The sequence below is a fragment of the Mesorhizobium sp. SARCC-RB16n genome, from assembly GCF_008520305.1.
GTDB lineage: Bacteria > Pseudomonadota > Alphaproteobacteria > Rhizobiales > Rhizobiaceae > Mesorhizobium.
Map to the genome: position 1 here is coordinate 57,330 of NZ_ML703260.1, position 41,571 is coordinate 98,900.

Annotated in this window: 48 protein-coding genes and 1 pseudogene; 29 read left to right on the top strand and 20 right to left on the bottom strand. The window is 64.0% G+C overall.

Annotation, left to right across the window (positions count from 1 at the left end):
• Positions 1-81 precede the first annotated feature (81 nt).
• Both C7I87_RS07115 and C7I87_RS07120 read left to right on the top strand, forming a co-directional pair.
• Positions 82-1,116: an aspartate-semialdehyde dehydrogenase gene (locus tag C7I87_RS07115; RefSeq protein WP_149903530.1), complete on the top strand. Its 1,035-nt coding sequence runs from the start codon at positions 82-84 to the stop codon at positions 1,114-1,116.
• 206 nt (positions 1,117-1,322) lie between these two features.
• Positions 1,323-1,775, top strand: a complete 453-nt coding sequence (locus tag C7I87_RS07120; protein WP_149903531.1) for a GNAT family N-acetyltransferase — start codon at positions 1,323-1,325, stop codon at positions 1,773-1,775.
• Between the two features lies 1 nt (position 1,776).
• Here the strand turns inward: C7I87_RS07120 and C7I87_RS07125 are convergent, their stop codons facing one another.
• Positions 1,777-2,184 (bottom strand): ACT domain-containing protein, encoded by a 408-nt coding sequence (locus tag C7I87_RS07125; protein ID WP_149903532.1) that lies wholly within the window; start codon positions 2,182-2,184, stop codon positions 1,777-1,779.
• A gap of 171 nt (positions 2,185-2,355) precedes the next feature.
• Here C7I87_RS07125 and C7I87_RS07130 point away from each other — a divergent pair, with 171 nt between their 5' ends.
• The 4 genes from C7I87_RS07130 to C7I87_RS07145 all read left to right on the top strand — a co-directional run bounded on the left by C7I87_RS07130 (position 2,356) and on the right by C7I87_RS07145 (position 4,711).
• Positions 2,356-3,261, top strand: a complete 906-nt coding sequence (locus C7I87_RS07130) for a bestrophin family protein (protein ID WP_149903533.1) — start codon at positions 2,356-2,358, stop codon at positions 3,259-3,261.
• A 104-nt stretch (positions 3,262-3,365) separates the two neighbouring features.
• Entirely contained in the window at positions 3,366-3,776 is a 411-nt protein-coding gene (locus C7I87_RS07135; RefSeq protein WP_149903534.1) for a DoxX family protein, read from the top strand.
• A gap of 17 nt (positions 3,777-3,793) precedes the next feature.
• Positions 3,794-4,387 (top strand): SRPBCC family protein, encoded by a 594-nt coding sequence (locus C7I87_RS07140; protein WP_306440474.1) that lies wholly within the window; start codon positions 3,794-3,796, stop codon positions 4,385-4,387.
• 60 nt (positions 4,388-4,447) lie between these two features.
• On the top strand, positions 4,448-4,711 hold the full coding sequence (locus tag C7I87_RS07145) for a YMGG-like glycine zipper-containing protein (RefSeq protein WP_149903535.1): 264 nt from the start codon (positions 4,448-4,450) through the stop codon (positions 4,709-4,711).
• 76 nt (positions 4,712-4,787) lie between these two features.
• On the opposite strand, the gene rpsP is transcribed toward C7I87_RS07145, so the two are convergent.
• The 6 genes from rpsP to C7I87_RS07175 all read right to left on the bottom strand — a co-directional run bounded on the left by rpsP (position 4,788) and on the right by C7I87_RS07175 (position 10,310).
• Complete coding sequence (rpsP, locus tag C7I87_RS07150) at positions 4,788-5,186, bottom strand: 30S ribosomal protein S16 (RefSeq protein WP_149903536.1); 399 nt, start codon at positions 5,184-5,186, stop codon at positions 4,788-4,790.
• 49 nt (positions 5,187-5,235) lie between these two features.
• Positions 5,236-5,562, bottom strand: a complete 327-nt coding sequence (locus C7I87_RS07155; RefSeq protein WP_149903537.1) for a chorismate mutase — start codon at positions 5,560-5,562, stop codon at positions 5,236-5,238.
• A 7-nt stretch (positions 5,563-5,569) separates the two neighbouring features.
• On the bottom strand, positions 5,570-7,150 hold the full coding sequence (gene ffh / locus C7I87_RS07160) for a signal recognition particle protein (RefSeq protein WP_149903538.1): 1,581 nt from the start codon (positions 7,148-7,150) through the stop codon (positions 5,570-5,572).
• A gap of 293 nt (positions 7,151-7,443) precedes the next feature.
• Entirely contained in the window at positions 7,444-8,397 is a 954-nt protein-coding gene (locus C7I87_RS07165) for a CPBP family intramembrane glutamic endopeptidase (protein ID WP_149903539.1), read from the bottom strand.
• A 153-nt stretch (positions 8,398-8,550) separates the two neighbouring features.
• Positions 8,551-9,150 carry a DUF1236 domain-containing protein gene (locus C7I87_RS07170; RefSeq protein ID WP_149903540.1) on the bottom strand — a complete coding sequence of 200 codons (600 nt, stop codon included), beginning with the start codon at positions 9,148-9,150 and terminating at the stop codon, positions 8,551-8,553.
• A gap of 62 nt (positions 9,151-9,212) precedes the next feature.
• Positions 9,213-10,310 (bottom strand): zinc-binding metallopeptidase family protein, encoded by a 1,098-nt coding sequence (locus tag C7I87_RS07175; RefSeq protein ID WP_149903541.1) that lies wholly within the window; start codon positions 10,308-10,310, stop codon positions 9,213-9,215.
• Positions 10,311-10,604: 294 nt separating this feature from the next.
• Between C7I87_RS07175 and C7I87_RS07180 the strand changes: the two genes are divergently transcribed.
• Positions 10,605-11,402 (top strand): lytic murein transglycosylase, encoded by a 798-nt coding sequence (locus C7I87_RS07180; RefSeq protein ID WP_149903542.1) that lies wholly within the window; start codon positions 10,605-10,607, stop codon positions 11,400-11,402.
• 49 nt (positions 11,403-11,451) lie between these two features.
• On the opposite strand, the gene C7I87_RS36420 is transcribed toward C7I87_RS07180, so the two are convergent.
• The 3 genes from C7I87_RS36420 to C7I87_RS07190 form a co-directional block, all read right to left on the bottom strand.
• Positions 11,452-11,580 (bottom strand): hypothetical protein, encoded by a 129-nt coding sequence (locus C7I87_RS36420; RefSeq protein WP_281409045.1) that lies wholly within the window; start codon positions 11,578-11,580, stop codon positions 11,452-11,454.
• 173 nt (positions 11,581-11,753) lie between these two features.
• On the bottom strand, positions 11,754-12,266 hold the full coding sequence (locus tag C7I87_RS07185; RefSeq protein WP_246696223.1) for a hypothetical protein: 513 nt from the start codon (positions 12,264-12,266) through the stop codon (positions 11,754-11,756).
• Positions 12,267-12,359: 93 nt separating this feature from the next.
• A complete protein-coding gene (locus C7I87_RS07190) occupies positions 12,360-13,583 on the bottom strand; it encodes an argininosuccinate synthase (protein ID WP_149903543.1) in 1,224 nt (407 codons plus the stop codon).
• Between the two features lie 316 nt (positions 13,584-13,899).
• On the opposite strand from C7I87_RS07190, the gene C7I87_RS07195 reads away from it, so the two are divergent.
• The 8 genes from C7I87_RS07195 (at position 13,900) to C7I87_RS07230 (ending at position 20,202) form a co-directional block, all read left to right on the top strand.
• Positions 13,900-14,706 (top strand): amino acid ABC transporter permease, encoded by an 807-nt coding sequence (locus C7I87_RS07195; RefSeq protein WP_246696224.1) that lies wholly within the window; start codon positions 13,900-13,902, stop codon positions 14,704-14,706.
• Positions 14,703-15,467 carry an amino acid ABC transporter ATP-binding protein gene (locus C7I87_RS07200; protein WP_149903545.1) on the top strand — a complete coding sequence of 255 codons (765 nt, stop codon included), beginning with the start codon at positions 14,703-14,705 and terminating at the stop codon, positions 15,465-15,467. Before C7I87_RS07195 ends, C7I87_RS07200 begins: the two co-directional genes overlap by 4 nt.
• A gap of 40 nt (positions 15,468-15,507) precedes the next feature.
• Entirely contained in the window at positions 15,508-16,371 is an 864-nt protein-coding gene (locus tag C7I87_RS07205; protein WP_149903546.1) for an ABC transporter substrate-binding protein, read from the top strand.
• Between the two features lie 7 nt (positions 16,372-16,378).
• Positions 16,379-17,206, top strand: coding sequence for a GntR family transcriptional regulator (locus C7I87_RS07210; protein WP_149903547.1), 828 nt, complete (start codon positions 16,379-16,381; stop codon positions 17,204-17,206).
• Positions 17,203-17,943, top strand: coding sequence for a BtpA/SgcQ family protein (locus C7I87_RS07215; RefSeq protein ID WP_149903548.1), 741 nt, complete (start codon positions 17,203-17,205; stop codon positions 17,941-17,943). The genes C7I87_RS07210 and C7I87_RS07215 overlap by 4 nt, the downstream gene beginning before the upstream one ends.
• Complete coding sequence (locus C7I87_RS07220) at positions 17,940-18,458, top strand: ureidoglycolate lyase (protein WP_149903549.1); 519 nt, start codon at positions 17,940-17,942, stop codon at positions 18,456-18,458. The genes C7I87_RS07215 and C7I87_RS07220 overlap by 4 nt, the downstream gene beginning before the upstream one ends.
• Positions 18,455-19,393 (top strand): carbohydrate kinase family protein, encoded by a 939-nt coding sequence (locus tag C7I87_RS07225; RefSeq protein WP_149903550.1) that lies wholly within the window; start codon positions 18,455-18,457, stop codon positions 19,391-19,393. The genes C7I87_RS07220 and C7I87_RS07225 overlap by 4 nt, the downstream gene beginning before the upstream one ends.
• A 167-nt stretch (positions 19,394-19,560) precedes the next feature.
• Positions 19,561-20,202 carry a LysE family translocator gene (locus C7I87_RS07230; protein ID WP_149903551.1) on the top strand — a complete coding sequence of 214 codons (642 nt, stop codon included), beginning with the start codon at positions 19,561-19,563 and terminating at the stop codon, positions 20,200-20,202.
• Here C7I87_RS07230 and C7I87_RS07235 read toward each other — a convergent pair.
• From C7I87_RS07235 to rlmN, 3 genes are read right to left on the bottom strand one after another with little or no spacing between them, the layout of a single operon-like run.
• Positions 20,174-20,656 carry a hypothetical protein gene (locus C7I87_RS07235; RefSeq protein WP_149903552.1) on the bottom strand — a complete coding sequence of 161 codons (483 nt, stop codon included), beginning with the start codon at positions 20,654-20,656 and terminating at the stop codon, positions 20,174-20,176. The two genes, C7I87_RS07230 and C7I87_RS07235, sit on opposite strands and share 29 nt — an antisense overlap.
• Positions 20,653-21,066, bottom strand: coding sequence for a hypothetical protein (locus tag C7I87_RS07240; protein ID WP_246696225.1), 414 nt, complete (start codon positions 21,064-21,066; stop codon positions 20,653-20,655). The genes C7I87_RS07235 and C7I87_RS07240 overlap by 4 nt, the downstream gene beginning before the upstream one ends.
• A gap of 32 nt (positions 21,067-21,098) precedes the next feature.
• The gene (gene rlmN / locus C7I87_RS07245; protein WP_149903554.1) at positions 21,099-22,334 is read right to left on the bottom strand and encodes a dual-specificity RNA methyltransferase RlmN; all 1,236 of its coding nucleotides are present in this window, start codon (positions 22,332-22,334) and stop codon (positions 21,099-21,101) included.
• 242 nt (positions 22,335-22,576) lie between these two features.
• Between rlmN and C7I87_RS07250 the strand changes: the two genes are divergently transcribed.
• From C7I87_RS07250 to C7I87_RS07260, 3 genes are all read left to right on the top strand, one after another.
• A complete protein-coding gene (locus C7I87_RS07250) occupies positions 22,577-22,876 on the top strand; it encodes a hypothetical protein (RefSeq protein WP_149903555.1) in 300 nt (99 codons plus the stop codon).
• A 208-nt stretch (positions 22,877-23,084) separates the two neighbouring features.
• Entirely contained in the window at positions 23,085-24,425 is a 1,341-nt protein-coding gene (locus C7I87_RS07255) for a chloride channel protein (RefSeq protein WP_149903556.1), read from the top strand.
• A gap of 134 nt (positions 24,426-24,559) precedes the next feature.
• A complete protein-coding gene (locus C7I87_RS07260) occupies positions 24,560-24,910 on the top strand; it encodes a hypothetical protein (RefSeq protein WP_149903557.1) in 351 nt (116 codons plus the stop codon).
• 87 nt (positions 24,911-24,997) lie between these two features.
• On the opposite strand, the gene C7I87_RS07265 is transcribed toward C7I87_RS07260, so the two are convergent.
• The 3 genes from C7I87_RS07265 to C7I87_RS07275 form a co-directional block, all read right to left on the bottom strand.
• Positions 24,998-25,501, bottom strand: a complete 504-nt coding sequence (locus C7I87_RS07265; RefSeq protein ID WP_149903558.1) for an invasion associated locus B family protein — start codon at positions 25,499-25,501, stop codon at positions 24,998-25,000.
• A gap of 286 nt (positions 25,502-25,787) precedes the next feature.
• Positions 25,788-26,150, bottom strand: coding sequence for a YkvA family protein (locus tag C7I87_RS07270; protein WP_149903559.1), 363 nt, complete (start codon positions 26,148-26,150; stop codon positions 25,788-25,790).
• A gap of 136 nt (positions 26,151-26,286) precedes the next feature.
• Positions 26,287-26,583: a 4a-hydroxytetrahydrobiopterin dehydratase gene (locus C7I87_RS07275; protein WP_149903560.1), complete on the bottom strand. Its 297-nt coding sequence runs from the start codon at positions 26,581-26,583 to the stop codon at positions 26,287-26,289.
• 50 nt (positions 26,584-26,633) lie between these two features.
• Here C7I87_RS07275 and C7I87_RS07280 point away from each other — a divergent pair.
• A pseudogene (locus tag C7I87_RS07280) lies at positions 26,634-27,147 on the top strand (low molecular weight protein-tyrosine-phosphatase).
• Here the strand turns inward: C7I87_RS07280 and thpR are convergent.
• On the bottom strand, positions 27,051-27,647 hold the full coding sequence (gene thpR / locus C7I87_RS07285) for an RNA 2',3'-cyclic phosphodiesterase (protein WP_149903561.1): 597 nt from the start codon (positions 27,645-27,647) through the stop codon (positions 27,051-27,053). The pseudogene C7I87_RS07280 and the gene thpR sit on opposite strands and share 97 nt — an antisense overlap.
• A 128-nt stretch (positions 27,648-27,775) precedes the next feature.
• Complete coding sequence (locus C7I87_RS07290) at positions 27,776-28,420, bottom strand: arylesterase (RefSeq protein ID WP_149903562.1); 645 nt, start codon at positions 28,418-28,420, stop codon at positions 27,776-27,778.
• A gap of 86 nt (positions 28,421-28,506) precedes the next feature.
• On the opposite strand from C7I87_RS07290, the gene C7I87_RS07295 reads away from it, so the two are divergent.
• The 4 genes from C7I87_RS07295 to C7I87_RS07310 all read left to right on the top strand — a co-directional run bounded on the left by C7I87_RS07295 (position 28,507) and on the right by C7I87_RS07310 (position 33,430).
• Positions 28,507-29,202, top strand: coding sequence for an ABC transporter ATP-binding protein (locus C7I87_RS07295; RefSeq protein ID WP_149903563.1), 696 nt, complete (start codon positions 28,507-28,509; stop codon positions 29,200-29,202).
• Positions 29,202-31,751 carry an ABC transporter permease gene (locus C7I87_RS07300; protein ID WP_149903564.1) on the top strand — a complete coding sequence of 850 codons (2,550 nt, stop codon included), beginning with the start codon at positions 29,202-29,204 and terminating at the stop codon, positions 31,749-31,751. The genes C7I87_RS07295 and C7I87_RS07300 overlap by 1 nt, the downstream gene beginning before the upstream one ends.
• Before the next feature lie 231 nt (positions 31,752-31,982).
• Positions 31,983-32,756, top strand: coding sequence for a Bax inhibitor-1/YccA family protein (locus C7I87_RS07305; protein WP_149903565.1), 774 nt, complete (start codon positions 31,983-31,985; stop codon positions 32,754-32,756).
• A 104-nt stretch (positions 32,757-32,860) separates the two neighbouring features.
• Positions 32,861-33,430 (top strand): GNAT family N-acetyltransferase, encoded by a 570-nt coding sequence (locus C7I87_RS07310; protein ID WP_149903566.1) that lies wholly within the window; start codon positions 32,861-32,863, stop codon positions 33,428-33,430.
• A gap of 4 nt (positions 33,431-33,434) precedes the next feature.
• Here the strand turns inward: C7I87_RS07310 and C7I87_RS07315 are convergent, their stop codons facing one another.
• Entirely contained in the window at positions 33,435-33,821 is a 387-nt protein-coding gene (locus tag C7I87_RS07315; protein WP_149903567.1) for a DUF2794 domain-containing protein, read from the bottom strand.
• Between the two features lie 508 nt (positions 33,822-34,329).
• Here C7I87_RS07315 and C7I87_RS07320 point away from each other — a divergent pair.
• The 6 genes from C7I87_RS07320 to C7I87_RS07345 are packed head-to-tail and all read left to right on the top strand — an operon-like array spanning position 34,330 to position 40,319.
• On the top strand, positions 34,330-34,989 hold the full coding sequence (locus C7I87_RS07320) for a helix-turn-helix domain-containing protein (RefSeq protein ID WP_149903568.1): 660 nt from the start codon (positions 34,330-34,332) through the stop codon (positions 34,987-34,989).
• A gap of 35 nt (positions 34,990-35,024) precedes the next feature.
• On the top strand, positions 35,025-36,095 hold the full coding sequence (locus C7I87_RS07325) for an extracellular solute-binding protein (RefSeq protein WP_149903569.1): 1,071 nt from the start codon (positions 35,025-35,027) through the stop codon (positions 36,093-36,095).
• 23 nt (positions 36,096-36,118) lie between these two features.
• Complete coding sequence (locus C7I87_RS07330) at positions 36,119-36,982, top strand: ABC transporter permease (protein ID WP_149903570.1); 864 nt, start codon at positions 36,119-36,121, stop codon at positions 36,980-36,982.
• Positions 36,982-37,779, top strand: a complete 798-nt coding sequence (locus C7I87_RS07335) for an ABC transporter permease (protein WP_149903571.1) — start codon at positions 36,982-36,984, stop codon at positions 37,777-37,779. The genes C7I87_RS07330 and C7I87_RS07335 overlap by 1 nt, the downstream gene beginning before the upstream one ends.
• Entirely contained in the window at positions 37,776-38,912 is a 1,137-nt protein-coding gene (locus C7I87_RS07340) for an ABC transporter ATP-binding protein (protein ID WP_149903572.1), read from the top strand. Before C7I87_RS07335 ends, C7I87_RS07340 begins: the two co-directional genes overlap by 4 nt.
• Before the next feature lie 21 nt (positions 38,913-38,933).
• Entirely contained in the window at positions 38,934-40,319 is a 1,386-nt protein-coding gene (locus C7I87_RS07345; RefSeq protein ID WP_149903573.1) for an NAD(P)/FAD-dependent oxidoreductase, read from the top strand.
• A gap of 58 nt (positions 40,320-40,377) precedes the next feature.
• On the opposite strand, the gene C7I87_RS07350 is transcribed toward C7I87_RS07345, so the two are convergent.
• Complete coding sequence (locus C7I87_RS07350) at positions 40,378-41,193, bottom strand: DUF1223 domain-containing protein (RefSeq protein WP_149903574.1); 816 nt, start codon at positions 41,191-41,193, stop codon at positions 40,378-40,380.
• Positions 41,194-41,571 lie beyond the last annotated feature (378 nt).

Consider the following 41,571-nt stretch of genomic DNA (forward strand, 5'->3'; position numbering starts at 1 on the left):
GGGTCCGGCCCGGGGGACGGAACCCGCACTTGGCCGGCGGGTTTTCTCCAAAAACCAGGCGGAGAGGGACAGGAGATTTCTATGAGTTTCAAGGTTGCAGTCGTCGGCGCCACGGGCAATGTGGGCCGGGAAATGCTCAACATACTGGAAGAGCGCGGCTTTCCGGTCAGCGAAGTCGTGGCGCTGGCCTCGCGGCGCAGCATGGGCACGGAAGTGTCGTTCGGCGACCGCACGCTGAAGGTCAGGCCGCTCGACCAGTATGATTTTTCGGACACCGACATCTGCATCATGTCGGCCGGCGGCAACGTCTCCAAGGAATGGTCGCCGAAGATCGGCAAGCAGGGCTGCGTCGTCATCGATAATTCGTCGGCCTTCCGCTACGACCAGGACGTGCCGCTGATCGTGCCGGAGGTGAACCCGGACGCGATCTCGCTGTTCACGCGCAAGAACATCATAGCCAACCCGAACTGCTCGACGGCGCAACTCGTCGTGGCGCTGAAGCCGCTGCATGACGCTGCCACCATCAAGCGGGTCGTCGTCGCCACCTACCAGTCGGTGTCCGGCGCCGGCAAGGAAGGCATGGACGAGTTGTTCACGCAGACGCGGGCGGTGTTCGTCGCCGACCAGGTCGACGTCAAGAAGTTCACCAAGCGCATCGCCTTCAACGTCATTCCGCATATCGACGTCTTCCTCGACGACGGCTTCACCAAGGAAGAGTGGAAGATGGTCGCCGAGACCAAGAAGATGCTCGACCCCAAGATCAAGCTGACGGCGACCTGCGTGCGCGTGCCGGTGTTCATCGGCCATTCGGAAGCGGTCAACATCGAGTTCGAGAAGCCGATCACCGCCGACGAGGCACGCGACATCCTGCGCGAGGCGCCCGGCTGCCAGGTCTTGGACAAGCGCGAGGATGGCGGCTACATCACGCCGCTGGAGTCGGCCGGCGAGGACGCCACCTTCATCTCGCGCATCCGTGAGGATTCGACCATCGACAACGGCCTGTCGATGTGGATCGTCTCCGACAATCTGCGCAAGGGCGCGGCGTTGAACGCGGTGCAGATCGCTGAACTGCTGGTCGAGCGCGGGCTCATCCAGCCGAAGAAGAAGGCGGCCTGACGGCGGTCAGTTTTCGCTCACGGGCCGTATCGCCGCTGCCGCGGCGGGCCCTCCGCGAGGGCGCCGGACGACCGGCGGCCCGCAGTCGCGGGCTCGGCCTTCGGCCGTCAGCTTTCTTCTCCCCGTCACTCTACGGGGAGAAGGTGCCGGCAGGCGGATGAGGGGCAGCGCTGACCCGAAATCATTTTTCGATCGCGGGGCTTGATATGACCGATGACGCTAAAGTTGCTCTGCGCCCGGCCATCGCTTCTGATGCTACCGCCATTGCCAGAATCATGCGGGCGGCGCTCAACTCATTCGCCTGGATGCCGGTCGTCCACACGCCGGCCGAGGACCTCGCCTTCATCCGCGATATCGTGTTGCCCAACCAGCAGGTGACGGTCGCCGAGGCCGGTGCTGACATTGTCGGCTTCATCGCCGTCAACGGCGATTGGGTGGAACAACTTTATCTCGATCCGGCCTGGACCGGGCAAGGCATAGGCAGCCGGCTGCTGATGGACGCGACCGCCACGCTGCCGATCGTCAAACTCCATTGCTTCCAATCCAATGCCGGCGCCCAGCGTTTCTATGAGCGCCATGGGTTCCGTGCGGAGGCGTTCGGCGACGGCACGACCAATGAGGAAGGGCTGCCTGACATTTTGTATGTCCGCAGGCACTGATTCAACAGGCGCTGTCCCTGGCCAGTTGATGCAACAGCGCCATCGCCTCCTCCGCCCTCTCGGCCGGCACAAACAGATGATCATGATAAAACGCCGAGACCGGATTGACGGCCATGCCGGCGGCGGCGAGGCGCGCGGTGATGGCGGCGAGGAAGCCGACTGCTTCCAGCGACGAGTGGATGTTCAGCGTGATCATCCGGCAGCGGAACGAGCCGGTCAGCCCTGCTTCTCTCGCCGCGTCTTCGGTCACGATCAGTGTCGTGCCCTCGCGCTCCCGAAACACCATGACCGGCTCCAGGCCTTCGGGCTGCGGAACACGAGGCGCCAGCGTGGCGAAGACATAGGTGCCGTCAAGCAATTCCGGCGTCATCGACGCCAACAGAGTCCTCAGATCGATCTCGCCGGTCATTTTTCTCGCCTGCATCGGGACGGCCGCAGACTTCCCAATATCCGCAACCAGCACACACCGGTAGCCCAACATGGACGACATGGCGACGTCGTTGTCGGCTGGGCTTGCGCATCTCTCGCATCGCACAATACAGGAGCTGAGGGCCGACGCCGGCCCGTGAAAGGCCCCTGAATGATCGTTCGTCCGCGCCCCACCTTCCTGCAGCTGTTCTTCATCATGCGCGGCTCGGTGGTGCCACGCATCCTGCCGCAGATTTTCGGCTTCGCGATCTATTCGGCGGTCATCCTCGTCGTGGCGCGCTGGTTCCAGCTCGATCTCGGCGTCTTCAACATCACACCCTTCGGCTTGGTCGGCGTGACCTTGTCGATCTATCTGTCGTTCCGCAACAACGCTGCCTATGACCGCTGGTGGGAAGCGCGCAAGCTGTGGGGCGCGCTGGTTTTCGAAATCCGCAATCTGGCCCGCGCAACGACCAGCCTCATTCCCGATCGGACCGAGCAACGCGCCCTGTTGATGGAAGCGCTGGCCTTCTGTCATTTCCTGCGCGGACAGTTGCGCAAGATCGATAGCGTGAAGGACGTCCGTGCCTTCATCGAGGCTGAAGCCGAGACGGCGGCGAGTTACGCCAATCCGGCGGACGAGATGGTCAGGCGCATGGGCCGCCGTGCAAATGCGCAGCGCGGGGGTGGCGACCTCGACACGATCGGTTTCCGCATCCTGGACGAGAGGCTGGCATCAATCACCGCCATCCAGGCCGGCTGCGAGCGGATCGCCGGCACGCCCTTGCCCTTCGCCTACACGCTGCTGGTGCACCGCACGGCCTACATCGTGTGCCTGCTGTTGCCGATCGGCCTGATCTCGACCACCGGCTGGGCGACGCCATTGTTCACGGCGCTGATCGCCTACACCTTCTTCGGCCTCGATGCGCTTTCGGAAGAACTCGAGGACCCGTTCGGCACCGAAGCCAACGACCTCGCGCTCGACGGCCTGTGCAGGGTCTGTGAAATCTCGGTGTTCGAGGCCCTCGGCGAGACGCCGCCAAAGATGCTGCCGGCCGAAAAATTCTATTTTTCGTAAGGCCGCATCATCAAAGAATCCGGACACCTGTCGGATTGCCGCCTCATGGCACGTCCTTGGTTCGACCCGCTGAAAACGGGGCTAACCATCAGAAGGGACGACCAATGAGCATTTCCGAAACCGCGCCCGTCTCGTCCGGCGCCCTGTGGACCGGCCGTGTGCTCAGCGGCCTCATCATCCTGTTCATGATCTTCGACGGCGCCATCAAGCTGCCGCCGCTCGACGTGGTCACCCAGACGATGGTGCCGCTCGGCTGGCCGGCCGACGCCAATGTCGCGCGCATGCTGGGCATCATCGGCCTGGTCTCGACCGCGCTCTACGCACTGCCGCGCACCTCCGTGCTCGGCGCCATCCTGCTCACCGCCTATATGGGCGGCGCCATCGCCACCAATGCGCGTATCGGCAATCCGCTGGTTTCGCACACGCTGTTCGGCGTCTATCTCGGCATCATACTGTGGGGCGGCCTCTATCTGCGCGACCCCAGGGTGCGCGCGCTGATCCCGTTCAGCCGATAATTTTAGAGCAGAGAAAAATGTTCAGCACCATCCTCGTCATTCTGGTCGTCATCATCGCCGCCGTGCTCGTCTATGCCGCGACGCGGCCCAATGATTTTGTCGTCACCCGCACCGCCAACATCAAGGCTCCCGCCGAAGCGATCTTTCCGCTGATCAACGATTTCAGCCGCTGGCCGGCATGGTCGCCTTACGAAAAGCTCGACCCCAACATGAAGCGCACGCTTTCCGGCGCGCCAAGCGGCAAGGGCGCCGCCTATGCCTGGGAAAGCAACGGCAAGGCCGGCAAGGGGCGCATGGAGATCGTCAATTCGGTGCCGTCCTCGCTGGTGTCGCTCAATCTCGATTTCGAGAAGCCGTTTCGCGCCAACAACAGCGTCGACTTCACCTTGGCGCAATCGGGCGAGAACACCGCCGTGATCTGGGCGATGCGCGGCAACAGGCCGTTCATCGCCAAGCTGATGGGCCTGTTCATGAATTTCGCTGATCGGCAGGGATTTCGAGGCCGGCCTCGCCAATTTGAAACGCGACACCGAGGCATGACCAGCCTGGGACGCCGCTGCCTGTCCGAGCGAGCGGCGTCGCGATCTTCGTTCTTCTCGGGATCAAATTAGCCGTCTGAGAGTTTAGGACTTGGCGGCGAGACGGCGATCCGCATGTGAGAGGAACGACAAATGAAGAGAATCCTGACCATTCTGGTGCTGACGACGGCGCTCGGTGCCTGTTCGCAGACGGAAAAAGGGGCTGCCGTCGGCGGCCTAGGCGGTGCCGCGGTTGGCGCGGCCGTGGCCGGAGATCCGGTGCAGGGCGCGGTTGTGGGTGGCGCTGTCGGTGCGGTGGCCGGGGCGTTGATCGGCCATGCCAGCGAAAGCGGCAAATGCCGGTACCGCGATCGCTATGGTCGTACCTATGTCGATCGCTGCCCAAGCGGCTATTGATCGGCGACCAGGACTGAACACAACAAAACGGCGGGCACAGGCCCGCCGTTCTATTTCCGCAAGGAATAGGAAGCGATTACTCGGCGGTAGCTGCTTCCTCGGCCGGCGCGGCAGCGGCCGCGGCGACGGCGGCAGCGGCGTCGTCCTGGGCCTTCTTCAGCAGGGCGGCGCGTTCCTGCGCCTTCTTGCCGGGCTCGGCCTTCTTCGGGTTGGAGCGGGCTTCGCGCTTGGCCAGGCCGGCTTCATCGAGGAAGCGCAGCACGCGGTCGGTCGGCTGGGCGCCGTGCGACAGCCAATGCTTGACGCGGTCGGCGTCAACCTTGATGCGCTCGCCGTCCTTCGGCAGCAGCGGGTTCCACGAGCCGAGCGACTCGATGAACCTGCCATCGCGCGGCGAACGGGCGTCGGCGACGACGACGTGGTAGTAAGGACGCTTCTTCGAGCCCGCACGGGCCAGTCTGATCTTCAGTGCCATTTCTTTTCTCCTAAAAGCTCTGATTTCGTTGATCTGTTCAGGCTGGTTATCAGCCGGTTTTCGTCACGCCGTTGGCAGCGGCGATCTGTTCGTGGTGCCGGATCACTTCGCGGACGACGAAGTTGAGGAATTTTTCCGCGAAATCCGGGTCGAGATGCGCGTCCTTGGCCAGCTGGCGAAGACGGGCGATCTGCTGCTGCTCGCGCGCCGGGTCGGCCGGCGGCAGGCCATGTTCGGCCTTGAGCACGCCAACCGCCTTGGTGCAGCGGAAGCGCTCGGCCAGCATGTGGATGAGGGCGGCATCGATGTTGTCGATCGAGGCGCGGTAGCCGGCCAGGACGGTGCGGGCGTCGGCCATGTCCTTTTCTTCGTTCATAGCGTCCTCACTTCTTCTTGCCGAGACCGGGCAGGCCGCCACCACCGCCGAGGCCAGGAAGCTTCATGCCGCCAGGCAGGCCGGGCAAGCCGCCGCCTGGGGCGGGCAGACCCTTCATGCCGCCGAGGCCGGCGGCCTGCGCCTGCTTCTGCAAGACTTCGAGCTGCTTGGGGTCCATCTTCGACAGATCGGGCATGCCGCCCATTCCACCGCCGGGCATCATGCCGCCGAGACCCATCTTGGAGGCAAGACCGCCCATCATGCCGCGCATGAGGCCGCCGCCTTTTCCCTTTCCGCCCATCGCCTTCATCATGTCGGCCATGCCGCGATGCATCTTGAGCAGCTTGTTGATCTCGGCGGCATCGGTGCCGGAGCCGGCGGCGATGCGCTTCTTGCGCGAGTGTTTCAGCATATCGGGATTGGCGCGCTCGGCCTTGGTCATCGACGAGATGATGGCGAGCTGGCGGCCGAACATCCTGTCGTCGAGGCCGGCGGCGGCCATCTGGTCCTTCATCTTGCCCATGCCGGGCATCATGCCCATGATGCCGCCCATGCCGCCCATCTTCGACATCTGCTGAAGCTGCTGGGCGAGGTCGTTCAGGTCGAACTTGCCTGATTGCATCTTCTTGGCCATCGCCGCCGCCTGCTCGGCGTCGATGTTTTCTGCCGCCTTCTCGACGAGCGAGACGATGTCGCCCATGCCCAGGATGCGGTCGGCGATGCGCTTGGGGTGGAATTCCTCCAGCCCGTCCATCTTCTCGCCGGTGCCGATCAGCTTGATCGGCTTGCCGGTGACGGCGCGCATCGAAAGCGCGGCACCGCCACGGCCGTCGCCATCCATGCGGGTCAGCACCAGGCCGGTGATGCCGACGCGCTCGTCGAAGCTTTTCGCCAGGTTGACGGCGTCCTGACCGGTCAGGGAGTCGGCGACCAGAAGGATCTCGTGCGGGCTCGACACCTTCTTGATGTCGGCCATCTCGACCATCAGCGGCTCGTCGATATGGGTGCGGCCGGCGGTGTCGAGGATGACGACGTCATGGCCGCCGAGCTTGGCCGCCTGCACGGCGCGCTTGGCGATATCGACCGGGTTCTGGCCCGATATCACAGGCAGCGTCGCGACCTTGACCTGCTCGCCGAGCTGGCGCAGCTGCTCCTGCGCGGCGGGACGCCGCGTGTCGAGCGAGGCCATCAGGACCTTCTTGTTCTGCCGCTCCGTCAGGCGCTTGGCGATCTTGGCCGAGGTCGTCGTCTTGCCGGAGCCCTGAAGGCCGACCATCATGACGACGACCGGCGCCGGTGCGTTGAGGTCGACGGCGACGCCCTCGGCGCCCAGCATGTCGACCAGCTCGTCATGGACGATCTTGACGACCATCTGTCCCGGCTTGATTGATTTCAGCACGGCGGCGCCGACGGCCTTCTCGCGCACCTTGTCGGTGAAGGATCGCACCACTTCCAGCGCCACGTCGGCCTCGAGCAGCGCACGGCGCACCTCGCGCAACGCCGCCGAGACATCCGCCTCCGACAGCGCGCCGCGGCCGGTCAGGCCGTTCAGGATGGAGCCAAGGCGCTCCTGCAGCGATTCAAACATCTTGCTTCCTTCGATCCCGATTCATTCGAACCGAGAGGTAATGCGTTCGCGCCCAGTCTCCAAGCAAAAGCCAGCCCAAGCAAAAGCCCAAAACCAAAAAGCACCCGGGGGCGCACAGCGCTGCCGGGTGTTGGCCTCCAGGATCTGTTTACAGCACTCGGCCTCAAAGAGGCTTCGGCGTCCTGGTCGGCTTGCTCGGAGGGATACTCGTCGCGGATTTCGTGGGCTGTAGACAGGAAATCGGCGCAAGAGTCAAGGCAAAGGCCGGTGTCGCGCCGTTTCCCGGGCTGCGATCAGGCCGTACCCACGGCGTTCGGAACCTCGGCCGTGGCTTTGAGTGGCGAACGTGGGTGCAGCAATAGAGCAATCGTCAACAGGCTGCTCGCGATGCCGATCAGGGCGATGAGAATGGCATCGGACATCATCCAACCGGGGCCTTCAAGCGGTTTTGCGGTGAACAGGGCGAAGGAATTGTAGCTCTCCTGATGCGAGATCAGCAGGAAGCCGGTCAGGTTGTTGCCGAGATGGGCGCCAAGGGCAGCTCCGAGATTGCCGGTGGCGTAGACCACCAGCGTCAGCAGCAGCGCGAAGGCGGCGATCGAGACCAGCACGCAAGCGTTGATGGCGGCTGAGGAACCGACGCTCCAGTGCAGCGAGGTGAACAGCAAGCCGGGCAGCAGCGCCCAGATCAAGGGGCTCCGGAACCGGTTGGCGAGACCGCGCAGCAGATAGCCCCGGAACAGCACTTCCTCCGACGAGGTCTGCAGCAAGGTGAGCGCGACGATCGGAATCAGGAACAGCAGCCAGGACGACAGGCTGATCGTGCCGCGAGCGATCCCCGGCTCCAGAAAATAGAGCAGGATTTCGGACAAAGCCGACGTGATCAGCACCGCGATCAGCCCCTTGAGGAAGTCCGGCCGCGATACGCGGCGGCTGGCGCCGAGGAGCGCCGACAGCGGCTCGCCATGTACCCAGCGCATCGCGATCCACAGGCCGATCCAGATCCCGGCGAAGGAGGTAAGCGCGCTGAGGATGCCGATGGGCGAGGCGAGGAAACCCTCCATCCCGTATGGCGAAGCCGCCGCCTGCCAGGCGAAGTAAACATGGGTGCCGCCGAGAAGCACGGCCGCGGTGGTGGCGCCCCAGAGCAGAACGACGATCAGCGTCCCCAGGAACAGACGCGGCAAAGTGGTCCTGGCGTTCGGCGCGTTGCGATAGCGCTCGAAGGCGGTGTCGTCGATCGTCACGCTTGTCCTCGATCCCAATCCATCGCTGCTTGATCTAGCCGATGGCACCGGGAATCGAAATCGATATCAGATACGCGTCGCGGCACTCAGGCGCCGCCCGGGTGCCGCGATCGCCTGTCCAGACGTCGCCAGCGGGCAACATCTGGCTTCGGGTCAACGCACCACGTACATGATGCGCCGCGTCTGCGGATCGATCAGCGCCCGCTGGCCGTTCACATAGACATAGCGGTAATTGTAATTCGGAATTTCGCGCAGCTCGACAGTGTCGGGCAGCGTTGCGCCAGTGACCACCTCGCCGTCGAGATAGACGGGGTCGAGGCGATGCGTATCGACATACGTCCGGACTTCGGCGGGGGGCGCGGGAAAGTCGCCCACGACCGCGTCACCGGAGACGATCGCGCCGGTATAGTCGGTCGAGTAGTTGCCGATGTCTTCCGGCGGCGAGACGACGGCAACAGCGGAGCGGCGCTGCGTCAGCACCACGCGGCTGCCGCCGAAATCGGCCGTGACGTAGTCGGAATAGACCCAGCCCTGGCCGCCGGCTTCGGCGATCGTGCACCATTTGCTGTTTTCGATGCAGCCGTTGAGCGTCGCCGACTGGCCGGCGGCGAGCACGCCGATCACCGGATATTGCGGACCCGGGCCGGCGCGCACGTTGAGATCGGTGACGGCCGAGACGGCGGTATCGGCAAACGCGGCACCCGACATCACGGTCAACATCCCGGCGACGGCGGGGAACAACAGGGGTTTCATGGCTTCTCTCCGTTTCATGGTCCCTCGGCGGTGAAAACGGGGCAGAGACGCATGCGTTCCGGCTAAAATGCGCGCGCCAACTCACGATTTGTTCCCGCTTCTTTCGGCAAACCGGTCAGAAGGTCGTGAACGAAGGCCAGTTTTTGCGCCGTCACGTCCGAAATGACGAAGGGGTAGAGGTCGGGCAGGCCCATGCAGCGGTTGATGGAATTGGAGGCTTCCGACAGCACCAGCCAGCGGGCAAGGATCTTGTCGAAGGGCTCGGGCGTGCTTGCAGGTTCCGAAGGCGCTGCCTGCAGCCCGCCGCCGGTGTCGCCCCGTGGCAGTTCGTTTGCCTCCACCGTCTCCAGCCGGCCGAGCGGGAAGTTCAGCGCATGGACCATCTCCAGCGTGTCGGTGATGTGCAGATGGTGGGCCCAGGTCTCGGCCCAGTCCTCCCAGGGGTGCGAGGTGGCGTAGGCCGAGATGTGATTTTGCTGCCAGTCGGGCGCGGCGCCGTTGGCGTAGTAATCCTTCAGCGCCTGTTCGTAGTCGGCACGCTCGTCGCCGAACAAGGCGCGGAACGCTTCCAGCCCTTGCGGATCGTCGCGGATCAGGCGGTCCCAGTAATAATGGCCGAGCTCGTGGCGGAAATGGCCGAGCAGCGTCCGGTAGTTCTCGCCCATCTCGACGCGACGTTTTTCGCGCTCGGCTGAATCGGCCTCGGCGACGTTCAGGGTGATCAGGCCGTTGTCATGGCCGGTGAGGATCCGTTCGCCGCCCGGGCCGCCCCCGATCGGATCGGCGAGGAAGTCGAAGGCCAGCCCGATCTCGTCCGTCGGGCTCTGCTTGGGCGCCACCGGCAAGCCGAAGGCGAGCAGCGAATAGATGGCGCGCTTCTTCGCCGCCTCGACGCGGATCCAGCGACGGCGGTTGCCGTCGACCGAGAGGTCGGGGATCAGCTGGTTCAGCACGCAGGCACGGCAGAAGACCTGCCCCGGCTCGGCCATCCAGTTGCAGGCGCATTCGTCGGCATTGGTGCACTGGATGGCGCCGTCGACGCCGGACAAGACAAAGCGCGCGCCCTCGGCATCATAGAGCACGAGACTCCTGCAGTTCAGGCACTGGGCGTTCTCGAAATAGAGACGGTGGCCGCAATGCGGGCAGTCGAAAAGTTTCATGTCGGTCTCAATTCATCAGGAGGGCACGGGATGCATGGCGGCCCGTGCCCAAACGCGAGCCACCGGCCGGTGTTCCGCGGCCCGGCGAGACTATTTCGCTTCGCTGGTCAGGCTGCCCGCCGATGCGATCCATGGCCGGCATCAACGTCTTCCATGCCAGGCCTGCCACAATAATCCCTAGATCGTAGGCAAATTCCCCGGCATCCGCCAGCGTTACGCCACAGACGGTGACAAATGTGCGTTTCGCTGGCAAATTCGCAATCGGGACGTGAATCAGGCAACCAGGAGAACAATATGGCATTTCTTGCCAAGGGTAGGATTTTAGCGGCCGCGGTGGTGGCGGTGCTGGGGCTGGCAACGGGCGCGCAAGCGGCGGCCAGCTGCGGCAAGACGGGTGCCGGCTTCGATGCCTGGAAGCAGGATTTCGCCGCCGAGGCCAAATCCGAAGGTGTCGGGTCGAGGGGCCTGGCCGCTCTGGCCGGCGCGACCTACGCAACAAGGACTATCTCCGCCGACCGCGCCATCCACAAGGCCTTCAGCGGCTCGGTGGACGATTTCATGAAGCGCCGTGGCGGGTCGGCGATCATTTCCAAGGGCCGTGCGCTGAAGAAGTCGAACGCGGCGCTGTTCAACCAGATCGAAGCCAACTACGGCGTGTCGCCGGGCGTGCTGCTCGCCATATGGGGCATGGAGACCGGCTTCGGCGCCTCCATGGGCAACCAGAACACGGTCTCCGCCATTTTGACGCTTGCCTATGATTGCCGCCGTCCAGACTATTTTCATCCGCACGCTATCGCGGCCTTGAAGCTAGTTGATCGCGGAGCGTTGACCGCCTCGTCGGTCGGCGCCATGCATGGCGAGATCGGCCACACGCAGTTCCTGCCCGGAAATGTCCTGAAGTATGCGGTCGGCAGCGGAAATCTGCGCGACAAGGCCACCGCGTTGGCGTCCACCGCCAACTTCCTCAAGAGTCATGGCTGGCGGGCTGGTGCCAGCGCGGAGTCGAACATGGGCGCGATCGCCGGCTGGAATTCCGCGAGCGTCTATCAGCAGGCCATCGCCCGCATTGCCACCGCGATCGATGCCGACTGATCGAACCGCACGGCATTGAACGAAGAACCCGGCCTCCGCGCCGGGTTTTTCATTTCACGTCGAGCGCATAGGAGCAGCCGGCCAGTGTCTTGCCGGGATGGGACTCGACCGTCGAGACGTTGAGCGTGATGCGCGTGGCAAGACTCACGCCGCCGGCCTCCTCGGTGCTTTCGGCCATGACCTTCTCGCCGAGAAATTTGTCCGGCGTCAGCTTTGCATTCGATCAGGGCGGCAAGGTCGAGGGAGGCGGGATCGTAGTCGCTGGCCTCGGCGCCGGCCAGGTTTGTCAGCACAGCCAACGCGGGCAGGAAGCCGGTTGCAAGAGTAGCTAAGCGCTTGGGCACATCGCTCTCAATGATTCGCCCAGCCGCTCAACGGACATTTCTGAGAAACTGGAACCTGGAAGGCGCCGTCAACACCGCTGCAGTTGCGGAATTTGAGCGACCGCGGCGCCGGGGCTTGCGTAACCTTGGCGGGTTTTGGCTTGCCCTTGATGACCATCCAGATTTCGGTCGGTTGGTCGAGCTGCAGCCTGTTGATGTCGGAATAGCTGATCCGGCCGCTACGTATCCCATCGGCGAGGCGCTGGCAGAACAAAGCCGGCATGCGCTCCTGCGAGACGCCCATGAACGAAGCCATATCGTGCTTGAACGTAAGGTCCGATGTGCGGGCGGAGGCGATACATTCGTTCATATCCACCTTCGGGTCACGCTTGGCGCCCGCCTGTGAAGCCTGGCACACCGACAAGACGACGACCGCGCCAAGCAGAAGAGAAATGCTATTTTTCACTGTCAAAACCCCAAAACCCGCAAATGAACTTAAATGAAGCCGCCAAAAGGTCAAACCGACTACAGGCGGCTTCATTTTGTCTATATTAGCGGTATCCAATAGAAACCCGGCGTCTACGCCGGGTTTCTTGAACGTTGATTGGCAAAGCGTCAGGTCACTGTCTGGACATCAGCCCTTGCGGTTGCGCGCGGCCAATGTGCGCAGCCTCAGCGCATTGAGGCGGATGAAGCCGGCGGCGTCCTTCTGGTCGTAGGCGCCACGGTCGTCCTCGAAGGTGACCAGCGCGTCGGAATAGAGCGTCTTCTTCGACTTGCGGCCGGTGACCATCACATTGCCCTTGTAGAGCTTCAGCCGCACCGTGCCTTCGACGTCTTCCTGGCTCTTGTCGATCATCGCCTGCAGCATCAGGCGCTCGGGCGAGAACCAGAAGCCGTTGTAGATGAGCTCGGCATAGCGCGGCATGAACTCGTCCTTGAGGTGCGCGGCACCGCGGTCAAGCGTGATCGATTCGATGGCGCGATGCGCCACGATCAGGATGGCGCCGCCGGGCGTTTCATACACGCCCCGCGATTTCATGCCGACGAAACGATTCTCGACCAGGTCGAGCCGGCCGATGCCATTGTCGCGGCCGAGATCGTTGAGGGCGGCCAGCATGGTGGCCGGCGACAGCTTCTTGCCGTTGAGCGCGACCGGATCGCCCTTCAGGAACTCGATCTCGATCTCGGTGACGGCGTCCGGCGCGTCCATCGGCGACACGGTGCGCTGGTGGACGAATTCCGGCGGCTCCACCCATGGATCTTCCAGCACCTTGCCCTCGGAAGAGGAATGCAGGAGGTTGGCGTCGACCGAGAACGGTGCGTCGCCCTTCTTGTCCTTCGGCACCGGGATCTGGTGCTGTTCGGCGAAGTTCATCAGGTCGGTGCGCGACTTGAACGACCAGTCGCGCCACGGCGCGATCACCTTGATGTCGGGGTTGAGCGCGTAAGCCGAAAGCTCGAAACGCACTTGGTCGTTGCCCTTGCCCGTGGCGCCATGCGCGATTGCATCGGCGCCGGTTTCCCTCGCGATCTCGACCAGGTGCTTGGAGATCAGCGGCCGCGCGATCGAGGTGCCCAGCAGATAGGTGCCTTCGTAGACGGTGTTGGCGCGGAACATCGGGAAGACGAAGTCGGCGACGAATTCCTCGCGCACGTCGACAACGCGGATGTCCTTGATGCCCATCATCTCGGCCTTGCGGCGCGCCGGCTCCAGCTCACCACCCTGGCCGAGATCGGCGGTGAAGGTGACGACTTCGGCGCCGAGTTCGGTCTGCAGCCATTTCAGGATGATGGAGGTGTCGAGGCCGCCGGAATAGGCGAGCACGACCTTCTTGACGTCTTTGGTCTTGGACATTTCTGCTCCGTCGAAAAGCGGACGCTCGAGGCAAGGGCGTCATGGATTGTCGGAGCGCCTTTTAGCAGGAACGGCAAAGCGAGCAAGCACGCGCGGCCACTTCCACGCGAGATGCATCAACTGCCCCTGGCGTCGCGATAGCCGCTTGACAGTTAGCAATGTCGCAACTACGAAGTTGTAGACCTAACCAGACATTTGAAGAATGAACACGCCAAAACCCTCCCAATGGTTGCAAGTCTCGGACCTGCCGGGCCCCGATGCCCCGAGGCATCGGCTGGCCCATCCCGGCCGCTGGGTCAGCGGTGCGATCGGGCTTTTGATCCTGGCGCTGCTGGTGCGCGCTTTCGCGATGGGGCAGATCCGGTGGGATGTGGTCGGGCAGTTTCTTACCGCCCGCGTCATCATCGTCGGGTTTGGCTGGACGCTGTTGATCTCGGCCTGCGCGCTGGCCCTGGGCGTCGCGCTTGGATTGGGATTTGGCATCATGCGCACGGCGGCCAACCCGACACTGAGGTTTGCCGCCTGGCTTTATGTCTGGATCTTTCGCGGCACGCCGGTGCTCTTGCAACTGCTGATCTGGTTCAACATCGGACTGGTGTTCCCGCGTCTCTACATTCCGGGCCTGGTCGACGAGCGGATGGTTGACGTGGTGACCCCTTTTGTTGCCGCCGTATTGGGGCTTGGGGTCAATGAGGGATCCTACCTCACCGAGGTCGTGCGCGGGGGCATCGGGTCCGTGGATCGCGGTCAGATCGAGGCGGCCAACACGCTGGGCATGACCCCTGGCCAGACAATGTGGCGGATCGTGCTGCCACAGACCTTGCGGCTGATCCTGCCGGTCCTGGGCAACAGCGCCGTCGGCATGCTCAAGTTCTCTTCGCTCGCCGCGACCATTGCCATGGGCGAAATGCTGAACGCCGCGCAACGGATCTACTTCATCAACGGCGCGGTCATCGAGCTGCTTTTCGTCTGCTCGATCTGGTACCTGGCCGGGACCACGCTGCTGTCGATCGGTCAGTTCTATCTGGAACGTCATTTCGGCCAAAGTGCCGCCGGCGCAGGAAGCCGCCGGCAATGGTTCAAAACGCGGTCGCGACAGGCGATTGCTTCGGGTGAAGCATGAGTCTCGCGGTCAAGGCGGTCGGCATCCGCAAGCAGTTCGGCACCCATGAGGTGCTGAAGGGGCTCGACCTGGATGTCAGTTATGGAGAGGTGGTCTGCATCCTCGGCCCCTCCGGCAGCGGCAAAAGCACGTTCCTGCGCTGCATCAACCATCTTGAAGTCCCCGACGCCGGCTATGTCTGGATAGATGGCGCGATCGTGGGCTACGAACTGCGCACCGGCGTGCTGCACGAATTGCCAGTCGGCCGCCTGCGCGCCCAGCAACGCCAGCTCGGAATGGTCTTCCAGCACTTCAACCTCTTCGCCCACCGTACGGTGCTGGGCAACGTCATCGAAGGGCCCATGGTTGTGCGGGGCCTGCGCCGTGCCGAGGCAGAGGCACGCGCCATGGAGCTCCTGCATCAGGTCGGCATGGCTGACCGGGCATCGAGTTATCCCTCACAGCTTTCGGGCGGACAGAAGCAGCGCGTCGCCATTGCGCGCGCGCTGGCGATGGAGCCTCGCGTGATGCTGTTCGATGAACCGACCAGCGCGCTCGACCCCGAACTCGTAGGCGAGGTGCTGGAGGTGATGCGCGGTCTCGCCAAAGGCGGCACCACCATGATTGTCGTCACACACGAAATCGGCTTTGCCCGCGAGGTCGCCGACCGCGTCCTGGTGATGATCGACGGTGAAATTCGGGAGATGGGAAAACCCGAACACGTTCTGAGCAACCCCGGCGATCCGCGGGTCAGAACATTCCTCAGCCGCGTGCTGTCCTGAAACAGGGCGCGCAAACTTTCACAATGGGAGAAGAACTAAAATGACACGAACGTTATCGCTGGCTCAGCGCCTTGCCTCGGTTGCTCTTCTGGGCCTGGCTGTATGCAGCCCTGCCCGGGCTGCAACCGATGAAGCCGCGGCGGCCAAGCTGCCAGATGCCGTGCGCAGCGCCGGCAAGCTCAATGTCACCATCAGCCTTGCCTACCCGCCGATGGAATACAATGATGCCGGCTCGAGCGACCTCAAGGGTTTCGACATCGATCTGGCGACGGCCATCGCCGATCGGCTTGGCCTGAAGGCCGATTTCCAGAACGTCGAATTCCCGCAGCTCATCCCACAGGTCGTCACGGGGCGCTCGGACCTGATCATGACGGCATTCTCCGACAAGGTCGAACGCCAGACGCAGCTGGATTTCATCGACTACTTCAAGACCGGCAATGTTTTTTACACCGCCGTCGATCTGAAGGACTCGATCAAGACCGAGGCCGATTTGTGCGGCAAGACCATTGCGGTTGCAACCGGCACCAGCTGGGTTACCTGGGCCGAGGACCTGAGCAAGACCACTTGTGCGGCCGACAGCCAGATGAACGTCATCCAGATACCAACGCAAGCCGAACATATCATGCAGATCCGCCAGGGGCGTGCACAGGCCTCGATCATCGGGCTGGAAGGGTTGCTTGACCTGATGAAGCAGGAGCCCGGCAAGTTCTACCAGATCGGCGCAGTCGGCGAGATCAACCACTATGGCATTGCGCTTGCCAAGCCGAACACGCAGTTGCGCGACGCTATCCTTGCGGCACTCACCACCATGAAGGCAGATGGCACCTACGCCGGGATTCTGGACCGCTATGGCCTGAAAGAGGCCGGCGTCGAGGACTTCACGATAAACGGCACAAAAAAGTAGAGGAACCATGCCGCGACCTGATGCGCACGATCCGTCCGCCGCCGATCCTTCCGTCGTGACAGGCCGCCCTGAAGTCGACCTGTCACGACTGCGGCTCGACACATATTCGGGGGAACAGCTCTACCGTCAGCTGTATCGAATGTTGCGGGCCGCAATTCTGAGCGGGGATATTGCCGAAGGGGAAGCCATTCCTTCGGAAAACCAGCTGCGGGATCAGTTCGGCATAGCGCGAACCACGGTCCGCAACGCGATGTCGTTGCTGGTGTCGGAGGGGTTGGTGCGGCAGATCCGGGGCCGTGGAACGATCGTCTCCCACCGTCCGGTCAGCCACAGCATCTGGAACTTCGGCAGTTTCACGGAGCTCGCCCGCAGGCAAGGCCAGCGCCCGGTCACACGGATGCTGGAGCATCAGGTCAAGGACGGCGAATTGCATCTGGTCCGTGCGCGCGGGCTCGCCAATGGCGAGGCCGTCACCTGGCTGAACGTGGATATGTCGTGGTTGAGCCTTGAACTCTATCCCGGCATTGAAAGCTATGATTTCGCGGCGCAGTCGCTCTACGACGTACTGCGCCGCGACTATGGCAGGCATCCCATGCGCTCGGAGCTTCTGCTGACGGTCGTGCCGCCCTCGCAGCAGCTGAAGGAGGTCTTCGCCACGGCGCCGGAAGTGCCGGGCTACCTCTGCGCCAGCGGCGACGTCCTGGACGGCAACGACCGGTTGGTCGAACGCACTTCGATCGTCTACTCGCCCGCCGTCCAGATGAAATTCGCAACGCGCTGGGGACGCAACATGGCGCAACTCCCCTCGGAGCAAAGTGCAGGAGAACATATATGAGCCGCTTCGGCGAGACCTTCACGACCCCCAAGCCGATATTGGCGATGCTGCATCTTGCTGGCGAAGGGCATCAGGCCAAGCTTGCACAGGCCGAGGAAGAGGCACGCATTCTGATCGGCGAAGGTGTGGATGGACTGGTAATCGAAAACTACTTCGGCGACGCGGACGATGTCGAGCGTGCGCTTGACCGCATCTGCGGACTGGGCCTGGGTGGCAAGATCGGCGTCAACGTGCTGCGCGACGATGCAGCGGCCTTTGCACTGGCTGGCAGCTATCCCGTGGACTTCATTCAGATCGATTCGGTTGCGGGCCACCTGCCGCCGGAGGCCGATGCGCCCTTCGCCGAGGACCTGGCGGCGCACAGAGCCGCCGTTCCGGTGCTGGTGCTTGGCGGGGTGCGCTTCAAATACAAGCCCGTCCTTTCCGGCCGGCCGGAGGCGGTCGACGTCCAGATCGGCGCCGCCCGCTGCGACGCACTGGTTGTGACCTCCAACGCAACCGCCGAGCCAACGGAGCTCAGCAAGGTGGCGAGATTCCGTGCCGCGACGGGCGGAACAGTGCCTCTTCTGATCGGCGCCGGGATGACGGAAGCCAATGCCGCCGAACAATTGGCGGTTGCCGATGGCGCGATCGTGGGAAGCTGGCTGAAGCGCGATCACCGTGATACCGGCGCGATGGAAGCCGACCATGTCGTGCGCTTCATGCGGGCCGTGCGTTCGCTGCGGGCCGCGGCATGACCGGGCAGGACCATGTCGTCGCGCGCCCCGCGACCGCCGAGGCGTTCGCGCGGTTCGGCACCGTCTACGACCTGTTGGGCGGCAGCGACCAGAAGGTCGTCTGGACGCTTGGCAACGGCTGGCAGGACGGTTTCACCCACAGGCCGCTGATCGGCGGCAGCGGCCATCTCGGCATGACCAGCGGCGGGGCCGCTCCCTGGCATTGCACAGAGATGGAACGGCATCCCGGCACCGAGGAGGCCATCTTTTGCGCGGATGCGCCGATTGTGCTCGCCGTGGCTCCGGCTTCGGCAGCACCGGCGCCGCGCCGTGACGAGATCGAGGCCTTCGTGATTTCGCCCGGACAGGCGGTGGTGATGGATCGAGGCGTCTGGCACGATGCGTGCCGGGGCCTGACACGCCCGACACCCTATTTCTGGATGGCGATCTGCGGACTTGGCGCCAGTCCCTGGGTCCCGGTCGAAGGCGGGGCGCTTCTGGTCCGCGCAGACGCGAGCCACGGAATGCATGCATGACGGCCTTCTTCATCGGCGACGTGGCGCTCGACGAATATTACACCGCCGACCGCTGGCCGGGCCGCGCCGACAAGGGCATGGTCACCGAGATGCCGGCGGAAGCCGGCGGTTCGATCGCCAACGCCGCTGTCGTCCATGCTGCCCTGGGCGGTGCGACCGAGTTCATATCGCTGTTGAACGACAGCCCGCTGTCGAGGCGCCTGATCGCCGATCTGCGCGCCAATGATGTCGGCGTGGCGCATATGCTGACCGATCCGGCGATTCCAGAATCGCGCAACCTGATCTTCCTGGTCGAGGGCGAACACATCGTTCTGACTGTCGAAATGGGGCAGCAACCGATGTGGCTGTCCGCGGCGACATTGGCCGCGCTGCGCGCACCGGGCTTTCTCTATACGACGCTCTACCGCGCTCGCCGGCTGCATTGCCGGGTCGGCGGCGAGGTGTTTGCGCAGGCGAGACTGCTGGCGGATCTACGCGAGCATGGGCGCCGCATGATTTTCGACCTCGATGTCGGCGGCTGCGGCACGCAGGATCTGCCCTATCTGCTCGGGGCCGAAGTCGTCATCTTCAACCAGGTGGGCTTTCGCAATGCCTTTGGGCATGACGACCTGTCTCTCATCGGCGACTGGATGCGGGCTGCGGGAATCTCATGGGTTGTTCGCACCCTGGCAGCCGACGGAGCCGAGGCGAGCAATGGCGAGGCGATCCTTCGGACGCGGGGCTATCCGATCGACGTGATCGACGTAACCGGTGCCGGCGACACTTTCGGCGGAACCTTGACCTGGTGCCTGTCGCGCGGACAGGTCTTCGCGGAGGCACTCGATTTCGCCGTGGCGGCGGCCTCCCGCTCGGTCACGATCCATGGGCCGAGGGGCGGCAAGGCGAGCTTCGAAGAAGTGTGCCGATGGCGGGATGAGGCTCTCCGCGCCATCTGACTGGTTGCTGCGCCTGGAATGCCTTCTCATGGCCCTGATCTCAATGGCTTGATCCAGCAGGCCGCCCTTGCTGAAGCAGCGCTTGCAGGATCAACCGAGGGATCGCCACTGCGTCTGGCGCCGGCGCGGCGCGTCCTGTATAGGCCACGCGTTACCCGAGGCCTGCCATGTCCTTCATTCCCGACACCACCACGTTGATCCAGTTCGCGATCGCCACCGTCATCCTGGCGATCACGCCAGGCCCTGATATGACGCTGTTCGTGTCGCGCACGCTGAGCCAGGGACGGGCCACCGGCTTTGCCTCGATGGCCGGTGCGCTGTGCGGCACGCTGATCCACACCACGCTGGTGGTGGTCGGCGTCTCGGCGCTGATCGTCGCCTCGCCGATGGCCTTCTTCGTGCTGAAGATCTTTGGCGCCGGCTATCTCGTCTTCCTGGCCTGGCAGGCGATCACCAAGGGCTCGGCCTTCTCGCCGGAAAAGAAGACGGGTCCGCAGATTTCGCTGCTGCGCAGCTGGGCGGCGGGGCTCGGCGTCAACCTGCTCAACCCGAAGATCATCCTGTTCTTCATGACCTTCCTGCCGCAATTCGTCTCCGCGCACGATCCGAACGCGCCCGGGAAGCTGTTCTTCCTCGGCTCCATGTTCATCGTGCTGTCGATCCCTGTGACGGTACCGATGGTGCTGGCGGCGGAAAAATTCTCGGCGGCGATGAAGGCCAGCCCGCGTGTGACGCGGGTGGTCGACTATCTCTTCGCCGGCGTGTTCTCGGCCTTCGCGCTCAAGATCCTGTCGGCCCAGGCGAAGTAGGAGCTTTCTCGTCCTTCCACCAGCTTCCTGCCCAGCGGCCGGCGCTGAGCCAGTAGAAGATGCCGCCGACCATGCCACCACCGAGCACCGCCATGAGGGTGCTGGTCTCCGTGACCGCGAAAGCGGAATCGCGGACATTGTCGACGAGGCCGAGGAAGACCCCTGCCACCACCGCGCCCGCCAGCGCGTAGAACAGCCAATCGCGCCGGCCGAGGATTTCGGCAATCAGAATGACGACCGCCGCCGGCATGAAGCCGAAATAGGCGACGAACAGGGCGACGAAAGGAATTGAGAAATAGAGCGATGCCGTCGCCGCCGGATGCGCTTGCACCGGCGCGTAGCCGAGCGAGGCCAGGAACAGGACGTTGAGGAAGGCGCTCGCCGCCAGCGAGGCGACGGCGTAGCCGAACAGGATGATGGCGAAGCGCACGATATAGGCGACGAGACGGTTCATCGGGGATCACGGCCCGCGCGATGACCGGAGCTGCGTCCAGCCAGAAGCCAGTAGACCCAGCCGGCGGCAATGCCGGCCGCGGCCAGAAACCCGAGGAAGCCCGGATTGAAAACGAAGCCTCCGGCCGAGCCGGGCACAAAAACACCGAAGGAGATCGACGTGATCGCACCCGTGACGGCGAAGTAGAACCATCCTCGCAACGCAAACCGTTCGGCGAGGAAGATCGCGGGGCCGACGATCAGCAGCGCGCAGATCGCCACGGTCAACACGGCGAGCGGGAAGGAGGTCAGCCAGTCGAATGTGAAAATGATCGACCAGTTGCCGTCCTCGATCCCGGCCAGGAGGACGATCAGCAGCACCGGCACCAGGATCGAGGTCAGCACGGCGGCGACGTAGCCTACGGCGATCACGGTGAAGCGCTTCGAGCAGGCGACGAGACGGCTCACGCCTCGCCGTGCCCCGCGATCATCATGGCTTCCAGCGCCAGCCGGTCGACCTTGCGCATGCGTTCCGATTCCGACTTCAGCTGGCCGCAGGCGGCCAGGATGTCGCGGCCGCGCGGCGTGCGAATCGGCGAGGCATAGCCGGCATTGTTGATGTAGTCGGCGAACTTCTCGATCGTCTCCCAGTCGGAGCATTGGTAGTTGGTGCCCGGCCACGGATTGAACGGGATCAGGTTGATCTTGGCCGGAATGCCCTTGAGCAGCTTGATCAATCCCTTGGCGTCCTCGATGGAATCGTTGACGTCCTTCAGCATCACATATTCGAAGGTGATGCGCTTGGCATTCGACAGGCCGGGGTAGGCGCGGCAGGCGGCGATCAGTTCCTTCAGCGGATACTTCTTGTTGATCGGCACCAGGAGGTCGCGCAGATCGTCATTGGTCGCATGCAGCGAGATCGCCAGCATGACGCCGATCTCCTCGCCGGTGCGGAAAATCTCCGGCACGACGCCGGAGGTCGACAGCGTGATGCGGCGCTTCGACAGGGACAGGCCGTCGCCGTCGGAGGCGATCAGCAGCGCCTTCTTCACCGCCTCGAAATTGTAGAGCGGCTCGCCCATGCCCATCATGACGATGTTGGAGACTTTTCGGCCCTCGGCCGGCACGATGGCGCCGTCAGGCGTGTCGCGGTCGGGGAAGTCGCCGAGCCGGTCGCGCGCGGTGAGCAACTGCGCCAGGATCTCTTCCGCCGTCAGGTTGCGCACCAGCTTCTGTGTGCCGGTGTGGCAGAACGAGCAGGTCAGCGTGCAGCCGACCTGCGAAGAGATGCAGAGCGTGCCGCGGCCTTCCTCGGGGATATAGACGGTTTCGATCTCGACCGGCCGGCCGGCGCCGCGCGGCGGAAAGCGGAACAGCCACTTTCGCGTCCCGTCGGCGGAAATCTGCTCCTCGACGATCTCGGGCCGGGCGACGGTGAAATGTTTGTCGAGTTCGGCGCGCAGATCCTTGGAGATGTTGAACATGCCGGCGAAGTCGGAAACGCCGCGCACATACATCCAGTGCCACAACTGCTGGGCGCGCATCTTTGCCTGGCGCTCCGGCACAATGCCTGAAGCGACGAGAGCCTCGCCGAGTTCGGCCCGTGTCAGGCCGATCAGCGAGGGCTTTTCTGTCTGCGCGGTGCGAGCGCGCAAGGCGTCACGGGCGCCTTCGGCGGTAAGGTCGAGTGAAAGGGTCATGGTTGCACTGATATAAGCGGGTTACGGCCGATTTCATCCATCGTGCCTGATCTCAAGCGGGGCGCATAGCACAGCTTGGCGGCAGAGTCATGCCGCGGGCGATCGGGCGGCCTGTCCCGCCGCCTGGCCGCGGTGTTCCTGGCGCGAGATCGATCACATGTTCGTGTCGGCGTAACGGCTGGCGAGCCATCCGCGAACCCTGAATGGGGCGACTGTGCCCCTGCACAATGGGAGTATGCGGAATGAACTCGATCAAGCTCACCGTCATTGCCGGCCTAGCCGCTATTTGCGCCTCGCAGGCATTTGCCGAGGACACAATGGGCACCATGACCATGATGAAAGGTGGCCAAGTGACGGCGATCATGCCCGACGGGCACATGGGCACCATGATGCCGGATGCGAAGATGGGCGCCGACATGATGAAGATGGCCAAGCCGATCAAGCACTGCATGATGATGATGACCGACGCCAAGGGCAAAGCCTATATGATCGACACGTCGACCAAGAAGGCCCAGGCCGAATGTGAAAAAATGGCCATGTGACGATCTCGCCAGCGCCATCCCGCCGGCCTGAAGGCCGGCGGAATGGGCAGCTTTCACTTCGATTGAACGAGCCTTGTGCGCTTTCTGGACCACGCCCGCGAGCCGACGGCCGAACACCGCGGCTTTTTGATCCCCGTCCGATCATCAGACTCTTACTTGATCGGCGTCATGTCTGTGTTACGGCTGGGTTTTCCCAACGAGGGCAGACATGGCCGGCCAATCGCGAAAATACCCCTTCCTGCGGCGCTCGCGCGCCATGTGGGGCTCGCGGCGCGTCTGGCAACCGCGTCTGGTGTTCTGGGCGGGCGCGATTTCGATCGGCTTGATCAGCGTGTTGTTTGCCGTGCTGGCCGACAAGGCACAGGCGCTGTTCCATGTCATGATCGGCAATGATGGCGGCTGGCGCTTCTATCTGCCGCTTATCGTCACGCCGGCCGGCTTCGTGCTGTGCGCCTGGCTGGCCTACGCCTTCTTTCCGGGCTCGCAAGGCAGCGGTATTCCGCAGGCGATAGCCGCCCGGCACCTGCGCGACGACGACGACCGCAGCCATATCCTGTCGCTGCGGCTCGTGGTCGGCAAGATCGTGCTCACCATCGTCGGCCTGTTCTGCGGCGCATCCATCGGCCGCGAGGGTCCGACCGTGCAGGTCGGCGCCTCGCTGATGCTGCAGGCGGCACGCTGGGGCGGCATGGCGCAGGCGCGCGGCCTGATCCTAGCGGGATCGGCCGCGGGCATCGCCGCCGCCTTCAACACGCCGCTTGCCGGCATCGTCTTTGCCATCGAGGAGATGGGCCGCACCTACGAAGCGCGCACCAATGGGCTGGTGCTAACGGCGGTGATCCTGGCCGGCCTCGCCTCGCTCGGGCTGGTCGGCAACTACACCTATTTCGGCGTGTCCAGGGACACGATCTCGTTCGCCGCCGACTGGCCGCTGGTAATCGCCTGCGGTGTCATCGGCGGCGGCTTTGGCGCACTGTTCTCGTTGCTGGCGCTGAAGGCGACGCGGCGCATCCGCCGCTGGCACGCGCTGCAGCCGCTGTGGCGCGCCCTGCTGGTGGCGGCGGTCTGCGGGCTGGCGGTAGCGGTGATCGGCATCGTCTCGGGCGGGCTGACCTTCGGCACCGGCTACGCGCAGGCACGCAGCGCGGTCGAAGGCGCGCCGCTGCCCTGGTTCTTCTTCGCCGAGAAATTCGCAGCCGGGCTGCTGTCGATGATTTCAGGAATACCCGGCGGCATCTTCGCGCCCTCGCTGGCGGTGGGAGCGGGCATCGGCAGTTCGCTCGGCCTGGTGTTCGGCAGCAGCGCCGGCGTCGCGGCGCTGCTCGGCATGGCCGGCTATTTTGCCGGCGTCGTGCAGGCGCCGATGACGGCCTTCGTCATCATCCTCGAAATGACCGGCAATCACGACAATGTCATCGGCCTGATGCTGGCCTCGATGCTGGGCTACGGCACGGCCCGCCTGATCTCGCACGAGCCGCTCTATCACGCGCTGTCGCGGGTCTTCATCGCCGAGGCGATCCGGCGGCGGCGGGCCACGCTTGAGATCTGAAGGTTTTTCTCTCGTCGCAATTCGGGCGGAAACCACTTCGCATTTTTCCGGAATTGCGTAGGGTCCGAAGTCGTAACCGGCAAGAGACAGCGGCCGCAATGCAGACAGCAGCGAAGGCAAGAGATAGGATTCCCATGACGGAAAGAACCACCATGGCCGAGTCGCTACCGACAACCGCCGTCGTCCGCGTCTCGCGTGCCAGCTACGAGCCGAGCCGGTTCGCCGAGGTCGACGCCGCGAGCAAGAAGACCTCGGAGTACATCATCCCGGCCATCAGACGGTTGCCCGGGCTCCTTCATTTCTATGCGGGCGTCTCGCCCAAGGGCTCGATCGTGCAAGTCAGCGTTTGGGACACCGAAGAACATGCGTCACAGCTGGACCGGCTGAAGGAGATGGTCGTCGACGGCCGCAGGGACATGGAGGCGGTCGGCGTGACGTTCACCCCGATTTTCAACTACCCGATCGACTGGACGTGGACCGTCTGACCGGGAGCTGAACTCCTACTCGATAGGAGATAGCGGCCGTAATGCGGATGCAGCGGGAAGGAACAGACCAGGCTTGGTCTGCTTCGCCTATTTGCATTTGGCGATCGAGGAGAGCGCCGCCGAAATGCCCTTCAGCGAGAAGACATAGTTCGTGGGATTGCCGCGGCCCGACTTTGCCGACACCTTCATGTCGGTGCCGGTCTTCATTGCGGCGATCAGCACCGGCTCCTCGGCGGCGTTCTCGACCCAGGCCGATTTGCCGCGGGTGAACATCGAGAAGGTCTTCTTGTCGATGGTGACGGTGGCCTTGGAGCCTTCCTGGAAATTGTAGCCGGCGATGAACTGCGGCTCATAGGATACCTGCTGGCCGGGGCGCTGGCTGACGAAGAAGAACATGTCGCCATGGTCGAGCGTTGGCGGCTGCTTGTCAGTCGGCACGGTCAGCACGTAGCAGACCTTGCCGCCCGACGCCTGGTAGCTGTAGGTGCCCCAGGCATTGTGCTGGCCGATCTTGGTCGCCTGCTGCGCCAGCGCCGGCGCTGCCGAGGCCGCCAGGAGCAGGCTCGAAACTAGTGCTATCAATCCGCGCATCGTTTTTCCCGTATTCCAAATGGTGCGGAGGCGGGCCGCGTGGCGTCCTGCCGTCGCTTCATTTTGATTTAATCTGGGTTACCAAACGGTGAATTTCCCAAGAGAAAAGGCCTTTCACCCAAGGAAACCACCGCCATTTCCGCGCCGCCGCCTTGTCAGCGGCCGGCACGGTGTCCCTTTGGCGACTTGGAGGCCACGAAAACGGCAAGAATTTGACTGTTGACCCGTCGCTGGACGCCCCTGTCCGGAGGCCAGGCCGACGCGGCGGGATTCGGCCAGCGGGACTTCAGCCCTTGTCCGCGATGGCGTCCTTGGCGGCCTGCCGGTGCGCCGGCGTGATATGGGCGCTGACGGCGGTGATCGCGGCGGTCAGCACGGCGATGTCGTCGGTGAAGCCCAACCCGAAGATGAAGTCGGGGATGAGGTCGACCGGCAGGACGAAGTAGCCGAGCGCGGCCACCAATATGCCCTTGGCGCGCAGCGGCGTGTTCTTGTCCATGGCGCAATAATAGGCGGCGACGACGTCTTCCATGAACGGAATCTGCCGCGCGGCCTTCTTGGCCGTGCGCCAGAATTTTTCGCGCACTTCGCCCTCGCCGCCCAGTCTGTCGCCAAAGCCGAAGAAGTCAAAACCGGATTCCTGCACCATCAATCTCTCCTTGCGGGTCCCACGCGCATACCGGCGCATGCCCGCCGATCAAAATGTGGTGAAAGCCGAACCCGGCTGCAAGATGCGGGCGCCGATTTGGCGGGTCCGCGCCCGCCGCGCCATGGTCGGCCGGTGTTCAGCCGCCGAAATAGCGGTTCATCTTCTTGGCCAGGTCGATATCGAGCGCCGTGACGCCGCCGGCGTCATGCGTGTTCAAGGTCACGTCGACCGTCTTGTAGACATTCGACCAGTCGGGATGATGGTCCATCTTCTCGGCGGCCAGCGCCACGCGGGTCATGAAAGCGAAGGCTTCGGAGAAATTGTTGAAGGTGAAGGTGCGGGCGATCGAGGCGCCGTCCTTCGCCAGCGCCCAGCCGTCAAGTCCGGTCAGCGCTGCTTCGGCGGCGTCCCTGCCCAGTTTCTCTCTCGTCATGTCCGCTTCCCGTGCTATTGCGCTCAAGTCGCCACCATAGCGCCGGATCGATGATCGCGAAGCCCATAAATTCCATTCTTTTCGTCTGCCTCGGCAACATCTGCCGGTCGCCGTTGGCGGAAGGCGTGCTTCGCGGCGTGCTGGCGGAGCGTGGATACGGGGCGGATATCTTGCTCGATTCGGCCGCCACCAGCGGCTGGGAGGTCGGCTCCGCCCCGGATCCACGCTCGATCGCGGTCGCGGTGAGCCACGGCATCGACATCTCGCGGCAGCGGGCGCGCAAGATCATGCCGGAGGATTTTCAGCGCTTCGATCTTCGGCATGGACCGGTCCAACGTCGCCGACCTGAAGGCGCTGGCGCCGGCGGCGGTGCGCGATCGCATCCACCTGTTCCTGGAATTCGCCGAGGGAAAGCCGCGCGATGTGCCGGATCCCTATTACGACGACCAGGAGGCGTTCGCTTCGATCTACCGCATGATCCGCGAAGCGTCGGAGGCGCTGGCGACACGGCTGGCGGCGCGCGTATCGACGCCGGACAGCGGCCAGGCTTCCTCGACGATATAGGGCCCGCCGCCGACCGAATCGCGCGACGACATCAGCACGAAGCGGCCGATGCGGAACGGCAGCGTCGAGAAATTGCCGCGGGCCGACAGATATTGGGCGACGTCGAGCGGGCTCGAATTGCGCAGGCGCGCCAGCGTCACATGCGGCATGAATCTGCGCGGATCGGCGGGGATGCCGAGCCGTTGGCAAATGCGCTCGATCTCGGCCTGGAGGGCCGCCAGGTCGGGCGAGGGGGAAGCGCCCGCCCACACCGCATGCGGCTTCTTCTGGCCGAAAGCGCCGACACCCGACAGCGTCAGCGAGAAGGAGGGGCGGTGGACCCGGTCGAGCGCGTTGGCGATCTCGTCGGCGACATGGCCCTGGACATCGCCGATGAAGCGCAGCGTCAGATGGTAGTTTTCGACATCGATCCAGCGGGCGCCGGGCAGGCCGCCCCGGAGCAGGGACAGCGAAAGGGCGGCATCACGCGGAATTTCGAGGGCGGTGAAAAGACGCGGCATGAAGAGCCTCCCTTCCTCGAATCGAACTGTCACCTATAGCGAATCATCGATAGTCAAATGGAGCAAGAGGTTTATTGGTCACAGGCTTTGCTAAAAGTTTCCCTAACGGAAAGCGGCTTTGTCGGATCTCATGAGCCTCCCGGCACCGCCGCGATGGCTTTTTCGATCGTCGGCAGGATGCGCTGGACCATCAGGTCGACCCCTTTGGCGTTCGGATGCAAGCCGTCCTCGAGCTGCAAACTGGGCTGGCCGGCGACGCCGTCGAGAAAGAACGGGTACAGCGTAACGCCGTATTTCGCGGCGAGTTCCGGAAAGACGGCGTCGAAGGCGTTCTGGTAGTCGGCGCCGAGATTGGGCGCGGCGCGCATGCCGGCCAGGAGCACGGCGATCTTGCGCTCCCTGAGCTTGCCCAGCATGGCGTCAAGGTTCTTCCGCGTGATGTCGGGCGAAACGCCGCGCAGCATATCGTTGGCGCCGAGTTCGAGGATCACAAGCTGCGTTCCGTCCGGCACCGACCAGTCGAGCCGCGCCAGGCCGCCGCTGGATGTGTCGCCGGAGACGCCGGCATTGGCGACGGTGACGTCATGGCCCCTGGCGCGAAGGGCGGCCTGCAACTTGTCGGTGAAGCCCTCGCCCGGGCCAAGGCCGAACCCTGCCATCAGGCTGTCACCGAAGCCGACGATCTTGAATGGCTCGGCGCGCGCCGACGAAATGGCGCCGCAAATGGCGAGGAAAACGATCAGGCCTGCGGCTATCTGGCGTTTGAAAGACATGCGGCGGGCCCCATATGACAGATAATCGTTCCGGCGACGGCTTCCGGCAACAGAGCCCTCACGTTCCCATATAGGACACTTTGATTTTGACAGAAGCCGTCATCGCGCTGAAAGACGTATCCCTGACCCTCGGCGAAGGGGCTTCGTCGGTCCATGTGCTGAAGGCAGTCAGCCTCGAAGTGGTGCGCGGCGAGGCGACGGGTATCGTCGGCCCTTCGGGGTCCGGCAAGTCGACATTGCTGATGGTGCTGGCAGGGCTGGAGCGGGTCGATTCCGGTACGGTACGGATCGCCGGCGAACTTCTCAACGGCAAAAGCGAGGACCAGATCGCTTCGTTTCGTGGCCGAAACATTGGCATCGTGTTCCAATCCTTCCACCTCATCCCCAACATGACGGCGCTCGAAAATGTCGCGGTGCCGCTGGAACTGGCCGGCCACGCCGATCCGTTCTCGGTGGCGGAGCGGGAGCTGGCGGCGGTCGGCCTCAGCGATCGCGTCACCCACTACCCCGGCGAACTCTCCGGTGGCGAGCAGCAGCGCGTGGCGATCGCCCGGGCGCTGGCACCGTCGCCACGCATCCTGATCGCCGACGAGCCGACCGGCAATCTCGACCAGGTGACGGGGCGGCAGGTCGCCGACCTGCTGTTCGCCAAGGCTGCCGAACGCGGCATGACGCTGGTGCTGGTCACCCATGACCCGGCGCTCGCTGCGCGCTGCTCGCGCCAGGTGTCGATGCGCTCCGGCCGGATCGAAGCGCCGGCGCCGATCAAGGTCACCGCCTGATGCCGCTGGCGCGGACATTGAAGCTCGCCATCCGCTTCTCGCTGCGCGAGATGCGCGGCGGCCTGTCCGGCTTCCTCATCTTCCTCGCCTGCATCGCGCTCGGCGTGGCCGCCATCGGCGGCGTAAATTCGGTGGCCCGCTCCATCACCGCCGGTGTCGCCGACCAGGGCCAGACGCTACTCGGCGGCGATCTTCGCTTCCAGATCAACCAGCGCGACGCCAGCCAGGCCGAACTTGGCTTTCTCGACGGGCTGGGCATCGTTTCGCGTACCGCCGGCATGCGCTCGATGGCGCGCCTGGCCGACGGATCCGACCAGGCCCTGGTCGAGGCCAAGGCGGTCGATGAGGCCTATCCGCTTTATGGCGCGCTGGAAACCGACCCGGCGCTGTCGAAGCAGGAACTGTTCGGCAGGCAGTTCGGCGTTTTCGGCGCCGCGGCACCCGACCTTCTGTTCGAACGGCTGCATCTCAAGATCGGCGACCGGCTGAAGCTCGGCACCGCCATCTTCGAACTGCGCGCCAGGCTGGTGACCGAGCCCGACGCGGTCTCCGACGGGTTCGGCTTCGCGCCAAGGCTGATGATCTCGACCGAGGCCCTGGCCGCCACCGGGCTGGTCCAGCCGGGCAGCCTGGTCGAGAACGCCTACAAGGTCCGGCTGCCCGCCGGAGCCGACGAGGCGCGGCTCAAAGCCATCCAGGACCAGGCGGCCAGGGATTTTCCGGAGGCCGGCTGGTCGATCCGGACGCGCAGCAACGCCGCACCGGCGCTGTCATCCAACATCGAACGCTTTTCGCAGTTCCTGACGCTGGTCGGGCTCACCGCGCTGGTGGTCGGCGGCGTCGGCGTCGCCAACGCGGTGCGTGCCTATCTCGACGGCAAGCGCGGCGTCATCGCCACCTTCAAGAGCCTGGGGGCATCCGGCGGCTTCGTCTTTGCCGTCTATCTCGTGCAGATCCTGATCATTGCCCTGCTCGGCATCGGCGCCGGCCTGGTACTGGGCGCGCTGATGCCCTTTGTCGCAAGTGCCGCCCTGCAGTCCGTCATTCCGGTGCCCGCGCAAGGCGGCTTCTATCCCGGCGCGCTCGCCATGGCGGCCCTGTTCGGCCTGCTGGTGACGCTCGCCTTCGCGCTGCTGCCGCTCGGCCGCGCCCGTGACGTGCCGGCAACCGCGCTGTTCCGGGAGATGGGGCTGGAAGGCCGGGGCCTGCCGCGCCCGGTCTATGTCGTTTGCGCGCTTGGGATCGCGCTTTTCCTGGCGGCGCTGGCGATCTTTTTTTCGGGCGACCAGCGCATCGCCTCGATCTTCGTCGGCGCCACGATTTTTGCCTTCCTGGTGCTGCGTCTCGTCGGTGGACTGGTGCAATGGGCAGCCAGAAAAAGCCCGCGCGTGCGCTTTGTCGCGCTCAGGCTCGCCATCGGCAACATCCACCGGCCCGGCGCGCTGACGCCGTCGGTGGTGCTGTCGCTGGGGCTTGGACTGACACTCCTGGTGACACTGGCGCTGATCGACGGGAATCTCAGGCGTCAGATCTCCGGCAACCTGCCGGAGCGGGCGCCGAACTTTTTCTTCGTCGACATCCAGGGCAGCGAAGTCGACGCGTTCTCCTCGCTGATCGCAAAGGAGGCGCCGCAGGGAACGCTGGCCAAGGTGCCAATGTTGCGTGGCCGGGTGATGGCGCTCAACGGTGTCGATGTCGACAAGGTCAAGGTACCGGCCGAGGGCGCCTGGGTGCTGAAGGGAGATCGCGGCCTGACCTATGACACTAGGCAGCCGGAAAACGCGACGCTGACCGAGGGCAGCTGGTGGCCGGACGATTATACCGGCGAGCCGCTGGTTTCGTTTTCCGACAAGGAAGGCAAGGAAATCGGGCTGAAGCTCGGCGACACCATCACCGTCAATGTGCTCGGCCGCAATGTCACTGCCCGGATCGCCAATTTCCGCCAGGTCGAATGGGAGACGATGGGCATCAATTTCGTCATGGTGTTCTCGCCCAACACATTCGCGGGCGCCCCGCATGGCTGGATAGCGACGCTCACCGAAAAGAACGCTTCGACAGCCGACGACGCTCGTGTCCTCAACGCCGTCACCCGCGCTTTCCCCGCCGTGACGACGGTGCGGGTCAAGGACGCGCTCGACATCGTCAACCGGCTGGTCGGCCAACTCGGCACGGCGATCCGGGCGGCGGCCGGCGTGGCGCTGATCGCCTCGGTTCTGGTGCTTGCCGGCGCGCTTGCCGCCGGCAACCGGGCGCGCATCCATGACGCGGTGGTGCTGAAGACGCTGGGCGGGACGCGCACGACGCTGATCGCCGCCTTCTCGCTGGAATACATGCTGATCGGGCTCGCCACCGCGATCTTCGCGCTCGCCGCCGGCAGCGCTGCCGCGTGGTTCGTCGTCGCGCGCGTCATGGCCTTGCCGTCGCATTTCATGCCGGAGGTGGCGGTCGCCACGATTGCCTTTTCGCTGGTGATCACGGTCGGCATCGGCCTTGCCGGCACCTGGCGGGTGCTCGGCCACAAGGCCGCACCCGTGCTGCGAAACCTCTGATTCGCCGGCTGGCGAAGCCTGCCTCGGGTTAAATCTTGGTAAGAATGCCGTCCAAAACGGCCGGCGAAGCGGTATTTTGGCCTGTCACGAACCGTTACACCCGGTTACGGTCTTGTTCTCGACGCGAATAACCATCATATTTCGGCACAGGCATGCTGGAGCCCCGCCAGCGGCGCCTGGGTCCGCAAGAGGCCCGACACCGGACGGGGCAGAAGCAACAGAGGATTTCCAATGGCTGATCCCATTCGCAATTATCAGACGTCGGCGGTGCCCGGCGTCCGCGCCGACATCGACCAGGGTCTGCGCGCGTATATGATCAAGGTCTACAATCTGATGGGGCTTGGCCTGCTCATCACTGGCCTTGCCGCCATCGGCACGATCATGCTGGCCACCACCACCGACCCGGCCTCGGCCGTCGCGACGCTGCCAAGCGGCGAGATGCTGACCTCGTTCGGCTATGCGATCTTCGGTTCGCCGCTGCGCTGGGTTGTCATACTGGCGCCGCTGGCCGCCGTGTTCTTCCTGTCGTTCAGGATCCAGTCGATGAGCGTCGCCGCCGCGCAGACGACCTTCTGGGTCTATGCCGGCCTGGTCGGCCTGTCGCTGTCGTCGATCTTCCTGGTCTACACCACGGCAAGCATCTCGCAGACCTTCTTCGCCACCGCCGCGGCCTTCGGCGCGCTGTCGCTGTTCGGCTACACCACCAAGCGCGACCTGACGGCGATGGGGTCGTTCCTGATCATGGGCGTGTTCGGCATCATTATCGCCATGGTGATCAACATCTTCCTGCAGTCGTCGGCGCTGTCCTTCGCCGTCTCGGCGATCGGCGTGCTGGTGTTCGCCGGCCTCACCGCCTATGACACGCAGAAGATCAAGGAGATGTATTTCGATGGCGACGCCTCCGACGTCGCCGGCCGCAAGGCGATCATGGGCGCGCTGAGGCTCTACCTCGACTTCATCAACCTGTTCATGTTCCTGCTCCAGTTCATGGGCGACCGCCGCTAAGCGGCATTGGACCATCAACTTTCACAAGGGCGGCCCAACGGCCGCCCTTTTCTTTTGTGCGGGCCTCTGCTGTTGTTGGGGCATATAAGAGGTTTGCATAGAGAATGAGCAGTATCGTGATCAGGCCGGCAACCCCGGCCGACCTCGACGCCATCACGGAAATCTATGCCGACGCAGTCACCAACGGCACGGCGAGCTATGAGCTGGAGCCGCCCAGCCGCACCGAGATGGGTACGCGATTCGCCACGCTCGCGGCCGGCGGCTTTCCCTATCTGGTGGCGGAGAAGGACGGCGCCGTGCTCGGCTATGCCTATGCCGGCACCTTCCGGCCACGCCCGGCCTATCGCTTCATCGTCGAGGATTCGGTCTATGTCGCGCCCGATGCCAAGGGCCAGGGCGTCGGCCTCGAGTTGATGCGGAGCCTGGTCGCGGCGGTCGAGGTGGCGGGCTTTCGCCAGATCGTCGCGGTGATCGGCGACGGCCACGCCGACAGCGCCTCGGTCAGGCTGCACGAGAAGCTCGGCTTCCGCCATTCCGGCTGCCTCGAAGGCTCCGGCTACAAGCACGGGCGCTGGCTGGACACGGTGTTCATGCAGCTATCGCTGAATGGCGGGGCATCGGTCCTACCCGATCCGGACTCGTTGCCGGAGCGAAAGTTTCAGCAGCAAAAATAACAGCTTAAACCTGAACCAGCTTCAGCTTGCTGTCGAAGATGCCGAGCACGCGGCCAAGCTCCTGGCCTCGTTTGAGGATGCGCCCGCCCGCCGCGATGACGGCGAAGGCGCCCTGTTTGCGCGCCAGTTTCGGATCCTTGACGATCTGGAACAGCGGCACTTCGCTGGCACGGCGGAAGACGGAAAAGACAGCACGGTCGGTGAGATGATCGATGGCGTAGTCGCGCCATTCATTGGCGGCGACCATGCGTCCGTAGAGCCTCAGGATCTGGTCCAGTTCGCGCCGGTCGAAGCGGACCGGCTGGTCGAGGCGTTCACGTCGCGCCTCGTGTAGCGGGATCAATATTGCGGATGCGTCTCCATCCCCCATCCCGCCGCCGTCATCAGTCATGCCTCGATCCTTCAAAATGAATCTTTGCCAACCAAAGTTGGCCTCTTCGCACCGCAATTGCAAGAGCCGGCGAGGCGAAGCCGGCGGTGGCGGTTTCCGTGGCGTCCAGTCACGTTTGTAAAACGCATGTTGGAATTGGTGATGCTCCGCCACATTTCTGCCTTTTTTTATCCGCGCTCATGCCCCAATGTCCGACGAATTTACCGGCGTTGCCTGAGACGGTTCGGTCCGGCACCGACTCGTAAACCCCAAGCCCCCCGCCCACGGGTCTGCGTCGGATCGAACCAACCTCGGCCTTTTCCTCGGAAAAGCCAGGTGCGACGATCCCAAAAACCTAAATGACCGGCGTCAGAAGCAAGCTGACGTCGGTTTTTTCGTTTTGGACCTTTTTTACCCCCCGGCGTAGCGACCCGAAGCGGCCAGCCCCGACATCGCTACTCAATTCTGTCGACCGTGCTTGCCATTTGCCGTCTCACTTAATAGGGTGTTAAGTGAAACGGAGACGGCAATGCCACGAGCATCGGACTCCACGGCAAAGAAGTTGAATGCTGAGGCGGCCGCGCCAGAGACCGGCGGTGTCGGCCCTCGCATCAAGGCGTTGCGCACGGCGCGACGCGTCTCGCTGCGCCAGCTCGCCGACATGACGGGGACGACGGCGAGCTTCATCAGCCAGCTCGAACGCAATCTGTGCGGCGCCAATACCGGCACGCTGCTCAAGATCGCCGCCGCTCTCGATCTCGGCATCAACGATCTGTTCGAGGATAATGCCCGCCCCCTGCACAAGGTGCTGAAGCGCGAGGAGCGGCCGGTCGTTCCTGTCGGCATCCATGGCCGCAAGATGCTTTTGTCGCGGCGGCCGATCCACCAGTTCGAGGTCTATGCCGGCCATTTCGAAGTGGGTGGCTCGACCGGCGACGACGCCTATGTCCATGGTGGCGAGCACGAAATGTTCATGGTGCTCAAAGGCACCGTCGAACTGACCCTGGCCGACGAGCGCCACGTGATGCGCGAAGGCGACAGCGTCGAATACGCGACCTCGGTGCCGCACCGCACGGTCAATGTCGGCGACACGCCGGCGGAAGTGGTCTGGATCATCGCCCCGCCGACTTCGGGCGCACATGAGCTCGATCAATACAGGCCTGGAAACCGCTCGCATCCGGGTGAATGACAACAAATGCGAGTTCTGCAATGGGAGAATTGATCATGAGACTGAAACTCGGACATGCGGCGTGCGTCGCCGTGCTTCTGGCGGCGACGGCCGCGCTCGCACAATCGAAGCCGGTGGCGGGAGAGGTGGCTGAAGGCTCGCTGAAGGGCAAGACGCTGACCTTCGTTTCCTATGGCGGCATCTACCAGGACGGCCAGGTGGCCGCGCTCAAGGATTTCGTCGACAAATCCGGCGTCAAGCTGCTCAATGATGGCCCGACGGAGATCGCCAAACTGCAGGCGCAGGTCGAGTCCGGCAATGTCACCTGGGACGTCGTCGATACCGACGACCTGCCGCCCTATGTCTACTGCGGCAAGCTGTTCCAGAAGCTCGATCTGACGAAGCTCGACGTCTCGAAAATCCCGGAAGGCCAGGTCGGCGAATGCTCGGTGCCGGCGATGAACTACGGTGTCGTGCTGATGTACAACAAGGAAAAGTACGGGGATAATCCACCCAAGAGCTGGGCCGACTTCTTCGATACCAAAAAATTCCCCGGCGTGCGTGGGATCGACGGTTCCGGCAGCCCGACCGGTGGCCTGCTGGAACAGGCTTTCAAGGTCGCCGGCGGCGACCCGAAGGCGATGACGGTAGCCGATATCGACAAGGCCATCGATGTGGTCCGCAAGCTCGGCCCCGATACCATTTTCTGGAAGACGGGTGCCGAATCACAGCAGCTCGCCGAATCCGGCGAGGCGGACATGCTGATGATGTGGACTGGACGGGCCATGACGGCGGTCAAGAACGGCGCGAAATACGCGCCCGCCTGGCAGGACTGGCTGGTCGTGATGGACCAGATGACGATTCCGGTCGGCGTCAAGGATACGGATGCATCCTACGCACTGCTCAATGCCTATCTCGGCAAGCATGCCCAGGAGACATTGGCGGAGAAGACCTCCTACACGCCGATCAACAACGACGCGCAGCCCAAGGTCGACGCTTCAGTCGCCGCCTACCTGACCAATACGCCTGAACGCCAGAAGCAGGGCTACAAACAGAACTTCAAGTTCTGGGTCCCGAACTTCGCGGTGGCGCAGGAGAAGTGGTCGGCGCTGATGGCCGGCAACTGACCGGCTGAAGGAAACCAAAAGCCGTGAGCGCGTCCGAGCCAACCATTCCGGCTGCCGAAAGGCGCTGGGCATGGCGGCCGTACGCGCTCGCATTGCCGGCGCTGGTCCTGCTCCTGGCGGTGATCGGCTATCCGCTGCTGACCATCGTTGCGCGCAGCCTGTCGGAACCGGAGTGGGGCCTGCAGAACTATATCTGGTTCTTCAGCGTGCCCATCAATCTCACGGTGCTCCAGCGGACCTTCGTCATTTCGACGTGGGTCACGCTGGTGTGCGTCGTCTCGGCCTACCCGTACGCCTATCTGATGACCGCGGTCGGGCCGCGCGTTCGGCTGGTGCTGCTCTTATGTGTGCTGATCCCTTTTTGGGTGAGCGGCGTGGTGCGCACCTTGTCCTGGGTGATCCTGCTGCAGGATTCAGGCGTCATCAACTCGGTCCTGCGGTCGCTCGGTCTCGGCGGCGTCAGGCTGATCCGAACCCAGACGGGCGTGGTCATCGGCATGGCGCAGGTGCTTTTGCCCTTCATGATCCTGCCGCTCTATTCGGTCATGAAGGGCATCGATCTCAGGCTGATGCGCGCGGCGCAGAGCCTTGGCGCGCGACCGTTCCGCGCCTTCTTCACCATCTACCTGCCGCTGTCACTGCCAGGCGTCTATGCCGGGGCGATCATCGTCTTCATCCTGGCGCTCGGCTTCTACATCACGCCGGCTTTGCTCGGCGGTCCGCGCTCGACCATGCTGTCCACGCTGGTGCAAACACAGGTGCTCAGCCTGCTGCAATGGGGCAGGGGCGGTGCGATGGGCGTGGTGCTGCTGGTCACGACCTTCGTGCTGCTGGCGCTCGCCGCGCCCGTGATGCGATCCAAGTACCGTGAGGCGGGGCGGCACTGATGGAGATGAAGCCGCTCACGCGCGCCATCCTGGGCCTTGTCTGCCTGCTGGTGGCCATATGGCTGGTGGCGCCGACGTTGGTCGTGGTGCCGATGTCATTCAACGAGAACAAGTCGCTGGCGTTTCCGCCGCAAGGCTTCTCCTGGCAGTGGTACCAGAATTTTGTCACCAATCCGGATTGGTCGAACAGCTTCCTCAATTCGCTGAAGGTCGCCTCGATCGTCTCGGTGCTGGCAACGGTGCTCGGAACGCTTGCCGCCTTCGGCCTCGACCGCATGAAAGCGCGGCCGGCAAACCTTTTGCGCATGCTGATGCTGACGCCGATGGTGGTGCCGGGCGTGGTGCTGGCCATCGGCATCTACGCGGTCTATCTCGATACGCGGCTTGTCGGCACGCTGCTCGGCTTCGTGCTCGCCCACACCATCCTTGCGCTGCCCTTCGTGCTGATTGCCGTCTCGGCCAATCTCGAAGTGTTCGACAGGCGCCTCGAGACAGCCGCGGCGAGCCTGGGCGCTGGCGCGCTCACCACGTTTCGCACGGTGACGCTGCCGCTGATTGCGCCGGGCGTGCTGTCGGGCCTGCTGTTCGCCTTCGCCACTTCCTTCGACGAGATCGTCGTGTCGCTGTTCATCACCAATCCCTACCTCAAGACATTGCCGGTGCAGATCTTTGCTTCCATCACGCGCGACGCCGACCCCACGGTAGCGGCCGTCGGCACGATCCTGCTGTTTGCCACCACGATGCTGATCGGCGGCGGCATGCTTCTTCTTGGCCGTGAGCGGAAAGGACGCCAATGAATCCGGGGCAAGACAGCAGGGGAAATCCGGGGCAAGACAGCAGGGGCGCGGCGATCGATCTCAGGTCGATCAGCAAGGCCTATGGCAGCTTCAAGGCGCTGGACGGCGTGTCGCTGCACATCAAGGCCGGCGAGTTCATGACGCTGCTCGGGCCAAGCGGCTCCGGCAAGACGACGACGCTCAACGTCGTCGCCGGCTTCACCGAGGCCAGCTCCGGCGCGCTGGAGGTGGGCGGCAAGAGCGTCGTCGGCGTGCCGGCGCACAAGCGCAACATCGGCGTGGTGTTCCAGCACTACGCGCTGTTCCCGCACATGACGGTGAGCCGCAACGTCGCCTATCCGCTCGCCCTGCGCGGTGTGGCCGGCGCCGAGCGCGAACGCCGCGTGCGCCAGGCGCTCGACATGGTCAAGATGGCGGATTTCGGCCACCGCTTTCCCAGCGAACTTTCGGGCGGCCAGCAGCAGCGCGTGGCGCTGGCGCGCGCCATCGTCTTCGATCCGCCGCTGCTGTTGATGGACGAGCCGCTCGGGGCGCTCGACAAGAAGCTGCGCGAATGGCTGCAGCTCGAAATCAAGCGCATCCACCGCGAACTCGGCACCACCTTCGTCTATGTGACGCACGACCAGGAAGAGGCGCTGGTGCTGTCGGACCGCATCGCCGTGTTCAACCGGGGCCGCATCGAACAGATCGGCACCGGGCGCGAGCTGTATGACGAGCCGGCAACGCTTTTCGTCGGCAAGTTCATCGGCGATTCCACCGTGCTGCGGGGGGCCGCCGCCATCTCCGGCGGGGAGACGGCGATCGAAATAGCCGGCCAGAAGGTAGCGACCGCCAAGCGTCTCGCCAATGGCGGCAGCCCGGTCATGCTGCTGCGGCCCGAAAAGCTGACGCTCGCCCGCCGTGGTGCCGACGGCGATGGCCGCAACCGGCTCACCGGCCGCATCGGCGAAGCCATCTATCTCGGCTCCGGCTCCAAGTACGAGGTCGATCTGGCCGACGGCTCCAAAGCCATCGTGCGCTCGACGCTGGAAGCAGACAATTTTGCCATCGGAGACGAGGTCGAGGTGCTGTTCGCCGGCGCCGACGTGAAGCTGCTCGCCGACGACGACAAGGCCGATCTGACGCTTACCTGATTTCGAAACGGATTTCAAAAAATGCAAGCCGAGCACAATGGCGACGTGTCGTTCTGGTATGCCGATATCGGGGGCGTGCCGGCCTATAGGCCCTCCTTGCCGGGCGACATCGAAGCCGATGTCTGCATCGTCGGCGCCGGCTACACCGGCCTGTGGACCGCCTACTATTTGAAGAAGGCGCAGCCTGCGCTGCGCATCGTCATCGTCGAAAAGGAGTTCGCCGGCTTCGGCGCCTCCGGCCGCAATGGCGGCTGGCTGTCGGGCGGTTTCAGCTGGTCGCGCGAGAAATACGCCAAAACCTCGTCGCGCGGCGCCGTGATCGACATGCAGCGCGCCATGTTCGGCACGGTCGATGAGGTGATCGCGGTGACGCAAGCCGAGGGCATCGATGCCGATATCCGCCGTGTCGACAACATCACCGTCGCCACCAACGCCGCGCAATTGCAGCGTGCCAGGGCCGAATACGAGGAGCTGCTGGGTTGGGAGATGCCGCCGGAGCGGCTGGCCTTCCTCGACGCGCAGGAGGCGCGCCGGCGCATCGCCATCGACAAGGTGATGGGCGCTTTCGTCGTGCGCAACGTCGCGCGTGTACAGCCGGCCAAGCTGGTCCAGGGTCTAGCGGCCGCGGTCGCGCGGCTCGGCGTGCCGATCTACGAGCAGACGCAGGTGCTGGCGATCGAGAAGGGCAAGGTCACCACCACCAGAGGCATCGTGCGGGCGCAAAAGATCATCCGCGCCACCGAGGGCTTCACGGCGGGCATTCCCGGCTACGAGCGTCTCTGGCTGCCGCTGAACAGTGCCATCGTGGTGACCGAGCCGCTGCCGCAAAAACTCTGGGACGCGATCGGCTGGAACGGTTACGAGGTGCTGGGCGACGCGGCACACACCTATTGCTATGCGCAGCGCACGCGCGAAGGCCGCATCGCCATGGGCGGCCGCGGCGTGCCCTACCGCTTCGGCTCGCGCACCGATGTGCGCGGCCAGACCCAGCAGGCGACCATCGACCAATTGCACGAGGTGCTGACCAGGCTGCTGCCGCAGACCAAAGGCGTGCATCTCGACCACGCCTGGTGCGGCACGCTCGGCGTGCCGCGCGACTGGTGCACGACTTCGGGTTTCGATAGGGAAAGCGGCATCGGCTGGGCCGGCGGCTATGTCGGGCTCGGTGTTTCCAGCTCCAACCTGTCGGGCCGCACGTTGCGCGACCTAGTGCTTGGCCACGACACCGAGTTGACGCGGCTGCCCTGGGTCAACCGCACGGTCAAGAAATGGGAGCCGGAACCGCTGCGATGGCTCGGCGTCCACACCATGTACCAGCTCTATCGCATCGCCGACCGGCGCGAAGCTAACGGCTTGGGCAGGACCTCACGCCTCGCGGCTTTCGCCGATCGCCTGACCGGACACTGAAAGCACTGGAGGAAGATGTGTAACGGTTCCGTCCGGAATCGCGCCGAACCGCGTGACGTTACAGCTTTCGATCGAGGGCGGTCTCGGATTCGGGCTTGTGGATGAAAGCAGCGCCCAGGATCGGGCCCGGAAGGCCATCCTTGCCGACCGACTGCAGAAGCACGGCGCAACCGCCCTTCTTGATGATCTCGCTCAGCGGCAATTCGTAGCGCTGCGCCTTGCCGTGCCACATGCCGGCGGTCTGGATGCCGGTGACCGCATTCCAATAGGTCATCTTGCGGCCGGAGTTCTCGCCCTGGCCGATCTTGACCGTCTGCGGCGCCTCGAAATAGACGATGACGACATGGGCGTCGTTCGGACCGGTGCCGGCATCGCCGGTGTCGATGATCACGCGGTCGCCGGTGCGGCTGACCCTGATGGGCACGTGCATGCCTTCGCCGGCACGGGCCATGCGGGTGAGCGCGCCGTCGACCTCGCCTCGATTGGCACCGTTGACATGCATGCGGCCGTTCAGGACGGCCTGCGGCGTATAGACGGAACGGCTGCTGAAATAGCGCATATAGTCATATTGACGCTCGGTGTTTTCCTTGCGGCTCAGCGTGTCTTTCCAGCCGAGATAGTCCCAGTAATCGACGTGATAGGCGAGCGCGACAAGGTCTTGCCTTGTGGCGAGTTCGGCGAAGAACGCGTCCGCCGGCGGGCAGGAGCTGCAGCCCTGGCTGGTGAATAGTTCGACCACGCCGAGCGGCCGGTCGGGCTGCGATTTCTCTGCCTGGACCCTTTCGGGCTCGCTGGCATGGCCGGCAGCGGCAAAAGCCGAGAAGGCCAGCGTGAAGGCTGCCAGCCACAGTGATCGTCGCGAGGCCATGACCATTCCAATTCCCGCCGGTGGTGCCGGCTTTGTTCTGCTTTGCCGAAATATGTGGCAGAACGGGTAGTCAACGGGAAGTCACGTTGCGGTGAAATTTTACCGCTGCAACCGTGAGGTAAGGCCGCAATAGGAGATGCCACTGCATTTCCAGGCGTGGTTCGATTCAGCGGCGGCGTCATTTCCGTGTGGCAGGTTCTCCCTCACCCCGGTCGATCTCTATTGCGAGCGAACCGACCCTGGACTTTGGTCCGAGCCGATCAATGCTTTGCCGAATCTTGTCTTTATCGCGGCAACGATTGCGGGAGCTGCGGCGCCGCAAGACCGGTATTCTCGCGGAGATTCTGGCCAGGGGAGTAGGGGAGTAGGGGAGTAGGGGAGTAG

Coding starts and splice junctions, on each gene's coding strand:
- C7I87_RS07155 (WP_149903537.1), bottom strand. CDS start 5,562: ATGAACGAAGAAAAGGACATGGCCGACGCCCGCACCGTCCTGGCCGGC.
- rlmN (WP_149903554.1), bottom strand. CDS start 22,334: ATGACCCTTTCACTCGACCTTACCGCCGAAGGCGCCCGTGACGCCTTG.
- C7I87_RS07200 (WP_149903545.1), top strand. CDS start 14,703: ATGAGTCTCGCGGTCAAGGCGGTCGGCATCCGCAAGCAGTTCGGCACC.
- C7I87_RS07275 (WP_149903560.1), bottom strand. CDS start 26,583: ATGACGAGAGAGAAACTGGGCAGGGACGCCGCCGAAGCAGCGCTGACC.
- C7I87_RS07185 (WP_246696223.1), bottom strand. CDS start 12,266: ATGAAGCCGCCTGTAGTCGGTTTGACCTTTTGGCGGCTTCATTTAAGT.
- C7I87_RS07235 (WP_149903552.1), bottom strand. CDS start 20,656: ATGAACCGTCTCGTCGCCTATATCGTGCGCTTCGCCATCATCCTGTTC.
- C7I87_RS07115 (WP_149903530.1), top strand. CDS start 82: ATGAGTTTCAAGGTTGCAGTCGTCGGCGCCACGGGCAATGTGGGCCGG.
- C7I87_RS07210 (WP_149903547.1), top strand. CDS start 16,379: ATGCCGCGACCTGATGCGCACGATCCGTCCGCCGCCGATCCTTCCGTC.
- C7I87_RS07265 (WP_149903558.1), bottom strand. CDS start 25,501: ATGCGCGGATTGATAGCACTAGTTTCGAGCCTGCTCCTGGCGGCCTCG.
- thpR (WP_149903561.1), bottom strand. CDS start 27,647: ATGCCGCGTCTTTTCACCGCCCTCGAAATTCCGCGTGATGCCGCCCTT.
- C7I87_RS07145 (WP_149903535.1), top strand. CDS start 4,448: ATGAAGAGAATCCTGACCATTCTGGTGCTGACGACGGCGCTCGGTGCC.
- C7I87_RS07310 (WP_149903566.1), top strand. CDS start 32,861: ATGAGCAGTATCGTGATCAGGCCGGCAACCCCGGCCGACCTCGACGCC.
- C7I87_RS07230 (WP_149903551.1), top strand. CDS start 19,561: ATGTCCTTCATTCCCGACACCACCACGTTGATCCAGTTCGCGATCGCC.
- C7I87_RS07220 (WP_149903549.1), top strand. CDS start 17,940: ATGACCGGGCAGGACCATGTCGTCGCGCGCCCCGCGACCGCCGAGGCG.
- C7I87_RS07190 (WP_149903543.1), bottom strand. CDS start 13,583: ATGTCCAAGACCAAAGACGTCAAGAAGGTCGTGCTCGCCTATTCCGGC.
- C7I87_RS07350 (WP_149903574.1), bottom strand. CDS start 41,193: ATGGTCATGGCCTCGCGACGATCACTGTGGCTGGCAGCCTTCACGCTG.
- C7I87_RS07140 (WP_306440474.1), top strand. CDS start 3,794: ATGTTCAGCACCATCCTCGTCATTCTGGTCGTCATCATCGCCGCCGTG.
- C7I87_RS07340 (WP_149903572.1), top strand. CDS start 37,776: ATGAATCCGGGGCAAGACAGCAGGGGAAATCCGGGGCAAGACAGCAGG.
- C7I87_RS07325 (WP_149903569.1), top strand. CDS start 35,025: ATGAGACTGAAACTCGGACATGCGGCGTGCGTCGCCGTGCTTCTGGCG.
- C7I87_RS07170 (WP_149903540.1), bottom strand. CDS start 9,150: ATGAAACCCCTGTTGTTCCCCGCCGTCGCCGGGATGTTGACCGTGATG.
- C7I87_RS36420 (WP_281409045.1), bottom strand. CDS start 11,580: ATGGCCGAAAGCACCGAGGAGGCCGGCGGCGTGAGTCTTGCCACGCGC.
- C7I87_RS07315 (WP_149903567.1), bottom strand. CDS start 33,821: ATGACTGATGACGGCGGCGGGATGGGGGATGGAGACGCATCCGCAATA.
- C7I87_RS07305 (WP_149903565.1), top strand. CDS start 31,983: ATGGCTGATCCCATTCGCAATTATCAGACGTCGGCGGTGCCCGGCGTC.
- C7I87_RS07320 (WP_149903568.1), top strand. CDS start 34,330: ATGCCACGAGCATCGGACTCCACGGCAAAGAAGTTGAATGCTGAGGCG.
- C7I87_RS07125 (WP_149903532.1), bottom strand. CDS start 2,184: ATGACCGGCGAGATCGATCTGAGGACTCTGTTGGCGTCGATGACGCCG.
- C7I87_RS07255 (WP_149903556.1), top strand. CDS start 23,085: ATGGCCGGCCAATCGCGAAAATACCCCTTCCTGCGGCGCTCGCGCGCC.
- C7I87_RS07290 (WP_149903562.1), bottom strand. CDS start 28,420: ATGTCTTTCAAACGCCAGATAGCCGCAGGCCTGATCGTTTTCCTCGCC.
- C7I87_RS07260 (WP_149903557.1), top strand. CDS start 24,560: ATGACGGAAAGAACCACCATGGCCGAGTCGCTACCGACAACCGCCGTC.
- C7I87_RS07175 (WP_149903541.1), bottom strand. CDS start 10,310: ATGAAACTTTTCGACTGCCCGCATTGCGGCCACCGTCTCTATTTCGAG.
- C7I87_RS07270 (WP_149903559.1), bottom strand. CDS start 26,150: ATGGTGCAGGAATCCGGTTTTGACTTCTTCGGCTTTGGCGACAGACTG.
- C7I87_RS07205 (WP_149903546.1), top strand. CDS start 15,508: ATGACACGAACGTTATCGCTGGCTCAGCGCCTTGCCTCGGTTGCTCTT.
- C7I87_RS07120 (WP_149903531.1), top strand. CDS start 1,323: ATGACCGATGACGCTAAAGTTGCTCTGCGCCCGGCCATCGCTTCTGAT.
- C7I87_RS07345 (WP_149903573.1), top strand. CDS start 38,934: ATGCAAGCCGAGCACAATGGCGACGTGTCGTTCTGGTATGCCGATATC.
- C7I87_RS07225 (WP_149903550.1), top strand. CDS start 18,455: ATGACGGCCTTCTTCATCGGCGACGTGGCGCTCGACGAATATTACACC.
- C7I87_RS07180 (WP_149903542.1), top strand. CDS start 10,605: ATGGCATTTCTTGCCAAGGGTAGGATTTTAGCGGCCGCGGTGGTGGCG.
- C7I87_RS07135 (WP_149903534.1), top strand. CDS start 3,366: ATGAGCATTTCCGAAACCGCGCCCGTCTCGTCCGGCGCCCTGTGGACC.
- C7I87_RS07250 (WP_149903555.1), top strand. CDS start 22,577: ATGAACTCGATCAAGCTCACCGTCATTGCCGGCCTAGCCGCTATTTGC.
- C7I87_RS07215 (WP_149903548.1), top strand. CDS start 17,203: ATGAGCCGCTTCGGCGAGACCTTCACGACCCCCAAGCCGATATTGGCG.
- rpsP (WP_149903536.1), bottom strand. CDS start 5,186: ATGGCACTGAAGATCAGACTGGCCCGTGCGGGCTCGAAGAAGCGTCCT.
- ffh (WP_149903538.1), bottom strand. CDS start 7,150: ATGTTTGAATCGCTGCAGGAGCGCCTTGGCTCCATCCTGAACGGCCTG.
- C7I87_RS07335 (WP_149903571.1), top strand. CDS start 36,982: ATGGAGATGAAGCCGCTCACGCGCGCCATCCTGGGCCTTGTCTGCCTG.
- C7I87_RS07130 (WP_149903533.1), top strand. CDS start 2,356: ATGATCGTTCGTCCGCGCCCCACCTTCCTGCAGCTGTTCTTCATCATG.
- C7I87_RS07300 (WP_149903564.1), top strand. CDS start 29,202: ATGCCGCTGGCGCGGACATTGAAGCTCGCCATCCGCTTCTCGCTGCGC.